Annotated in this window: 51 protein-coding genes; 7 read left to right on the forward strand and 44 right to left on the reverse strand. The window is 65.3% G+C overall.

Translation table 11 applies throughout. From position 1 onward, the window contains the following. From fliJ to DN824_RS18810, 7 genes are all read right to left on the reverse strand, one after another. On the reverse strand, positions 1-324 hold a 324-nt coding region (gene fliJ / locus DN824_RS18780; protein ID WP_138409881.1), incomplete at its 3' end, for a flagellar export protein FliJ. 2 nt (positions 325-326) lie between these two features. Beyond that, the gene (gene fliI, locus DN824_RS18785; RefSeq protein ID WP_138409882.1) at positions 327-1,685 is read right to left on the reverse strand and encodes a flagellar protein export ATPase FliI; all 1,359 of its coding nucleotides are present in this window, start codon (positions 1,683-1,685) and stop codon (positions 327-329) included. Then, positions 1,675-2,445 carry a flagellar assembly protein FliH gene (gene fliH / locus DN824_RS18790; protein WP_138409883.1) on the reverse strand — a complete coding sequence of 257 codons (771 nt, stop codon included), beginning with the start codon at positions 2,443-2,445 and terminating at the stop codon, positions 1,675-1,677. The genes fliI and fliH overlap by 11 nt, the downstream gene beginning before the upstream one ends. A 10-nt stretch (positions 2,446-2,455) precedes the next feature. Next, entirely contained in the window at positions 2,456-3,472 is a 1,017-nt protein-coding gene (gene fliG, locus DN824_RS18795; RefSeq protein ID WP_138409884.1) for a flagellar motor switch protein FliG, read from the reverse strand. Beyond that, positions 3,465-5,252, reverse strand: coding sequence for a flagellar basal-body MS-ring/collar protein FliF (fliF, locus tag DN824_RS18800; RefSeq protein ID WP_138409885.1), 1,788 nt, complete (start codon positions 5,250-5,252; stop codon positions 3,465-3,467). Before fliF ends, fliG begins: the two co-directional genes overlap by 8 nt. A 14-nt stretch (positions 5,253-5,266) precedes the next feature. Continuing rightward, complete coding sequence (fliE, locus tag DN824_RS18805) at positions 5,267-5,599, reverse strand: flagellar hook-basal body complex protein FliE (protein ID WP_138409886.1); 333 nt, start codon at positions 5,597-5,599, stop codon at positions 5,267-5,269. 119 nt (positions 5,600-5,718) lie between these two features. Further along, a complete protein-coding gene (locus tag DN824_RS18810; protein ID WP_158295402.1) occupies positions 5,719-6,369 on the reverse strand; it encodes a hypothetical protein in 651 nt (216 codons plus the stop codon). 105 nt (positions 6,370-6,474) lie between these two features. Between DN824_RS18810 and DN824_RS18815 the strand changes: the two genes are divergently transcribed. Continuing rightward, positions 6,475-7,668 carry a benzoate/H(+) symporter BenE family transporter gene (locus tag DN824_RS18815; protein ID WP_138409888.1) on the forward strand — a complete coding sequence of 398 codons (1,194 nt, stop codon included), beginning with the start codon at positions 6,475-6,477 and terminating at the stop codon, positions 7,666-7,668. A 1-nt stretch (position 7,669) separates the two neighbouring features. On the opposite strand, the gene DN824_RS18820 is transcribed toward DN824_RS18815, so the two are convergent. Next, a complete protein-coding gene (locus DN824_RS18820; protein ID WP_138409889.1) occupies positions 7,670-8,431 on the reverse strand; it encodes an SDR family oxidoreductase in 762 nt (253 codons plus the stop codon). 197 nt (positions 8,432-8,628) lie between these two features. Here DN824_RS18820 and DN824_RS18825 point away from each other — a divergent pair, with 197 nt between their 5' ends. Beyond that, positions 8,629-9,630, forward strand: a complete 1,002-nt coding sequence (locus DN824_RS18825; RefSeq protein WP_138409890.1) for an NADP-dependent oxidoreductase — start codon at positions 8,629-8,631, stop codon at positions 9,628-9,630. Between the two features lie 30 nt (positions 9,631-9,660). Here the strand turns inward: DN824_RS18825 and pyrF are convergent, their stop codons facing one another. After that, positions 9,661-10,356 (reverse strand): orotidine-5'-phosphate decarboxylase, encoded by a 696-nt coding sequence (pyrF, locus tag DN824_RS18830; protein ID WP_138409891.1) that lies wholly within the window; start codon positions 10,354-10,356, stop codon positions 9,661-9,663. A 155-nt stretch (positions 10,357-10,511) separates the two neighbouring features. Between pyrF and DN824_RS18835 the strand changes: the two genes are divergently transcribed. Continuing rightward, positions 10,512-10,679: a DUF2897 family protein gene (locus DN824_RS18835; RefSeq protein ID WP_138409892.1), complete on the forward strand. Its 168-nt coding sequence runs from the start codon at positions 10,512-10,514 to the stop codon at positions 10,677-10,679. A 6-nt stretch (positions 10,680-10,685) separates the two neighbouring features. On the opposite strand, the gene DN824_RS18840 is transcribed toward DN824_RS18835, so the two are convergent. The 7 genes from DN824_RS18840 to DN824_RS18870 form a co-directional block, all read right to left on the reverse strand. After that, complete coding sequence (locus DN824_RS18840; RefSeq protein WP_138409893.1) at positions 10,686-11,270, reverse strand: hypothetical protein; 585 nt, start codon at positions 11,268-11,270, stop codon at positions 10,686-10,688. A 47-nt stretch (positions 11,271-11,317) separates the two neighbouring features. Beyond that, the gene (locus DN824_RS18845) at positions 11,318-12,748 is read right to left on the reverse strand and encodes an aminotransferase-like domain-containing protein (RefSeq protein WP_138409894.1); all 1,431 of its coding nucleotides are present in this window, start codon (positions 12,746-12,748) and stop codon (positions 11,318-11,320) included. 112 nt (positions 12,749-12,860) lie between these two features. Continuing rightward, complete coding sequence (locus tag DN824_RS18850) at positions 12,861-13,664, reverse strand: OmpA family protein (RefSeq protein WP_138409895.1); 804 nt, start codon at positions 13,662-13,664, stop codon at positions 12,861-12,863. After that, on the reverse strand, positions 13,661-14,014 hold the full coding sequence (locus DN824_RS18855) for a DUF4398 domain-containing protein (RefSeq protein ID WP_241663884.1): 354 nt from the start codon (positions 14,012-14,014) through the stop codon (positions 13,661-13,663). The genes DN824_RS18850 and DN824_RS18855 overlap by 4 nt, the downstream gene beginning before the upstream one ends. 13 nt (positions 14,015-14,027) lie before the next feature. Next, positions 14,028-14,849, reverse strand: coding sequence for a substrate-binding periplasmic protein (locus DN824_RS18860; protein WP_138409896.1), 822 nt, complete (start codon positions 14,847-14,849; stop codon positions 14,028-14,030). A gap of 114 nt (positions 14,850-14,963) precedes the next feature. Then, entirely contained in the window at positions 14,964-15,893 is a 930-nt protein-coding gene (locus DN824_RS18865; RefSeq protein ID WP_138409897.1) for an electron transfer flavoprotein subunit alpha/FixB family protein, read from the reverse strand. Then, positions 15,894-16,643 carry an electron transfer flavoprotein subunit beta/FixA family protein gene (locus DN824_RS18870; RefSeq protein ID WP_138409898.1) on the reverse strand — a complete coding sequence of 250 codons (750 nt, stop codon included), beginning with the start codon at positions 16,641-16,643 and terminating at the stop codon, positions 15,894-15,896. It abuts the gene before it with no gap. Positions 16,644-16,961: 318 nt separating this feature from the next. On the opposite strand from DN824_RS18870, the gene DN824_RS18875 reads away from it, so the two are divergent. Continuing rightward, positions 16,962-18,614, forward strand: a complete 1,653-nt coding sequence (locus DN824_RS18875; protein WP_138409899.1) for an electron transfer flavoprotein-ubiquinone oxidoreductase — start codon at positions 16,962-16,964, stop codon at positions 18,612-18,614. 56 nt (positions 18,615-18,670) lie between these two features. Here the strand turns inward: DN824_RS18875 and DN824_RS18880 are convergent, their stop codons facing one another. From DN824_RS18880 to DN824_RS18890, 3 genes are all read right to left on the reverse strand, one after another. Further along, complete coding sequence (locus DN824_RS18880) at positions 18,671-19,237, reverse strand: DUF1285 domain-containing protein (RefSeq protein WP_138409900.1); 567 nt, start codon at positions 19,235-19,237, stop codon at positions 18,671-18,673. A gap of 10 nt (positions 19,238-19,247) precedes the next feature. Next, positions 19,248-19,853 (reverse strand): DUF4823 domain-containing protein, encoded by a 606-nt coding sequence (locus DN824_RS18885; RefSeq protein ID WP_414718305.1) that lies wholly within the window; start codon positions 19,851-19,853, stop codon positions 19,248-19,250. Positions 19,854-19,946: 93 nt separating this feature from the next. Beyond that, the gene (locus DN824_RS18890) at positions 19,947-20,567 is read right to left on the reverse strand and encodes a TetR/AcrR family transcriptional regulator (protein WP_138409902.1); all 621 of its coding nucleotides are present in this window, start codon (positions 20,565-20,567) and stop codon (positions 19,947-19,949) included. An 80-nt stretch (positions 20,568-20,647) separates the two neighbouring features. Here DN824_RS18890 and DN824_RS18895 point away from each other — a divergent pair, with 80 nt between their 5' ends. Beyond that, on the forward strand, positions 20,648-21,781 hold the full coding sequence (locus DN824_RS18895; RefSeq protein WP_138409903.1) for an aminotransferase class V-fold PLP-dependent enzyme: 1,134 nt from the start codon (positions 20,648-20,650) through the stop codon (positions 21,779-21,781). A gap of 202 nt (positions 21,782-21,983) precedes the next feature. On the opposite strand, the gene DN824_RS18900 is transcribed toward DN824_RS18895, so the two are convergent. From DN824_RS18900 to DN824_RS18965, 14 genes are all read right to left on the reverse strand, one after another. Then, a complete protein-coding gene (locus DN824_RS18900) occupies positions 21,984-23,384 on the reverse strand; it encodes an amino acid permease (protein ID WP_138409904.1) in 1,401 nt (466 codons plus the stop codon). 130 nt (positions 23,385-23,514) lie between these two features. After that, positions 23,515-24,306, reverse strand: coding sequence for a TatD family hydrolase (locus tag DN824_RS18905; RefSeq protein WP_138409905.1), 792 nt, complete (start codon positions 24,304-24,306; stop codon positions 23,515-23,517). A gap of 42 nt (positions 24,307-24,348) precedes the next feature. After that, on the reverse strand, positions 24,349-24,705 hold the full coding sequence (locus DN824_RS18910; protein ID WP_138409906.1) for a PilZ domain-containing protein: 357 nt from the start codon (positions 24,703-24,705) through the stop codon (positions 24,349-24,351). Between the two features lie 32 nt (positions 24,706-24,737). Further along, the gene (locus DN824_RS18915) at positions 24,738-25,724 is read right to left on the reverse strand and encodes a DNA polymerase III subunit delta' (protein WP_138409907.1); all 987 of its coding nucleotides are present in this window, start codon (positions 25,722-25,724) and stop codon (positions 24,738-24,740) included. Continuing rightward, the gene (gene tmk, locus DN824_RS18920) at positions 25,717-26,349 is read right to left on the reverse strand and encodes a dTMP kinase (protein WP_138409908.1); all 633 of its coding nucleotides are present in this window, start codon (positions 26,347-26,349) and stop codon (positions 25,717-25,719) included. The genes DN824_RS18915 and tmk overlap by 8 nt, the downstream gene beginning before the upstream one ends. Beyond that, the gene (gene mltG, locus DN824_RS18925) at positions 26,346-27,413 is read right to left on the reverse strand and encodes an endolytic transglycosylase MltG (protein ID WP_138409909.1); all 1,068 of its coding nucleotides are present in this window, start codon (positions 27,411-27,413) and stop codon (positions 26,346-26,348) included. Before mltG ends, tmk begins: the two co-directional genes overlap by 4 nt. Then, complete coding sequence (pabC, locus tag DN824_RS18930; protein WP_138409910.1) at positions 27,410-28,225, reverse strand: aminodeoxychorismate lyase; 816 nt, start codon at positions 28,223-28,225, stop codon at positions 27,410-27,412. The genes mltG and pabC overlap by 4 nt, the downstream gene beginning before the upstream one ends. Then, on the reverse strand, positions 28,225-29,469 hold the full coding sequence (gene fabF, locus DN824_RS18935) for a beta-ketoacyl-ACP synthase II (protein WP_138409911.1): 1,245 nt from the start codon (positions 29,467-29,469) through the stop codon (positions 28,225-28,227). Before fabF ends, pabC begins: the two co-directional genes overlap by 1 nt. Positions 29,470-29,653: 184 nt before the next feature. Beyond that, positions 29,654-29,890, reverse strand: coding sequence for an acyl carrier protein (gene acpP, locus DN824_RS18940; RefSeq protein ID WP_003283670.1), 237 nt, complete (start codon positions 29,888-29,890; stop codon positions 29,654-29,656). Positions 29,891-30,088: 198 nt separating this feature from the next. Further along, positions 30,089-30,832, reverse strand: a complete 744-nt coding sequence (gene fabG, locus DN824_RS18945; protein ID WP_138409912.1) for a 3-oxoacyl-ACP reductase FabG — start codon at positions 30,830-30,832, stop codon at positions 30,089-30,091. Between the two features lie 14 nt (positions 30,833-30,846). Further along, on the reverse strand, positions 30,847-31,785 hold the full coding sequence (fabD, locus tag DN824_RS18950) for an ACP S-malonyltransferase (RefSeq protein ID WP_138409913.1): 939 nt from the start codon (positions 31,783-31,785) through the stop codon (positions 30,847-30,849). 107 nt (positions 31,786-31,892) lie between these two features. After that, positions 31,893-32,903, reverse strand: a complete 1,011-nt coding sequence (gene plsX, locus DN824_RS18955; RefSeq protein ID WP_138409914.1) for a phosphate acyltransferase PlsX — start codon at positions 32,901-32,903, stop codon at positions 31,893-31,895. Positions 32,904-32,906: 3 nt separating this feature from the next. After that, positions 32,907-33,089, reverse strand: a complete 183-nt coding sequence (gene rpmF / locus DN824_RS18960) for a 50S ribosomal protein L32 (RefSeq protein WP_138409915.1) — start codon at positions 33,087-33,089, stop codon at positions 32,907-32,909. A 12-nt stretch (positions 33,090-33,101) separates the two neighbouring features. Beyond that, a complete protein-coding gene (locus DN824_RS18965) occupies positions 33,102-33,629 on the reverse strand; it encodes a YceD family protein (RefSeq protein ID WP_138409916.1) in 528 nt (175 codons plus the stop codon). A 104-nt stretch (positions 33,630-33,733) separates the two neighbouring features. On the opposite strand from DN824_RS18965, the gene DN824_RS18970 reads away from it, so the two are divergent. Then, entirely contained in the window at positions 33,734-34,312 is a 579-nt protein-coding gene (locus DN824_RS18970) for a Maf family protein (protein ID WP_138409917.1), read from the forward strand. Between the two features lie 5 nt (positions 34,313-34,317). Here the strand turns inward: DN824_RS18970 and DN824_RS18975 are convergent, their stop codons facing one another. From DN824_RS18975 to rluC, 3 genes are read right to left on the reverse strand one after another with little or no spacing between them, the layout of a single operon-like run. Next, complete coding sequence (locus DN824_RS18975; RefSeq protein ID WP_138409918.1) at positions 34,318-35,295, reverse strand: S49 family peptidase; 978 nt, start codon at positions 35,293-35,295, stop codon at positions 34,318-34,320. Next, positions 35,285-35,971: an HAD-IA family hydrolase gene (locus DN824_RS18980; RefSeq protein ID WP_138409919.1), complete on the reverse strand. Its 687-nt coding sequence runs from the start codon at positions 35,969-35,971 to the stop codon at positions 35,285-35,287. Before DN824_RS18980 ends, DN824_RS18975 begins: the two co-directional genes overlap by 11 nt. Beyond that, positions 35,964-36,917: a 23S rRNA pseudouridine(955/2504/2580) synthase RluC gene (gene rluC, locus DN824_RS18985; protein WP_138409920.1), complete on the reverse strand. Its 954-nt coding sequence runs from the start codon at positions 36,915-36,917 to the stop codon at positions 35,964-35,966. The genes DN824_RS18980 and rluC overlap by 8 nt, the downstream gene beginning before the upstream one ends. 546 nt (positions 36,918-37,463) lie before the next feature. Between rluC and rne the strand changes: the two genes are divergently transcribed. Beyond that, positions 37,464-40,550: a ribonuclease E gene (gene rne, locus DN824_RS18990; RefSeq protein WP_194150430.1), complete on the forward strand. Its 3,087-nt coding sequence runs from the start codon at positions 37,464-37,466 to the stop codon at positions 40,548-40,550. Between the two features lie 203 nt (positions 40,551-40,753). On the opposite strand, the gene murB is transcribed toward rne, so the two are convergent. The 8 genes from murB to DN824_RS19030 all read right to left on the reverse strand — a co-directional run bounded on the left by murB (position 40,754) and on the right by DN824_RS19030 (position 47,583). Further along, a complete protein-coding gene (murB, locus tag DN824_RS18995; RefSeq protein WP_138409922.1) occupies positions 40,754-41,773 on the reverse strand; it encodes a UDP-N-acetylmuramate dehydrogenase in 1,020 nt (339 codons plus the stop codon). Then, positions 41,770-42,234, reverse strand: coding sequence for a low molecular weight protein-tyrosine-phosphatase (locus DN824_RS19000; RefSeq protein ID WP_138409923.1), 465 nt, complete (start codon positions 42,232-42,234; stop codon positions 41,770-41,772). The genes murB and DN824_RS19000 overlap by 4 nt, the downstream gene beginning before the upstream one ends. Then, the gene (gene kdsB / locus DN824_RS19005; protein ID WP_138409924.1) at positions 42,234-42,998 is read right to left on the reverse strand and encodes a 3-deoxy-manno-octulosonate cytidylyltransferase; all 765 of its coding nucleotides are present in this window, start codon (positions 42,996-42,998) and stop codon (positions 42,234-42,236) included. The genes DN824_RS19000 and kdsB overlap by 1 nt, the downstream gene beginning before the upstream one ends. Next, complete coding sequence (locus DN824_RS19010; protein WP_138409925.1) at positions 42,995-43,180, reverse strand: Trm112 family protein; 186 nt, start codon at positions 43,178-43,180, stop codon at positions 42,995-42,997. Before DN824_RS19010 ends, kdsB begins: the two co-directional genes overlap by 4 nt. A 44-nt stretch (positions 43,181-43,224) precedes the next feature. Continuing rightward, positions 43,225-44,229 carry a tetraacyldisaccharide 4'-kinase gene (gene lpxK, locus DN824_RS19015; protein WP_138409926.1) on the reverse strand — a complete coding sequence of 335 codons (1,005 nt, stop codon included), beginning with the start codon at positions 44,227-44,229 and terminating at the stop codon, positions 43,225-43,227. Next, a complete protein-coding gene (locus tag DN824_RS19020) occupies positions 44,229-44,657 on the reverse strand; it encodes an ExbD/TolR family protein (protein ID WP_138409927.1) in 429 nt (142 codons plus the stop codon). The genes lpxK and DN824_RS19020 overlap by 1 nt, the downstream gene beginning before the upstream one ends. After that, positions 44,654-45,286 (reverse strand): MotA/TolQ/ExbB proton channel family protein, encoded by a 633-nt coding sequence (locus DN824_RS19025; protein ID WP_138409928.1) that lies wholly within the window; start codon positions 45,284-45,286, stop codon positions 44,654-44,656. Before DN824_RS19025 ends, DN824_RS19020 begins: the two co-directional genes overlap by 4 nt. Before the next feature lie 71 nt (positions 45,287-45,357). Then, positions 45,358-47,583: a DNA internalization-related competence protein ComEC/Rec2 gene (locus DN824_RS19030; RefSeq protein ID WP_174236540.1), complete on the reverse strand. Its 2,226-nt coding sequence runs from the start codon at positions 47,581-47,583 to the stop codon at positions 45,358-45,360. Positions 47,584-47,621: the final 38 nt, after the last annotated feature.

Below are 47,621 nucleotides of genomic sequence, written 5' to 3' on the forward strand. Positions count from 1 at the left end.
CGCGTGGCGCTGTTGCCACTGTGCCCGCAACTTGTCGAGGTTGTCGCGGTGCCAGTCCACACTGCGCCGCTGTTGCGCGATGGCCGATTCGAGCTGGGACAGAAAACGCTGATAGTTCATCAGCCACTGCCCGGAGACGCCGCGGCTGCCCTCGCTGATCCACTGCTGCTGGTAGTCGCCGAAGTACTGCTCCAGGTCGCCCAGCCTGCTCTGCGCCTGGCTCAGTTGCGCCTGGCCCTGGCCGAGCATTTTCGCAGCGTCGCGCTCGGCACGCTCGGCCATTTCGATGACCGGTCCCAGACGGGCGGCGCGGCTGGCCGTCACGCTCAGCTACCCTGGCGGCCGGCGAACACCGCGGCCAGGTTGGCGGCGCTCTGGCCCAGGCTTTCGCTTTCGTCGAGCCCCTGGCGCAGGTAGGCGACCATCTCGGCCTGGCGGGCGATCGCCAGGTCGGTCTCCGGGTCGCCACCGGCGACGTAGGCGCCGACGCTGACCAGATCGCGGCTCTGCTGGAAGCGCGACCAGAGCTGCTTGAAGCGCTGCGAATTGCGCAGGTGATCGGGGCTCACCACTTGCGGCATCACCCGGCTGATCGAGGCTTCGATGTCGATCGCCGGGTAATGTCCCTCTTCGGCCAGCCGGCGCGAGAGCACGATGTGGCCGTCGAGCACACCACGCGCGGCGTCGGCGATCGGGTCCTGCTGGTCGTCGCCCTCGCTGAGCACGGTATAGAAGGCGGTGATCGAACCGCCGCCCTGCTCGGCGTTGCCGGCCCGCTCGACCAGCGCCGGCAACTTGGCGAACACCGATGGCGGATACCCCTTGGTCGCCGGCGGCTCGCCGATGGCCAGGGCGATTTCCCGCTGGGCCTGGGCGTAGCGGGTCAGCGAGTCCATCAGCAGCAGGACGTTCTTGCCCTTGTCGCGGAAATATTCGGCGATGCGGGTGCAGTACTGCGCGGCGCGCAGGCGCATCAGCGGAGCATCGTCCGCCGGCGAGGCGACGACCACCGAGCGCTTGATGCTCTCTTCGCCGAGGATGTGTTCGATGAATTCCTTGACCTCGCGGCCCCGCTCACCGATCAGCCCGACGACGATGATGTCGGCCTCGGTGAAGCGGGTCATCATGCCCAGCAACACCGACTTGCCCACACCGGTGCCGGCGAACAGGCCCAGTCGCTGGCCGCGGCCGACGGTCAGCAGCCCGTTGATCGAGCGGATGCCCACGTCCAGCGGCTCGCTGATCGGATGGCGCTTGAGCGGGTTGATCACCGGGCCGTCCATCGGGACCCAGTCCTCGGCCTTCATCCCGCCCTTGCCGTCCAGCGCACGTCCGGCGCCGTCGAGCACACGCCCCAGCATCGAGGTGCCCATCGGCAGGCGGCCAGTGTTGGGCAGCGGCACGACCCGCGCACCGGGGGCGATCCCCGCGAGGCTGCCGACCGGCATCAAGAACAGCTTGCCGCTGGAGAAACCCATCACCTCGGCCTCGACCTGGGAGGGGTGGTAGCTGTCGTCGTTGATCACCAGGCAACGGCTGCCGATGGCCGCGCGCAGCCCCTCCGCCTCCAGCGTCAGGCCGACCATGCGCAGCAGCCGGCCTTCCAGCACCGGCTGCCCCGGGAGCTTGATCGCCTCCACGTAGGTGCCGAAGCGGCGCCCGAAGCTGACCCGGTCAAGCTTCATCGAGGTTGTCCGTGTCCAGGCTCAGGTCGGCCGCAGGCGGGTTGGTGGCGTTCTCGCGCTGCTGCTCGAACAGTTGTTTGATCGCCTGGGAAAGGCGCGTCTCGACGCTCGCATCGATGCGGCTGTGCTCGGTCTCCACGCGGCAACCGCCCGGCAGCAGGCTGTCGTCCTCGAGAATCCGCCAGCTTTCCTCGTGGCGCTCACGCAGCGCCTTGACCTGTTCGAAGTCCTGGGGATTGATGTGGATGCGCACGTTCTCGGCGCCCATCGGCAGGAGCTTCAGCGCTTCGCGGAGCACCTGACGGATCTGGCTCGAATCGATCATCAGGTCGCGCTGGATGACTTCCCGCGACAGATGGCTGACCAGGGTGACGATGGCGTGTTCGAGGTTGCGGTCCTGGTCGGCGATCGGCTCGAACAGCTGCTCCATGATCCGCTCGAGGCCGGCGACCTTGGCCGCGAGCACCGGCTCGGCCTCCTGCCGCGCCTTGAGCTGGCCGGTATGGAAGCCGTCCTTCTCGCCCGTGGCGAAGCCTTCGTTGTAGGCCTCCTGACGGATCGCCTCCAGCTCGTCGAGCGTCAGCGGTTTGACGTCCTCGACCGGAACGTCCTCGACCTGGGAAATCTCTTCGGCCGGCGCCGGCTCGGGCTCCAGCTCGACCAGGTCGCCCTGCTCCGGATCGAAGCTTGGCAAGGCCCAGCGATCGAAGGCGCTGGCGTCTTTCGCCCGGATCAGGTCGCTGGGGTTTTCCTTCGCCATGGGTACCTGCTCAGATCATTTCTTCGCCGCCCTTGCCACCGAGAACGATCTCTCCGGCTTCGGCCATGCGGCGGGCAATGGTAAGGATTTCCTTCTGGGCTGTCTCCACGTCGCTGACACGTACCGGTCCCTTGGCATCCAGATCGTCGCGCAGCAGCTCGGCGGCGCGCTTGGACATGTTCTTGAAGACCTTCTCCTTGATCGCATCGTCCGAGCCCTTGAGCGCCAGCACCAGCACCTCGGAAGACACCTCGCGCAGCAGCGCCTGGATGCCCCGGTCGTCGACGTCGGCGAGGTTGTCGAAGACGAACATCAGGTCTTCGATCTGGCTGGAGAGGTCCTCGTCCACTTCGCGGATGGCGTCCATCAGCGCACCTTCGACCGAGCTGTCGAGGTAGTTCATGATGTCCGCCGCCCGCTTCACGCCGCCCAGGCTGGCGCGGGTCGTGTTGGAGCTGCCGGAGAACTGCTTCTCCAGGATCAGGTTGAGCTCCTTGAGCGCGGCCGGCTGCACGGTGTTGAGCGAGGACACGCGCAGGACGATGTCCAGGCGCACCTTGTGGTCGAAGTGCGACAGCACCTCGCCGGCCTGGTCCGGGTCCAGATAGGCGACCACGATCGCCTGGATCTGCGGGTGTTCGTAGCGGATCACGTCGGCCACGGCGCGCGGCTCCATCCACTTGAGGCTGTCCAGGCCGCTGGTGTTGCCGCCCAGCAGGATGCGGTCGATCAGGCCACCGGCCTTGTCCTCGCCCAGCGCCTGGGTGAGCATCTTGCGGATATAGCCGTCGGAGCCGATGCCGAGGCTGGTCTGGTCGCCGACGATCTCGACGAACTCGCTCATCACCTTCTCGACCTGCTCGCGCTGGATGTTGCGCATCTGCGCCATGGCGGTACCGACGCGCTGGACCTCCTTGGGCCCCAGGTGACGCAGCACCTGGGCGGCGTCGGTTTCGCCGAGCGAAAGCAGCAGGATGGCGGCCTTGTCGACCTTGTTCAGCTTGGCAGGGACTCGATTGTCAGTCATCGCTGTTGATCCACTCTCTTACGACCTGGGCCACACGGCCCGGATCTTCCGCCACCAGACCCTTGATTGCATTCAGTTGGGCATCATACCCCTCGGTCGGACTCGGCAGCAGGATGCTTTGCGGTCCGCTGAGACTTACCCGATCACTGGCAAGCTCGCCGTCCAGGCCACCGGCCATGTCGCCGAGTTCCAGGTCGCCGCCGTCGCTGGCCAGCTCCTTGTTCTTGCCGACGTTGGTCAGGTTGTTGAGCACCGGACGCAGCACACCGAACACCAGCACCAGGATGAACAGTACGCCGAGCACCTGCTTGACCACGTCCCAGAACCACGGCTGCGAGTAGAACGGGATCTCCATGAACGGCTCGGTGTTGTCCGCCATGAACGGGGTGTTGATCACGCTGACACTGTCGCCACGGCTGGCGTCGTAGCCGACGGAGTCCTGCACCAGGCGGGTGAAGCGCGCCAGATCGTCGGCGCTCCAGGGGGTACGCACCACTTCTCCGTTCGGCCCCATGCGCACCTGATCGTCCACCACCACTGCCACCGACAGCCGGCGCAGACGGCCCTGCTGTTGCCTGGTGTAGCTGATGGAGCGGTCCAGCTCGTAGTTGCGGGTTGCCTGTTCGCGCTTGTCGGCCGGGAACGGCGCCAGCATCGGCTGGCCGGTGGCCGGGTCCATGATCTGCTGGCCGTTGGCGTCGATCAGCGGCTGCCCCGGGGCGATAGCGCCGGCAGCGGCCTGCCCTGCGCCGGCCTGCTCGGGGGCGGTCGCGGGACCGGGCGGCTGGTTGCTCAATGCACCGGGTACGCCCTGCGGCGGCAGGCTGCTCTGGCGCTGTTCGTTGACCTTCTGCTCGCTGCGCAGCGCCGGCTGATCCGGGTTGAAGGTCTCGGAGGTCGATTCCACCGCGCTGAAGTCCACGTCGGCCGAGACCTCGGCCTTGTAGCGACCGCTGCCGAGCACCGGCTGCAAAATGTTGTGCACGCGCTGGGTGAAGAGGGTTTCCATGCGGCGGCTGTAGTCGAACTGCTTGCCCGCCATGGTCAGCTCGGACAGTTCCTGCTGGTCGGAGAGCAGGTTGCCCTTCTGGTCGACCACGGTGATTTCCGACTTGCCGAGCTCCGGCACGCTGGTGGCGACCAGGTTGACGATCGCCATCACCTGGCTCGGCTCCAGGCCACGCCCCGGATAGAGGTCGACCAGTACCGAGGCGCTCGGCTTGCGCTCATCGCGCACGAATACCGAGCTCTTCGGAATGGCCAGGTGAACACGGGCAGCGCGGACGTTGTTCAGGCTGGAAATGGTCCGCGCCAGTTCGCCTTCCAGGCCGCGCCGATAATTGGTCGCCTCCATGAACTGGCTGGTACCCAGGCCCTGCTCCTTGTCGAGGATCTCGAAACCGATGTTGGTATCGGCCGGCGCGAGGCCCGCCCCGGCGAGCTTCAGCCGCGCGCGGCCCAGGTCGCTCGCCTTGACCAGCAGCGCGCCGGAATTGGGTTCGACGGTGTAGGAGATGTTCGCTTCGCCCAGGGCCTGCAGCACCTGGTTGGTGTCCATGCCCGCCAGGCTGCCGAGCAGTGGGCGATAGTCGGGCTGCTGGGACCAGAGCACCACGGCAAAGCCGATCGCCACGCTGGAGGCGAGGCCGACCAGCAGGCCGATCTGGCGCAGCATCGACATTTCGGAGAGGTTTTCCAGGATCGACAGGCCGAACAGCGGCTTTTTCGGCTCGCCCGGTGCGGCAGGGACAGGTACGGAGGTGGTCAACGCTTCAGCCATGATTCAACCCTGCCTCAAACCGGCATCTGCATGATGTCTTGATAAGCCTGGACCAGCTTGTTGCGCACCTGGGTCATGGCCTGGAACGAAACACTGGCTTTCTGGGAGGCGATCATCACCTCGGTCAGGTCGACACCGCCCTGCCCCATCTCGAACGCCGAGGAAATCTGGCTGGAGATCTGCTGCGTCTCGTGGACCTTGTTGACGGCCTGGCCCAGCATGTCGGAAAAGCTCGGCGCACCCGCGACTTCCTGCGGGGCGGCAGCCGGTTTGGCACGGGCCATCGCGTCCATTTGCATGGAGCGCATTTCCAGCATCAAGCGATTGAATTCGACACCCTGGCTCATCTTTCCTCCAACAGCCGCGAAAATTTTGACGCATACGCAGCGAGCAAGAGGGATATAGCAACAAGGGTGCCAGCTTTGACCGAACCGCTATCCGACTGATTCGACGTGGAAAACGGGACTCAAGGAACCGGCGGGCGCGACGCCAGGACTTCCGCACGTGCGCGCAGGAATACCCGCATCATCGCCAGCTGCGCGCCGATCAGCAGCGCCGCAGCCAGCGGCATCAGCAGCTGGGACGCGAAGACCGCGCCACCGCTCAGGTACAACCAGCCCATTATGCGAAAGCAGTGCCAGTCGCTGCGCACGAGCAGCACCCGCCCGCCCAGCCAGACCAGCAGAAGCCCGACAGCCAGCAGCAGGGCCAGGTAGAGGCGCACCGGCCCGAGCCCCTCGCCGCCGGTGGTCGACACCCAGTGCTCGACCGGCTCGAGCAGAAGATTGACGCCCACCAGCAACCATATCGGCCAGCCGAGCCCCCTGGCCGCGAAGCGCGCCCGGGCGAAGCGCTTGAAACTGATCAGCAGGTAACAGCCCAGCAGATCCAGCACCAGGCCGAACCAGGTGTCGTACCAGGACGGCAGCGCCACGCCGCTGAAGGATTCGGCCAGGACCAGGGCGATCAGCAGCAGCGTGCCGAGCACGAGCAGCAGGCAGAACATCGCCAGCAGCCGCAACTGCCCGGCCGTCCAGTGCGCGAGGCGTCCGGCCGACGCGCGGTCCAGCAAGTCGGCTTCGGGGACGCGGTAAGGGTCCTCGGGCTGCATCGACACGCGCCTCCACTGTTATTGCCATCGCATGGCCGGCTGTACGGCGACGTGGTCTGGCCGCTGCGGATAGTCTATGCGCACCTGCACGAGGACCGAGACCCCATAACAATGACCCAGGCGACCTCCCATCCGTTGCGCCTGCTGGCCGACAGCTCCCCTTCGAGCATCGTCGCCGGCTTCGTGGCGATGCTCACCGGCTATACCAGCTCCATCGTGTTGATGTTCCAGGCAGGCCAGGCGGCCGGCCTCAGCGAGGGACAGATCGCCTCCTGGATCTGGGCCCTGTCGATCGGCATGGCGGTCTGCAGCGTCGCGCTGTCGCTGCGCTACCGCACACCGGTGGTGGTCGCCTGGTCGACTCCCGGCGCGGCGCTGCTGGTCACCAGCCTGCCGGGAGTGCCCTATGGCGAAGCCATCGGCGCGTTCATCATGGCCTCGGCGCTGATCGCGCTGTGCGGGCTGACCGGCAGCTTCGAGCGCCTGATGCGCCATCTGCCCGGCTCGCTGGCGGCCGCGCTGCTGGCCGGCATCCTGTTTCGCATCGGCATCGAGATGTTCAGCGCCATCGCATTCCAGCCGCTGCTGGTGCTCTCGATGTTCTTCGCCTACCTGCTGGCCAAGCGGCTGGCGCCGCGCTACGCGGTGCTCTGCGCCCTGCTGGTGGGTTGCGTGCTGGCCGCGCTGCTCGGGCTGCTCGATTTCGAACGGCTGAGCCTGGAGCTCGCCGTTCCGGTCTGGACGACGCCGGCGTTTTCCTTCGCGGCGATGATCAGCATCGGCATTCCGTTGTTCGTCGTGGCGATGGCGTCGCAGAACACGCCGGGCCTCGCGGTGTTGCGCGCCGAGGGCTACCAGGTGCCGGCCTCGCCGCTGATTTCCACCACCGGCATCGCTTCGGTCCTGCTGGCGCCGTTCGGCTCCCATGGCATTCACCTGGCAGCCATCACCATGGCGATCTGTGCCGGCTCGCAGGCGCACCCCGATCCCGCCAGGCGCTACACCGCGGCGGTCTGGTGCGGTCTGTTCTATGGGGTGGCGGCGCTGTTCGGGGCAACCCTGGCGGCGCTCTTCGCGGCCTTTCCGGCAGCGCTGGTGCTGTCGATTGCCGCCCTGGCCCTGCTTGGCTCCATCGCCAGCGGCCTGACCCAGGCCATGCAACAGCCGAACGAACGCGAAGCCGCCCTGATCACCTTCATGGTGACGGCCTCGGGGCTGACGCTGCTGGGAGTGGGGTCGGCGCTATGGGGGCTGATCGCCGGGATTCTGACGCTGGTGATCCTCAACGCCCGCCCCCGCGCCTGATTCAGATGGCCGTGGCGCCGCCGTCGATTGCCAGCGCCTGGCCGGTGGTGAAAGCGGCGCCGTCGCTGCACAGGTAAAGCACGGCACCGGCGACTTCCTCGACCTTGCCGATACGCCCGACCGGGTGCATCGCGGCGGCGAACTCGGCCTTGCGCGGGTCGGCCTCGTAGGCGCGGCGGAACATGTCGGTGTCGATGACCGCCGGGCACACCGCGTTGACGCGAATCTGCTTCTTCGCGTATTCGATCGCCGCGGACTTGGTCAGCCCGATCACCGCGTGCTTGGAGGCGGCATAGATGCTCATCTTCGGCGCTGCGCCCAGCCCGGCCACCGAGGCCGTGTTGACGATCGCGCCACCGCCCTGCGCCAGCATCACCGGCAGCTGGTATTTCATGCACAGCCAGACACCCTTGACGTTGACGCCCATGATCGCGTCGAACTCCGTCTCGCTGCCTTCGGCCAGACGCCCCTTCTCGATTTCGATGCCGGCGTTGTTGAACGCGTAATCGAGCCGGCCGTAGCTCGCCAGGGTCTGCTCGATCATCGCCTTGACGTCCGCCTCGCGGGTGACGTCGCAGCGCACGAAGGTCGCCTGGCCGCCCGCGGCGCGGATGGCCTCGACGCAGGCCTGGCCGCCTGGCAGGTCGAGATCGGCCACCACCACCTGCACGCCCTGCTGGGCGAACGCCTGGGCAGTCGCCCGCCCGATACCCGCCGCACCACCGGTCACCAGGGCGACCTTTCCGGAAAACGTCATGCTCATCGAAACATCCTCGCCAGATGAATTCCGTAGCCGCTGTGACTACAGTTTTTATTCTGGTCACGTTTATACCGATTTCATCCCGCACCCTGAGGGACTATCACCCGCCTGGATGCCCATGCATTCCAGCCTGCCGAACGTCCTTGCTCGGCGGACGCAAGCGGGACTACACCTGACCCGTTCAACAGATCGAGGCTGCCATGACACAGACCAATCGCCAGTTCCTGCTCGCCCAGCGCCCGGTAGGCGCACCCACCCGCGAAACCTTCCGCTTCGCCGAGACGCCGCTCGCCGAACCGGGGCACAACCAGATTCTGGTGAAGGTCGAGTACCTGTCGCTGGACCCGGCGATGCGCGGCTGGATGAACGATGCCAAGTCCTACATCGCCCCGGTCGGCCTGGGCGAGGTGATGCGCGCGCTCGGCGTCGGCAAGGTCGTCGCCTCCAGGCACCCGGGCTTTGCCGAAGGGGATTACGTCAACGGGGCGCTGGGCATCCAGGACTATTACCTGGGCGAGCCCAAGGGCTTCTACAAGGTCGATCCGGCCCAGGCGCCGTTGCCGCGGTACCTGTCGGCACTGGGCATGACCGGCATGACCGCCTACTTCGCCCTGCTCGCGGTGGGCCAGCCCCAGCCCGGCGAGACCGTGGTGCTCTCCGGAGCGGCCGGCGCGGTGGGCAGCGTGGCCGGACAGATCGCCCGGATCAAGGGCTGCCGCGTCGTGGGCATCGCCGGCGGTGCGGACAAGTGCCGCTTCCTCACCGACGAACTCGGCTTCGATGGCGCCATCGACTACAAGAACGAGGACCTTCACGCCGCCCTCAAGCGCGAGTGCCCCAAAGGCGTCGACGTCTATTTCGACAACGTCGGCGGCGACATCCTCGACGCGGTGCTGACCCGCATCAACGTCAAGGCGCGGGTGGTGCTATGCGGCGCCATCAGCCAGTACAACAACAAGGAAGCGGTCAAGGGACCGTCCAACTACCTCTCGCTGCTGGTCAACCGCGCCAGGATGGAGGGCATGGTGGTGACGGACTACCTGTCACGCTACCCCGAGGCGATGCGCGACATGGCCGGCTGGCTCGCCAGTGGCGAGCTCAAGAGCAAGGAAGACATCGTCGAAGGGCTGGAGACCTTTCCCGAGACGCTGATGAAGCTCTTTACCGGCGGCAACTTCGGCAAGCTCGTCCTCAAGGTCTGAGCCGGCGAGGTCCGGCTCGGACCGGGACGGTCAGCCCAGTTCGGCCAGCACCTGCGCCAGCGCACCCGCCGGATCGGCGGCCTGGCTGATCGGGCGACCGATCACCAGGAAGTCGGAGCCTGCCGCCATGGCCTGGGCGGGAGTGAGGATGCGCCGCTGATCGTCGGCGGCGCTGCCGGACGGACGAATGCCCGGCGTCACCAATTGCAGACCGGGCGACTGGGCCTTCAGGGCCGTGGCTTCCTGGGCCGAGCACACCAGGCCGTCGAGTCCGGCGCGTTCGGCCAGCGCGGCCAGGCGCAGCACCTGCTGGCGGGGATCGATGTCGAGCCCCAGGTCGGCGAGGTCGGCCTGCTCCATGCTGGTCAGGACGGTCACGCCGATCAGCAGCGGCCGGGCGCCACCGGACTGCTCCAGCACCTCGCGGCAGGCCTGCATCATCCGCAGGCCACCGGAACAGTGCACGTTGACCATCCACACGCCCAGCTCCGCCGCCGCCTTGACCGCCATCGCCGTGGTGTTGGGAATGTCGTGGAATTTCAGATCCAGGAACACGTCGAAACCCTTGGCCTGGAGGTCTTCGACGATCGACGGACCGCACCGGGTGAAGAGTTCCTTGCCGACCTTGACGCGGCAGGCTGACGGGTCAAGCCGGCCAGCCAGTGCCAGTGCGGCATCACGGGTCGGAAAATCGAGCGCGACGATGATGGGGGTCTGGCAGGACATGGCGGCTCCTCGGCTAAAATTCGGCGCGCATTGTCGCAGAAAAACCATCGGCGCGACGAAAGCCGACAGCGCCTGTCGAACACAGTGACGGCGGCGTACACCGTTATCCTTTGCGGACCCGCCCCGCAACGGCTACCCAGTGAAAGGAGAACCCCATGCCCTGGTACCTGTGGCTGCTGATCGCGATCGTGCTTGGCTCGATCGTGGGCAGCCTGATGATGCTGCTCAAGACCGCGCGCAAGATTCCGCTGACCGAGGAACAGAAACAGCGCATCGCCCAGCGCAACGCGCAGGCCGACGCCGAAGACGCCCGATATCGCTGATCCAGCTCAGCGCCTGATTTCGAACTGGATCTCGGCGCCGTCGAATCTGTCACTGTCTTCGTAGGTGCTGCCGGACAGCAGTCGCGCACTCATCTGGACCTGCCGGCGAGGCTCGGCGAACAGCGAAGGCAGGACACGGCCGCTGTCGGTGATCTCCTCGACGAGGGCGAACTCTTCGACCCAGTCTTCGGGCAGGCTGAGGTCCAGCGGCGGCGTGGCGAGCTCGACCTCCTTCACCGCCTGCTTCACCGCCCGGGCCGGCTTGGCCGCGACCACCGGCGCATCGGCCTCGTTCGGCGGCGGCAAGTTGATCACCACGGCCGGCGGCTTGTCGGCCTGCAGATCGGGCAGCGACGGCGATTCGATCTCGATCGCCGGCGGCATCGAAGTGGGCGCCGTTTCGCCTGCCGGATCGGCGGGCGCCGACGGCGCGGGCTGGGCCTCCGACTCCGCCTCGACAGGTTCCGAGGCACGGCCCGCAGGCGGCTGCGATGCCGCGTCGGAAACCGCGTCCCGGGGCATCGGCTTATTGCCGTCGTCACAGCCGACGAGCGTTGATGCGAGCAGCAGAAAAACGATCCAGGGCTTCATGTTCAGCCTCTCCAGACACCCACCTCGGTTGGACCACGAAATTTCCGCTATTGCGCCTGCTCGCACAGCTGCCCGGCGAGCGCGCCGAGGGTTCGCACCGCCTGCTCCACGTTGCGCCCCCAGGGCAGCGCACAATTGAGCCTCACGCAGTGGTTGAACTGCTCGGTGTTGCTGAAGATCAGCCCCGGCGCGATGCTGATGCCCTGCTGCAACGCCTTGGCGTGAAGCTCCTTGGTGTTGACCTTCACCGGCAGACTCACCCACAGGATGAAACCGCCGATCGGCCGGGTCATCTGGGTCCCTTCCGGGAAATAACGCTGAACGGCCAGCTGGAAGGCGCTGAGGTTCTTGCGGTACTCCTGACGGATATAGCGCAGATGGCGGTCATAACCACCGTTTTCCAGATAGGCGGCGACTCCCATCTGGGTCACGCTGCAGGCCGAGTGGGTACTGAAGGTCTGCATCCGCTGGATTTCTTCCTGATGCTTGCCGGCGATCATCCAGCCGATGCGCACGCCCGGCGAAAGCGTCTTGGAGAAGCTCGAGCAATAGATGACCCGATCCTGACGATCGTTGGCCTTCAGCGCCTTCGACAGGCCCTGCTCGAACATCAGCTCGCCATAGATATCGTCTTCGATGATCTGGATGTTGAAGGTTTCGGCCAGCGTCAGCAGCTGCCGTTGGCGCATGTCGGGAATGCAGCCTCCCAGGGGGTTGCTCAGTCGCGCCGTCAACACCAGCGTCTTGATCGGCCATTGACTGGCCGCCAGCTGCAACGCTTCGAGGCTGATGCCGGTGGCCGGGTCGCTGGGGATTTCGATGACCTTCAGCCCCAGCAGGTCGGCCAGTTGCAGGAGCCCGTAATAGGTCGGCGACTCCGCGGCGATCAGGTCGCCCGGCTTGGTCAGGACCCGCAGCGCCATCTGCAGGGCGTCCACGCAGCCGTGGGTGATGACGATGTCCGACGGGCTGACCACGACGCCCGCGTCGCGCATGCGAATCGCGACCTGGCGCCGCAGCGGCTCATAGCCGGGGCTGAACATGTAGGCGAAGACTTCCGCGCTCTGGAAGCGGGTGACCTTGGCGAGCTGCTGGTGCAGCGCCCGTACGGGCAGGTAGTCGACATGGGGGACCGCCGCACCGAGCGGGATCACGCCTTCGCGTCGCGCCTCGCGCAACACCTGGTGGATGATGCTGCTGCGAGTCACCAGCGTCGGCTTCTCGACCCGCGCGATATCGGGGGTCGGTGCGGTCAGCGCGGGCGTCTGATGGACGTAGAAGCCCGATTGCGGACGGGCGCGGATCAGCCCCTGATCCTCCAGATTGGCATAGGCCTGGAGCACGGTGGCGTGGCTGACGTTGAGCTGGACGCTCATCTTGCGCACCGACGGCACGCGCTCGCCGGGACGGTAGACGCCGCGGCGGATGTCTTCGGCAAGCTGGTGCGCGATACGCTGATAAAGCAACAGATTGGTCATTTCGCCGGCGCCTCCGCTAACTGAACCATAACAGTAGCTCAGCGGAGCGGCCTTTCACCATAACAGTTACTCGCAGAGTGCGCGAAACAGTCGCGCCAAGGCGCTCGGCCCGTTACCGGGGAGGCGCTATCCGCCCCTGGTCGTCGGAGAACAGGATCTCGACGCGACGGTTCTGCGCACGCCCCTGCGCCGACGCATTCTCGGCGACGGGAAAGCGCTCGCCATAGGCCACGACCTCGATCCGCCGCGCCTCGATGCCCAGGTCGACCAGCAGGTCGCCGACGGCCTGCGCACGCGCTTTCGACAGCGCCAGGTTCTGCTCGGCCGGGCCGAGGCTGTCGCTGTAGCCCTCGATCCTCACGTTGCGCCGCTGGTTGATCTGAAGAAACTGCGCCAGCTTGAACAGCGTGCGGTTGGCCGATGGGCTCAGGGTCGCGCTGGCCGTCTCGAACAGCACGTCGCCAAGCGTCATCACCAGCCCGCGATCGGTCTCGCTGGCGGCCAGGCTCATCATCTGGTCTTCGATCCAGCGATTCTCCTGCTGCGAACTGAGCATTCTGCCCTCGCGCAAGGCAAGGCGCAGGCGGTCACGCTCACGCTCGAGCAGGACGATGCGCTGCTGCGCCTTGTCCAGCTCGCTGTGCTGGGTCGCGATATCGCTGTAGCGCTGGCTGAGATAGGCGTAATGGGCGACGTCCTCGCCGCTGCCCAGGTAGCTGGAAAACCGCTCGGCACGCGCCAGTGTCTCGCCGGCACGAACGACATCCTTGGGCGCGCTGCGCAGCACGTCCGGGTCGGCCTTGACCCGCGCGTAGGCGGCCGCCGCCTCATCCAGCGCAGGGCCGGACGACGAACTGGCGCAGCCGCCGAGCGCAACGCCGATGAACACCAGCCAAGCGCATCCGAAGCCCTTCATTGCAGTGCTCCCAGCTGCTGACGCAGCCGACCGATGCGCGCGGTCAGCTCAGCCAGCTGCTCCTCGCTGCGGCGATTGAGGGCACGCGCCTCGGCCAGGCGGGCATCCAGCTCGGCCTGCTCGGCCAGCAACCGCGCCGCACGGTTGTCGCCGCGCGCCATGGCCGCGCGGGCCTCGACGAGCTTGGCTTCGGCCAGCGGCAACTCGGCCAGCGCTTCGTCGGCTCCGACGGCACGCGCCTGCGCCACGGCCTGCTCGGAGAGACGAAGCTGCTCGCTGGGGACCGGATCGCTGGCGCAACCGGCGAGCAGCAGCGCCGATAGCAGGAGGCAGGGAAAGGAGGGATTCACGGCGATATTCTTCCTAGTCTTGTCCTGTACTGGCAGGCGCCAACTGCTGGCTCTTCCAGAGATCGATGTTTTTCATTAACAGCGCATGCGGCACACCGGCGGCGCGCAGCTGCGTCATTTTCAGGGCCAGCTGCCCGCGCAGCCAAGCATCGTTACAAGCCGAGTCATGGGACACCGCCAGATGCAGGCCCTGGCTCAGCACCGGTGGATCGAGGGGCTGCAGATCGTCGAGCAGCCCCAGGGTGTCGGCCTGAACGATGGCCGAGTAGCGCTCGTGCAGCACGTAGTCGCTCTCCCCCACCAGGACGCTCTGCAGCGCCTGCGTCAGATTGGACGCGGACTGCAAGCGCAGGCTGTCCCGGACGAAGGCATCGAACTCGCTGCCGAAGCGGGCGCTCGACACGTAGGCGCCGGCCCGGCCGACCAGGTCCTCGCGAGTGCCGTAGAACCAGACATGATCCCGGCGCACCCAGGGCAGCGTTTCCAGCTCGGCGACCGCCGGGTGGACGAAGTCCAGCTCCTGGAGCCGCTCGATGGTGAGCGGCGCGCCGGCGAGAATGTCGACCCTGCCGCTGCGAACCTCGTCGAGCGCCTTGTCCGCATCGCCGGTGTAGAGGATCTCCAGTTTCAGGTCGATCGCATCGGTGATCTGCCGGAGCAGGTCCGCATTGGCGCCGATCAACCGCTCCGGGTGCTGCGGGTCACGCCAGAGAAACGGCGGGTTGTCGGCAGCGCCGGTAGCAATCACCCGATCGCATTTGCCCGCCGCGCTCGCCAGCCCCGTCACGCTGAGCATGACGAGGAGCAGTGCCGGTTTGAGCCTGGGAAACCCCATGAATACCTCTTGGCCTGTAGGACGATGCGGCGAATCTTACCATTGGCAGGCACGATCGCTCGCCCATGAAAAAACCCGCTCCTGGGAGCGGGTTTTTCGTCACGCACCGGTCGATCAGACCAGGCGTTCGAGTTCCGGAACGATTTCGAACAGATCGCCCACCAGGCCGTAGTCGGCCACCTGGAAGATCGGCGCTTCCTCGTCCTTGTTGATCGCGACGATCACCTTGGAGTCCTTCATGCCCGCCAGGTGCTGGATCGCACCGGAGATGCCGACCGCGATGTACAGCTGCGGTGCGACGATCTTGCCGGTCTGGCCGACCTGCATGTCGTTCGGCACGAAGCCGGCGTCGACGGCAGCGCGCGAGGCACCGACGGCTGCGCCAAGCTTGTCGGCCAGCGAGTACAGGTACTTGAAGTTGTCACCGTTCTGCATGCCACGACCGCCGGAAACCACGATCTTGGCGCCAGCCAGTTCGGGACGGTCGGACTTGGCCAGTTCTTCACCGACGAAGGCCGACTTGCCGGCATCGCCCGGGCCTGTGATCTGCTCGATGGCAGCCGAGCCGCCTTCGGCGTTCACCGCATCGAAACCGGTCGTACGCACGGTGATGACCTTGACCGGAGCGCTGGACTGCACGGTGGCGATGGCATTGCCGGCATAGATCGGACGCTTGAAGGTGTCCGGGCTCTCGACCGCGATGATCTCGGAGATCTGGTCGACGTCCAGCTGGGCGGCGACGCGGGGCAGGAAGTTCTTGCCGTTGGTGGTGGCAGCCGCCAGGACATGGCTGTACTGCTTGGCCAGGTCGGCAACCAGCGGGGCGACGTTTTCCGGCAGCTGGTTGGCATAGGCCGCATCGTCGGCGACCAGCACCTTGGACACGCCTTCGATCTTGGCAGCCGCTTCGCCGATGGCCGCGCAACCGGCGCCGGCTACCAGCACGTGGATGTCACCGCCAATGGCCTTGGCTGCCGCGACGGTGTTCAGGGTCGCAGCCGCCAGGACCGCATTGTTGTGTTCAGCGATAACCAGGATAGTCATTTAGATTACCTTCGCCTCGTTCTTCAGTTTCTCGACCAGTTCGGCGACCGACTTGACCTTGATGCCTGCGCTGCGGGCCGCAGGCGCTTCGACCTTGAGAGTCTTGAGGGTGGAGCTGGTGGCCACGCCGAGCGCATCGGGCGTCACCACTTCCAGCGGCTTCTTCTTGGCCTTCATGATGTTGGGCAGCGAAGCGTAGCGCGGCTCGTTCAGACGCAGGTCGGTGGTCACGATCGCCGGCAGGTTCAGTGCGACGGTCTGCAGACCGCCATCGATCTCGCGGGTCACGTTGACCTTGTCGCCCGATACTTCGACCTTCGAGGCGAAGGTGCCCTGGGCGTAGCCGGTCAGGGCGCCGAGCATCTGGCCGGTCTGGTTGTTGTCGCTGTCGATGGCCTGCTTGCCGAGGATGACCAGCTGAGGCTGCTCCTTGTCGACGACGGCCTTGAGCAGCTTGGCCACGGCCAGGGAGTTCAGCTCGTCAGCGGACTCGACCAGCACGGCACGATCGGCGCCCAGCGCGAGGGCGGTACGCAGCTGCTCCTGGGCAGCGGTCGGGCCAATGGAGACAACGACGATTTCGCTGGCGACGCCCTTCTCTTTCAGACGCACGGCTTCTTCCACGGCGATTTCGCAGAAGGGGTTCATCGACATCTTGACGTTGGCGAGGTCGACGCCCGAGTTGTCCGCCTTGACGCGGACCTTGACGTTGTAATCGACCACTCGTTTGACAGCTACAAGAACCTTCATGGATTCCTCGTTACTCTCCGGTGAATTGAATTCCGCCGAGGCGAACCGGGCCCTGCATGGCACCCCAAACTGTGGCCAGCACCGTCTGCGCGCGCAAAACCGCTCGTATCTTGACGGCTGCCTATAGAGGGGTCAACAACGCAAATACCCCGTCATAAACCACAGATCCTAGATTCTATCAGGCTTCCAGCAAATTCAAACAAACGTTTGTATTGGACCTGCATTGGGGTGTAGATATAATCTGCCGCTCGGCCAGCACAGGGACCGGCCTGGGTCCTCCATCTTATAAAATTTCAAGCCTTGAGTAGGAGATAGCTAATGGAACGCGAATACATGGAATTCGACGTCGTCATCGTCGGTGCCGGCCCCGCGGGCCTATCGGCTGCCTGCCGGCTGAAGCAGAAAGCCGCCGACGCCGGCCAGGAGATCAGTGTCTGCGTCGTCGAAAAAGGTTCCGAGGTAGGCGCGCACATTCTATCCGGCGCCGTGTTCGAGCCCCGCGCGCTGAACGAGCTGTTTCCCGACTGGCAGGCCCTTGGCGCGCCGCTGAACACTCCGGTCAAGCGCGATGACATCTACCTGCTCAACAGCGCCGAAAAAGCCACGAAAGTGCCGAACTTCTTCGTACCGAAGCCGATGCACAACGAAGGCAACTACATCATTTCCCTCGGCAACCTGTGCCGCTGGCTGGCGCAGCAAGCCGAAAACCTGGGTGTCGAGATCTACCCGGGCTTCGCCGCCCAGGAAGCCCTGATCGACGAACAGGGCATCGTTCGCGGCATCATCACCGGCGACCTGGGCGTCGACCGCGAAGGCAATCCGAAGGAAGGCGTTTACACCCCCGGCATGGAGCTGCGTGGCAAATACACCCTGTTCGCCGAAGGCTGCCGCGGCCATATCGGCAAACAGCTGATCAAGCGCTTCCAGCTCAGCGCCAACGTCGATCCGCAGCACTACGGCATCGGCATCAAGGAGCTCTGGGAAATCGATCCGGCCAAGCACGAGCAGGGCCTGGTCGTGCACACCTCCGGCTGGCCGCTGAACAAGGAAAACCCGGGCGGTTCCTTCCTTTATCACCTGGAGAACAACCAGGTCGTGGTCGGCCTGATCGTCGACCTCGCCTACAGCAACCCGCACCTTTCGCCGTTCGACGAGTTCCAGCGCTACAAGCACCATCCGGTCATCAAGCAGTACCTCGAAGGCGGCAAGCGCATCTCCTACGGCGCACGCGCGCTGGTCAAGGGCGGCTTCAACTCCCTGCCGAAGATGGTCTTCCCGGGCGGCGCGCTCATCGGCTGCGACCTCGGCACGCTCAATGCCGCCAAGATCAAGGGCAGCCACACTGCCATGAAGTCCGGCATGCTGGCCGCCGAAGCCATCGCCGCCGCCCTGGCCGAAGGCCGCGAAGCCGACGAGCTGACCAACTACGTCGAAGGGTTCAAGGCGAGCTGGCTGCACGACGAGCTCTACCAGAGCCGCAACTTCGGGCCGGCGATGCACAAGTTCGGCCCGATCATGGGTCCGGCTTTCAGCTTCGTCGAATACAACCTGCTGGGCGGAAAGCTCCCCTTCACGCTGCGTGATACCCGCATGGATCACACCTGCCTGAAGAAGGCGGCGGATGCCGAGAAGATCAGCTACCCCAAGCCGGACGGCAAGATCAGCTTCGACAAGCTCAGCTCGGTGTTCCTCTCCAACACCAACCACGAGGAAGATCAGCCGGTACACCTGAAGCTGACCGACCCGAGCATCCCGATCGACAAGAACCTGCCGCTCTACGACGAACCCGCGCAGCGCTACTGCCCGGCCGGCGTCTACGAGGTGGTGGCCAACGACGATGGCAGCAAGCGCTTCCAGATCAACGCGCAGAACTGCGTGCACTGCAAGACCTGCGACATCAAGGATCCGGCGCAGAACATTACCTGGGTGGCACCCGAAGGTACCGGCGGGCCGAACTACCCCAACATGTAAGACAAAAAAGGCTCCCTCGGGAGCCTTTTTCACATCTGCGCAGCGTTCGCCAGGGGCTAGCCTTGCGGCCCGAGGGCAAAGAACTCGCCGTGGCTCCAGACCCCCAGCCACGTCTGGCCATCGATCTCCCGGGGCACCGCCAGCTCCACCAGCTGGTAGAACACGTTGCGACCGATCAACGCCTCGAGGTTCGCCCTGACATGGACGTAGGGCGCCGGCTCCTGCGTCTGGGGATCGAGCTCGACCCGCAGGGGATGCTCCGGACCCGCCTCGGCCTCGTCCTCGACATTGGTGACGAAGCGCAGCACCTGCCCCTCCCCCTCGCCCAGGACTTCGAGACGCACCGCCACGAAGGGTGCGTCCTCGACCTGGATGCCGACCTTCTCGACCGGCGTCACCAGGAAATAATCGTCGCCGTCGCGCCTGATCACGGTGGAGAACAGACGCACCATCGCCGGCCTGCCAATGGGAGTACCGAGGTAGTACCAGGTGCCGTCCCGGGCAATCCGCATATCCAGATCGCCGCAGAACGGCGGATTCCAGAGATGGACCGGAGGCAGTCCTTTCTTCTCGCTTTTCGGAATCTGGCCAAGCAGGTCGTTGGCCTTGCCGGAAACGGGCATAGCGTTCTCCTCAACGTCCGAGGCCAAGCAGGCGCCGGGCATAGTCGCGTAACGGCGGGCCCAGGAACTGATCCGGCTTGGCGTCATAAAGGGTCAGGATGCCGCCACGGGTGCGAATGCGCGCATTGTCCACCTGATAGCGGGTCCCGGTTTCGATCAGCATGAGCTGGATGACACTGGTATCCACGCCCAGCCGATCGACCACACGCTGATCGTCCCATTCCTCATAGGTGCCGATACGGTCGTCCGCCGCGGCAAATCGCGTGTACAACAGGTAATGGGCACCATTGGCCGCCGCCTGGTTCAATGCGTCTTCGAGACCCGCCGGCTCCGGCGCACGCCGAACCATGGGGAAATACTCGACGAAACCCTTGAAGGCCTCTTCAGCCACCACGTTCGGCCGCGGATGGAACTGGCCCGGCGGCACGAAGTGGCCCTGGGCAATATAGATGAGGGAATCCGGCTGGATGCGCCAGGTGGCGGAACGCTGCGTATCGCTGTGATCGAGAATGCCGGCATCGCGCAGGTGATAGCGCGTGCCCTCGGCCATGTCGCTCACTTTCATGCAGCCGCTCAACAGCGTCAGCACCAGCAGCAGGCTCAAATACTTCATCATCGTCTCCAGGCCGGCGACGGAAAACCGGCGATCCCCGAGACAATGCAGCATCCAGGCCATCGCACAGGAGCGGACCCGGCAGGGGACCGCGGATCAGTCGCGCTTGCGCTTGTTGCCCATGCGCACGCCGATGTCCATCAGGAACTGGAAGAACCCCTCCTGATCTTCGAGCACGCTGCTCCAGAAAGGCGAGTGATACAGCGCCACGGCACCGTGCACCAGCGCCCAGGCCGCGCAGTAATGGAAGTAAGGCGGGACGTCTTCGAGCTTGCCCTCGGCGATGCGACCCTTGATCAGCTGGGTCAGGTGTTCGAAGTTTGACGCGCGGATCTTGTGCAGCTCCTCGACCATGTCCGGCACCTGGTTGCCCTTGACCAGCTTTTCCTCAAGGCGGTCGAACAGGCGATAGCGCTGCGGATCGCGCATGCGGAACTCGAAATAGGCGCGCGAAAGCGCTTCCTTGTCGCGGTCGACGTCCGGCGAATGGAGCAGCTCGTTCAGGTCGCGCTCGTAGTCGAGCATCAGCCGCAGGTAGATTTCGGCCTTGGACTTGAAGTGCTTGTAGATCGTGCCTTTGCCGATGCCCACCGTGTCGGCGATCATCTCCACGGTGACGCTGTCTTCTCCTTGTTCGAGAAAAAGCTGCAACGCGGTATCGAGGATTTCCTGTTCGCGCCGCCGAAACTCGCGGACTTTTCGAGGTTCATTCTGCATAGGTTGAGAAGACTGCGGGGTGGAAAATCGAAGCGGGATATTATGCCTATCTAGCCCAGAAATGCACGGAACATCAGCCTATGAATGCGTACGACGAGCAATTCCCGCACCCCGCCGGCCTGCGCTACCTCAATCATGCGGCCGTCGCGCCCTGGCCCCGGCGGGCAAGCGATGCCGTGACGGCCTTCGCCCGGGAAAACCACACCATCGGCGCCCGTGACTACCCGAAATGGCTCGAGGTGGAACTGCGCCTGCGCGAACGCCTGGCCCGCCTCCTCAACGCGCCCAGCAGGGCCGATGTCGCGCTGGTGAAGAATACCTCCGAGGCGCTGTCGTTCGTGGCGTTCGGGCTGGACTGGCGCTCCGGCGACCAGATCGTCATCAGCGACGAGGAGTTTCCGTCCAATCGCGTCGTCTGGGAGGCGCTCGCGCCACAAGGCGTGGAGGTCGTTCAGGTCAGCCTCAAGGGGCAGGACCCGGAAGCCGATCTGCTCGCAGCCTGCGGCCCCAGGACACGGCTGATGGCGATCAGCGCCGTGCAGTACGCCAGCGGCCTGCGCCTGGACCTGGGGCGTCTGGGCCTCGCCTGCGAACGGAGCGGCGTGCTGCTGTGCATCGACGCCAATCAGCAGCTGGGCGCCCTGCCCCTCGACGTGCAGGCCGCACGCTGCGCGTTCGCCATGGCCGATGGACACAAATGGATGCTGGGCCCGGAAGGCCTGGGCGTCTTCTATTGCCGCAGCGACCTGCGCAGCCAGTTGAAACTCCACGAATACGGCTGGCACATGCTCGAGGATGCCGGCAACTACGACCGCAGCGACTGGCAGCCGGCACGCAGCGCCCGGCGCTTCGAGTGCGGCAGCCCCAACATGCTCGGCTGCATGGCCCTCGAGGCCAGCCTGTCGCTGCTCGAAGAGGTGGGAATGGATCAGGTGGCCAGGCTGCTGCTCGAGCGTATCGAGTGGTTGCACAGCGGACTGGCTGCGATCGGGGGGGTCGAGCTGCTGAGCCCTCAGGCGCAGGCCAGACGCTCCGGCATCCTGACCTTCCGCCTCGAGCAACTGGATCGTGGCGCGCTGTTCGAACGGCTCAAGGCCGAGCAGGTGGTTTGCGCGCAACGCGGCGGCGGCATCAGGCTGTCGCCGCACTTCTACACCCCGGCCTCGGTGATCGACGAAACCCTGGCGATCCTCCGCGAGCTGGCCAACGGCTAGCGATCAAGGTCGGGAAATCTATTCCAAATCTGTTTAAAAATTAGCCAGCGCGCGCCTGCAAAGCCGCCCATTCGCGCCAATACTTCAGCAACTGGCAACGCAATCCCCCGATGCGAAGCCAGCTGAAGCCGCGAGGAACGCGGCTTCGACTCCTAATGGTCTTGACCCGGATCCCTTGGCTTCCGGGTTTTTTTTGCCCGGTTCAGCCGGCAACCGTGCGCGACGCGAGCATCTTCTGGCGCAGGCAGAAGCAGAACCAGAGGAAGAGAATCCACAGCGGAATCGCGAACACCGACAGGCGAATGCCCGGAATCAGCAACATGATGCCGGCGATCAGCGCCACGAACGCCAGGCACAGGTAGTTGGCGAAGGGAAACCAGAACGCCTTGAAACCCGGCTCCACGCCCTGCTGCCGCATGCTGCGGCGAAAACGCAGATGCGTCAGGCTGATCATCGCCCAGTTGATCACCAGCGAGGCCACCACCAGCGACATCAGCAGCTCCAGCGCGCCCTGCGGCAGCAGGTAGTTGACCAGCACGCAGAGGAAGGTGACCAGCGCCGAAACCCCCAGCGCCAGGACCGGCACGCCCCGGCGATTGATCTTCATCAGCGCCTTGGGCGCATCGCCCTGCTCGGCCAGCCCGTAAAGCATCCGGCTGTTGCAATACACACCGCTGTTGTAGACCGACAACGCGGCCGTCAGCACGACGAAGTTGAGCACGTGGGCCGCGGTGTCGCTCCCGATCAGCGAGAAGATCTGCACGAAGGGGCTGCTGCTGTAGGGATCGCCGGCCGCGCCCAGGGTTTGCAGCAGGCTGTCCCAGGGATACAGCGCGAGCAGCACGCTCAGCGCGCCGATGTAGAAGATCAGGATCCGGTAGACCACCTGGTTGATGGCCTTGGGAATGACGGTCCTCGGGTTCTCCGCCTCGGCGGCGGTGATGCCGACGAGCTCCAGTCCGCCGAAGGAAAACATGATGAACGCCAACGCCATCACCATGCCGCTGATGCCGTTGGGGAAGAACCCGCCGTGGCTCCACAGGTTGCTGACGCTGGCCTGCTCACCCCCCGCCCCGCCGAACAGCAGGAACAGGCCGAGCAGGATCATCCCGACGATCGCCGCGACCTTGATGATCGCGAACCAGAATTCGGCCTCGCCGAAGGCCTTGACCGTGCTCAGGTTGATCAGGTTGATGAGCACGAAGAAGGCCGCCGCGGTCGCCCAGGTCGGGATCTCGGGCCACCAATACTGAACGTACTTGCCGACGGCGGTCAGCTCGGCCATACCCACCAGCACGTACAGCACCCAATAGTTCCAGCCCGACAGGAAGCCCGCATAACGACCCCAGTACTGATGGGCGAAATGGCTGAACGATCCGGCCACTGGCTCCTCGACGATCATCTCGCCGAGCTGGCGCATGATCAGGAAGGCGATGAACCCACCGATGGCGTACCCCAGGATCATCGACGGGCCGGCACTCTTGAGCACCCCCGCCGACCCGAGGAAAAGGCCGGTCCCGATGGCGCCGCCCAGGGCGATCAACTGGATGTGGCGGTTTTTCAATCCGCGCTTGAGCGGGCCGGTGTGCAAACTGTCGTTCATCGATCAACCTTCGATACGGAACATGACGCAAGCCCGCCGCGTTGCCGCGAAGGGTCTGGGACTCATGGGGGAAACGGGGGCTACGGGTCGGAGGCGCGCATTGTACATCCTGCGCGCGACGCCCGAGACGTCATGGTGTCGCGCGAACCCGCGCCAGGGGGAACAGCCGACGGAAATTGGCGGTGGTCTGCGCCGCCAGCTCATCGAAGCCGACACCGCGCAAGCGGGCGAGGAACTCCGCCACGTCGCGCACGTATTCCGGCAGGTTCGGCTTGCCGCGATGCGGTATCGGTGCAAGGTAAGGCGAATCGGTCTCCACCAGCAGCCGATCGGCCGGTACCTGGCGCGCAACCTCGCGCAACGCCTCGGCATTGCGGAACGTGACGATGCCCGACAGGGAGATGTAGTAACCCATGTCCAGCGCCGCCCGGGCCATCTCCCAGTCTTCGGTGAAGCAGTGCAGCACGCCGGCTTGTGGCAGATCGGCCTCCCGCAGCAGCGCCAGGGTGTCCAGACGAGCCGCACGGGTATGGATGATCACCGGCTTGCCGGTGATCCGCGCAGCCTCCAGGTGCAGACGAAAGGACTGCTGCTGCAGCTGCGCGGCTTCCGGCTCGTAGTGGTAATCCAGGCCGGTTTCCCCGATGGCGACCACCTGCGGATGGGCCAACTCGCCCACCAGCCAGTCCAGTGCCGGTTCGGCACCGGGCTCCAGATCCAGCGGATGGACCCCGACCGAGCAGTCCACATCGTCATAGCGCTCGGCAAGCGCCTTGACTGCCGCGGCGTTGTCGGCGCTCACGCCGATGCAGAGAAAATGCCCCACCCCACGCTGGCGTGCCGCCTGCAGCGCGGCATCGAGGGAGCCGTCATGGGCGGTGAGGTCGAGTCGGTCGAGGTGACAGTGCGAATCTACGAGCATCGAAGGTGCGGGGTCTCGGGCGGGATGCAACGGCGCCAGCGGTTACATCGTATGGGTCGGGCGATCGGACTTCAGCGCGCCGGCCAGGTAGGTCTCGATCTTGTTGCGAGCGGTGGTGTCGCCCTCGTTGAACTGCACGCCCACGCCGGCGGCGCGATTCCCTTGCGCACCCTTGGGGGTGATCCAGACGACCTTGCCGGCGACCGGAATCTTCTCCGGTTCGTCCATCAGGTTGAGCAACATGAACACTTCGTCGCCGAGCTTGTAACTCTTGTTGGTGGGGATGAACAGCCCGCCATGCTTGATGAAGGGCATATAGGCCGCGTACAGCACGGATTTGTCCTTGATGGTCAAGGACATGATCCCGTTACGCGGCCCTAGATTCGGTGGCAGATTCATGCGGTGTACCCAGCGTACGATTTGCGAGGATTCTAGCCCGCTGATGGCAGGCTTGCCCACTGCACCAGCAGCGCTTCGAGAAGCAAGGCACGATTGAGGTTCGCCTTGGCCAGCACTTTCTGGCGATGCGCCAGCAGCCAGTCCTGCAACGCCAGCACCTTGCCCCGGGGGGCCTTCTGCGCCAGGTACTGCACGACCTTGCGCATGTCGGCGGCGCCGAGCGCCTCGTCATCGCCGGTCATCTGATGGCGCAGGATGAGATAGGCCCACTCGTTGAACCAGTCGAACACCAGCAGCAGCGGCAGCGCGTTCCAGGCGTCGGCCAGCTGGCTCGGCGACTGTTGCTGCTTGAGCAGCTTCTTGACGCCGTCCACCACCAGCGCGCGCAACTCCAGCACACCCTGCCCGTGCAGCTTGGCGGCCGCCAGCGGCGACCCGGCTGCCAGGGCCAGCAACTCTTCCCGCGCTTCCGGCGCCAGCGCCGGAAGCGCCGTCTCGAGCCAGGCGAGGCTCGCTTCGCGGCCGGGCAACGGGCAGGCCTGCTGGACGCAGCGGCTCTTGATGGTGGGCAGCAGCCGGCTGGGCTGGTGGCTGATCAACAACAGCACGGTATCGCCCGACGGCTCCTCCAGGCTCTTGAGCAAGGCGTTGGCCGCGTTCAGGTTCATCGCTTCGGCAGGCTCGAGCAGGACCACCTTGCGCCCGGCGAGCTGGGCGGTCTGGGTGACGAAACCCACCAGATCGCGCACCTGATCGACCCGGATCGCCTTGTCGACCTCCTCGGGCTCCAGCACGTAGTGATCGGGATGCGTGCCGGCGGCGAGCAGCAGACAGCTCTTGCAGGCACCACAAGCCCCCTCGGCGGCCGGACGCTGGCACAGCAGCAATGCCGCCAGGCGCTCGGCCAGCGCGCGCTTGCCGATGCCTACCGGGCCGTGCAGCAGATAGGCGTGCGCATGCTGGGTCCTGCCGGCCAGCTGCTGCCAGAGCCCGGCCTGCCAGGGATAGGCGTCAGCCACGGGTGCGCTCCAGAATCTCGGGCAACAGCGCATCCAGCGCAGCCTGCACCCCAGCCAGGGGCTGCGCCGCGTCGAGTACCCGATAGCGCGCCGGGGTCGCTTCGGCCCGCGCCAGATAGGTCCGCCGGACAGCTTCGAAGAACTCGCGCTTCTCCTGCTCGAAGCGATCGAGGCGGCCACGCGCTGCCGCCCGGCTCAGGCCGATGTCCACCGGCAGGTCGAACAGCAGGGTCAGATCCGGACGCAGCTCGCCCTGCACGAAGGTCTCCAGCAGAGCGATCCGCTCGACGTCCATGGCCCGCCCACCACCCTGGTAGGCATAGGTGGCGTCGGTGAAGCGGTCGCACAGCACGATCGCCCCTTGCTCCAGGGCCGGCCGGATGACGCCGGCCAGGTGCTGTGCCCGCGCAGCGAAGACCAGCAGCAATTCGGCATCGACCGCCATCGCTTCCTCGGCCGGCGCCAGCAGCAGCTCGCGGATCCGCTCGGCAAGGGGCGTGCCGCCAGGCTCGCGGGTCAGCACGACGCGGCGGCCGGCGTCGCGCAGACGCCCGGCCAGGTAGTCGCGATTGGTGCTCTTGCCTGCGCCTTCCGGGCCTTCCAGGGTGATGAACAGTCCCGTCACTGGGCGGCCTCGCTTTCTACCGGCTTGGGTTGCGGCGCCGGACTGGAGCGGTAGTCCGCGCGACGGTTGAGCTGATACTCGCGCACCGCACGGTTATGGTCGGCCAGGTTGTCGGAGAACACGTGACTGCCATCGCCCCGGGCGACGAAATAGAGGCTGGTGCCTTCTTTCGGATGCAGCGCCGCGTGAATGGCTTCGCGACCGACCATGGCGATCGGCGTGGGCGGCAGGCCCGCGGTGGTATAGGTGTTGTAGGGCGTCGGCTGACGCAGGTGCGCGCGAGTGATGCGCCCCTGGTACTGCTCACCGAGGCCGTAGATCACGGTGGGGTCGGTCTGCAGCAGCATGCCCAGCTTGAGCCGGCGCACGAACACGCCGGAGATCTCGCCGCGCTCGTGGGGCACACCGGTCTCCTTCTCGATGATCGAGGCCATGATCAGGGCCTGGTAGGGGTCTGCATAGGGCAGGCCCTCTGCGCGGTTTTCCCACTCTTCGGCGAGCACCTTTTCCAGGCGTGCGTAGGCGCGCTTGAGCAGATCGAGATCGCTCACGCTGCGGGTATAGCTGTAGGTGTCCGGGAAGAAGCGTCCTTCCGGATGCAGATCGGGCTGTCCCAGCTGCGCCATGATCTCCTGGTCACTCAGCCCCTGCAGGGTCTGCTTCAGGCGTGGCTGGGCGGCCAGTGCGGCGCGCAACTGGCGGAAGTTCCAGCCTTCGACCAGCGTCAGGGTGTATTGCACCACCTCGGCCCGCTGCCAGAGGCCGATCATCTCGCGCACCGTCATACCGGGGCGCAGCTGGTATTCGCCGCTGTGCAGGGTCTGCCCGGAAAGGTTCAGGCGCCAGTAAAGGCGCAGCGAGAAGGCGTCATCGAGCAGCCCTTCGGCTTCCAGCCGCTTGAAGATGCCACCGGGTGTATCGCCGGGCATCACTTCGAGCAGGCGATCCTCTTCCAGGGCGAGGGGCTGCTCGAGCGAAGCGTATTGTTTCCAGGCCAGCACGCCGAGGGCGGCCACACCCAGACCCACCACGACGATCATCAACAGAAGCAATTTACGAATCACGGGATATCAGGCTCGGCAATGAGGGATTGAAGTTTACGGGTGATCGGCCCTACGGGCCAGGCATGCGTCTGCAGCGATCGCACCGGCCAGATACCGTACTGGCTGTTGCAGCAGAAGACCTCGCTGGCACGCCACAACCGCTCCGGTTCGATATCCCGCTCGTCCACCTGCCAGCCCTGCCGTACGGCGATCTCCAGGATCCGCTCGCGCATGATGCCCGCCACCCCGCAGCGATCGAGCCCGGCCGTGGTCAGCTGGCCGTCGACGACCATGAACAGGTTGCTGAACACCCCTTCGATGACCCGGCCGGAGGTGTCGCGCATCAGCCCTTCGGCATAGCGCGTGTCCCGCCACTCGGCGCGGGCAAACACCTGTTCGAGGCGATTGAGGTGCTTGAGCCCCGCCAGCAGCGGCTGCTCCGCCAGGCGAGTCGTGCAGGGATATAGCGCCACCCCGTCTACGGCATGTTCATCGGGGTAGGCAGGCGCCGGAGCGGCAAGCAGCAGGCGGGTGGGATGGCACGGGGCCGGTGAACCATAGCCGCGCTGACCGGCGCCGCGCGTCAGGATCAGCTTGGCGACACCGTCGCCGAGCTGCCGTGCGAAGGCCTGCAGCTCGGACCCGAGGAGCTCGGGTTCGCAGGGAATCGACAGGCGCTGGCAGCCCCGGGCAAGGCGCCGCAGGTGACGCTCAGCGTATCGAGGCGAGCCGTCGATGACACGAATCGTCTCGAACAGACCATCGCCATAGGCCAGGCCCCGATCGTGAACGGCCACCCCATCGGCGGGATGGCCGTTCACCCAACTGCGCATCACTCGGCGAACCGGCGGAACACCAGCGAGCCGTTGGTGCCGCCAAAGCCGAACGAGTTGGACAGCGAGACCTCGATACGGCGCGATTTGGCTTCGTGCGGCACGAAGTCCAGGTCGCAACCGTCATCGGGGTCGTCCAGGTTGATGGTCGGCGGCGCCACCTGGTCGCGGATCGCCAGCACGCTGAAGATCGCCTCGACAGCGCCGGCGGCGCCCAGCAGGTGCCCGATCATCGACTTGGTTGAACTGACGGACAGGCGATAGGCCTGCTCGCCGAACACCGACTTGATCGCAGCGGCTTCGGCCTTGTCGCCGGCCGGCGTGGAGGTGCCGTGGGCGTTGATGTAGTCCACGCTGCCGGCATCGATCCCGGCATCCTTGAGCGCGCTGCGCATGCAGCGGCTGGCACCGGCGCCGTCATCCGGAGGCGAGGTCATGTGGAACGCATCGGCGCTCATGCCGAAGCCGATCAGCTCGGCATAGATGGTCGCGCCGCGTGCCTTGGCATGCTCGAGCTCCTCGAGCACCAGCGCACCGGCACCGTCGGACAGGACGAAACCGTCGCGGCCACGGTCCCACGGCCGGCTCGCCGCGGCCGGGTCGTCATTGCGCGTGGACAACGCCCGCGCGGCGCCAAAGCCGCCGATACCCAAACCGCACGCCGCCATTTCCGAGCCGCCGGCGACCATCACGTCCGCCTCGCCGTAGGCGATGTTGCGCGCGGCCATGCCGATGCAGTGGGTCGCCGTGGTACAGGCTGTCGCGATCGCGTAATTGGGACCTTGCAGTCCCAGATGGATCGACAGGAAACCCGACACCATGTTGATGATCGAGCCAGGCACGAAGAAGGGGGAAATCCGGCGCGGGCCCTGCTCGAACAACGATTTGCAGTTGTTCTCGATATTGGTGAGCCCACCGATGCCCGAGCCCATGGCCACGCCGATGCGCTCGCGATTGGCATCGGTGACTTCCAGGCCCGAGTCCCTGAATGCCTGGAAGCTCGCGGCCAGACCGTACTGAATGAACAGGTCGATCTTGCGTGCTTCCTTGGCCGGCAGGTACTGCTCGATCTCGAAGCCCTTCACCGAGCCGCCGATGCGGGTCGAGTAGGCTGAAAGGTCCATGTGCTCGATCAGGCCGATCCCACTGCGGCCGGCCAGAATTCCCTGCCAGCTGCTCGGCACATCGTTACCCAGAGGCGATACCATCCCCATCCCGGTGACTACGACGCGTCTACGCGACACAGCAATCTCCTTACCATTAGCGTTGGTGCGAGCCCGTGTACCTCACCCTCGAAGGGGCCACCGCGGGACAGCGCCCATCACAGTCGCCACGGTGGCGGCGCCTGCGTACAAATCAATACCAAAGAAAAGCCGCACTACCTCGTTCAAGGCAGTGCGGCTCTTCAGGTTCGAAGCGGATTACAGCTTATTGCGCGTGCGCATTGATGTAATCGATGGCTTCCTGAACGGTGGTGATCTTCTCGGCCTGCTCGTCCGGGATTTCGGTCTCGAATTCCTCTTCCAGAGCCATCACCAGCTCAACGGTGTCAAGAGAGTCGGCACCCAGGTCTTCGACGAAGGAAGCGCTATTGGTGACTTCCTCTTCTTTGACGCCAAGTTGCTCGGCAACGATTTTCTTGACGCGTTCTTCGATGGTGCTCATACCTTGTTTTCACTCCTATGGAAAAATCCAGGCAGCTGGTCTGCGCGGTAGTGTATAGAAAGCTTTTTCCGCATTTCAAGCTGAAAGCGGATCAGCATCATCCCGCGTTCAACCATCTGTCTATAAACCAGCTACGTCTTAATAACGCTTTTCAGACGGCTTTTTATGACTGAGCTCGACTGATTGGCGTCACAACATTCAGCTCATGTACATCCCGCCATTGACCGGAATGGTAGCTCCGGTGACGTAGCCTGCACCTTCCGAAGCCAGAAAAGCGACCACTTTCGCGATTTCTTCGGGCTGTCCCAGGCGGGCCAGCGGGATCTGGCCAGTCAGCGCATCACGCTGCGCCTGCGGCAGTTCACGCGTCATGTCGGTGTCGATGAAGCCGGGCGCGACCGAGTTCACGGTGATCCCGCGCGAACCGACTTCCCTGGCCAGGGCGCGGCCGAAGCCTTCCAGGCCAGCCTTCGCCGCCGCATAGTTGACCTGACCGGCATTGCCCATGGCACCGACCACCGAGCCGATGTTGATGATCCGCCCCCAGCGCGCCTTGGTCATCCCGCGCAGGACGGCCTTGGTCAGGCGATACAGGCTGGTGAGGTTGGTGTTGATGACATCGTCCCACTCATCGTCCTTCATCCGCAGCATCAGGTTGTCGCGCGTGATACCGGCATTGTTCACCAGAATGGCCGGCTGACCGAACTGCTGCTGGATCTGCTCGAGCGCGGCGGACACCGACTCGTCGTTACCGACATCGAGCACCACGCCGAGCCCTTCGACGCCCTGATCCTTGAAGGTTGCCGTGATGCGCTCGGCCCCGGCTTGCGAGGTCGCGGTCCCGATCACGGTAGCGCCCTGACGGCCCAATTCCAGTGCGATCGCCTGGCCAATGCCTCGGCTCGCACCGGTGACCAGCGCAACTTTGCCTTGCAGACTCATAGTTATCTCCTTGTTCAGGCCAGCGCCGCGCGAGCCGCCGCGAAAGCCTCTGGGGTGTCCAGATTATGGGTATTGATGCCTTTGACGCAGCGCTTGTTCAGCCCCGAGAGCACCTTGCCAGGCCCGCACTCGACCAGGTCGGTCACGCCCTGGGCATGCAGGCCCACCATCGACTCGACCCAGCGAACCGGGCTGTAAAGCTGCGCCAGAAGGTCCCGCTTGAGCGTCTCCAGATCCGTTACGACCGCCGCGCTGACGTTCTGGACCAGGGCGATTTCCGGCGCCTGCCAGGCGACGGCCTGGACGGCGGCGGCGAACTGCTCGGCCGCCGGACGCATCAGCTCGCAATGGGAAGGCACGCTCACCGGCAGGGCCATGGCCCGCTTAGCGCCCCTGGCCTTGCAAGCCTCGATGGCGCGCTCCACGGCTTGCGCCGAACCGGCAATGACCACCTGCCCGGGTGCGTTGAAATTCACCGCGCTCACGACCTCGCCCTGGGCCGCTTCGGCACAGGCAGCCAGCACATCGGCGTCTTCCAGCCCGAGGATGGCGGCCATGCCGCCCTGCCCGGCCGGAACGGCCTGCTGCATCAGCTGCCCGCGGCGCTCGACCAGCTTCACGGCATTGGCGAACGGCAGGCTGCCCGCTGCAACCAGCGCCGAATACTCACCCAGGCTGTGCCCTGCGACATACGCAGGCCGAGCACCGCCTTCGGCCAGCCAGAGACGCCAGATGGCAATCGAAGCGGCGAGGATGGCCGGCTGGGTTTTGTCGGTCTGATTCAGCTGCTCTTCTGGGCCCTGCTGGACCAGCGACCAGAGATCGTAGCCCAGCGCCTGCGAGGCCTCAGCGAAGGTGTCGAGCACGATGGCATGTTGCGCGCCCAGCTCGGCAAGCATTCCGACTGCCTGCGAGCCCTGACCGGGAAAGACGAAAGCGAATGATGCGGACATAACGGGTCTCTTGTGGTTCTGCCGTCTTGGAGAGCGCCCAGGCAACTGGACGCACCGATTAGTCAGTTGGATGGCGAGCCGCCCAACAGGGTCACATTGCGGGACAGCTAGTGCAAACGCTCGAGCCGTCGAAGGAGCTGGCCGGGGAGATTCTGCTCGACCTCCTGCACCGCATGGCGCACCGCGGTACGAAAGCCGTCACGCCCGGCGCCACCGTGGCTTTTCACCACGATCCCTTGCAACCCCAGAAAGCTGGCCCCGTTGTGCGCGGCGGGCGTCAGCTCGCCCCGCAGCTGGCGCAGCAGCGGCAGCGCCAACACACCCGCAAGACGTGCGCCCAGCGATCGCCTGAACAGCGCCTCGACACGCTCACCGAGCATCTCGGCAAGACCCTCGCTGGATTTAAGCAAAAGATTGCCGACGAAACCGTCGCAGACCGCCACATCGGCATCGCCACGAAACAACCCGTCGCCCTCGATGAAACCCCGGTAATTGAGCGCTTCCGCCTGCTGAAGCAACTTCGCGGCCAGCTTGACCTGCTGGTTCCCCTTGATTTCCTCGGTCCCGACATTGAGCAAGGCGACCCGGGGTCGATCCACGCCCATGGCACTGGCTGCGACCGACCCCATCAGGGCGAACTGGTAGAGGTGCTGGGCATCGCAGTCGACATTGGCGCCCAGGTCGAGCAACAGGCAGGAACCACCGTGACGGGTCGGAATGGAGGTCACCATGGCCGGGCGGTCGATCCCGGGGAGCGTCTTCAACAGGTGACGGGCGAGCGCCATCAGCGCGCCGGTGTTGCCCGCACTGACGCAGGCGTGAGCCTCTCCGTCGCGCACCAGCTCGAGCGCCAGCCGCATCGACGATCGAGGCTTGCCGCGCAACGCCAATGCCGGGCGCTCGTCCATGGCGATGACCTGATCGGCATCGACAACACGCAGGCGCGACCGATCGACACCGGTAGCGGTGGCGATTAGGGGATCAATCAGGGAGCGTTGACCGACGAGGGTCAGGTGCAGCGAGGGGAATTCAGCCAGGCAGTCGAGACTGGCCGGAACAATGCAGTGGGGACCGAAGTCCCCACCCATTGCATCAATCGCGATGATCGTGGCGGACAAGGATTACTCGTCGGAGCCCTTGTCGATCACTTTGCGACCACGGTAGAAACCTTCCGGAGAAACGTGGTGGCGCAGGTGAACTTCACCGGTGCTCTTTTCTACGGACAGGGCGTTCGGCTCGAGCGCGTCGTGGGAACGACGCATGTCACGGGCGGAACGGGATTTTTTGTTCTGCTGAACAGCCATTTGGATCAACTCCTAAACGTTTGGGTCACGCTTTAACTGCGCCAGCACGCTGAACGGGTTGGACCGCTTAGCCTCGTCCTCGGTCGGCTCGGGCTCTTCCAGCCCAGCCGGCGGCTGGCAAATTTCAGGGTCATGGAGTGGAACAATCGGTAGCGCGAGCAACAGCTCGTCTTCGACCAGCGCCAGCAGATCCAGAGGATCCTCTCCCACTTCCAGCACGTCATAGCCCTTGGGCAGGTGCTGGGTATTCGCGCCTTCATTCACGACCGCGTAATCGCACTCACTGTGAATCGGCAGAACAACCTGCTCCAGACAACGCTGGCAAATCATGGTGACGTCAACCTCGAGCTCGCTGTGAATCACCACAGACTTCTGCTCGTCACGCCCGAAGACCAAACGAGCGCGCACCGCACCACGATCATCCTCGAGAGGATCGGTGAGCCGCTTCAGACTCGCCAGCGGTACCTCACCTTCAAAGGTGGTTGCCCGGTCGGCGTGCTTTCGCGGATCGACGTGCGAAGGTATCGGTCCTTTAAACATAAGCGCGGCATTCTAGGGATGCGCCCCGCCCCTGTCAAAGGAATTCCATCCCGTCTTTTACGGACGTGCCCTACAATCGCAGCCTATATATTAAGGAAGAAAACATGCGCCACCTGCTGCTCGCCTCCAGCTCGACCTATCGCCGGGAACTGCTTTCCCGCCTGCGCCGGCCATTCGACCATGCGAGTCCGGACATAGACGAAACACCCCATCCGCAAGAGAGCGCCGAAGGGCTCGCGCGACGGCTGGCGGAGGAGAAGGCACGGGCACTCGCCGATCGTTACCCGCAGCACCTGATCATCGGTTCCGACCAGGTCGCCGTCATCGACCAACGGATCGTCGGCAAGCCACTGACCTTCGAGCGCGCCCGCGAACAACTGCAAGCCGCCAGCGGCAAGGAGGTCCGGTTTCTGACCGCCGTCGCCCTCCTGAACGCGCAAAGCGGTCGACTGCAAGTGGACTGCGTTCCATTCAGCGTTCGGTTTCGCGACCTCAGCGACACACAGATCGACCGCTACCTCGAAGCCGAAAAGCCCTTCGACTGCGCCGGAAGCTTCAAGGTGGAAGGATTGGGCATCAGCCTGTTCCGCTCGACCGAAGGCTGCGACCTCACCAGCCTGATCGGCTTGCCGCTGATCAGACTGGTCGACATGCTAGCCCGCGAGGGCGTCGAGATTCCCTGAGCAGGTCAGCGCAGCACGGGCCCCTGCAAACCGACCCAAAGGGCAAGGCGCTCGGCGACGCTGGCACCGAGACGCTTGGTGAAGCGATCGAAAGGCGAGTCCTTGACCGTGTAATCCACGATCTCCGGCTCGCCCACCACCTCGCGAGCGACATAGCCGGTACTGCCCAGCCCGTCGATCAGCCCCAGCTCCAGCGCCTGCTCTCCGGACCAGATCAACCCGGAGAACAGCTCCGGATGCTCGGCATCCTGCAGCCGATCGCCCCGCCCCTGCTTGACGCTCTCGATGAACTGGCGGTGAGTCGTGCCGAGCACGCCCTTCCAGAATTCGGTTTCTTCCGGCTTCTGCGGCTGGAAGGGGTCGAGAAACGCCTTGTGCTCGCCGGAGGTATACACGCGGCGCTCCACGCCCAGCTTCTGCATGGCATCGACGAAGCCGAAGGTCGCCGCCGTCACGCCGATGGAGCCCACCAGGCTGGATTTATCGGCGTAGATTTCGTCGGCCGCGCTGGCGATGTAGTAGGCGCCGGAGGCACCAAGATCGGTGATCACGGCATAAAGCTTTATCGCCGGATATTCGCCGCGCAGGCGGCGGATCTCGTCGTAGATATAACCCGACTGCACAGGGCTGCCACCAGGGCTATTGATGCGCAGCACCACGGCCTTGGTGCCCTCCGCCTCGAACGCCGCGCGCAGCGCACCGACGATGTTGTCGGCGCTGGCCGCCTCGTCGTCGGCGATCATGCCGCGCACGTCGATCACCGCCGTATGGCTGGCACTGCTCTTTTCCTTGCCCAGCTGCAGGAGCGGGGAAAACATCAGCAGCGCCCCGAACAGGTAGGCGAAGGTCAGCAGCTTGAAGAAAATGCCCCAGCGCCTGGCGCGACGCTGCTCCTGGACGCCTGCCAGCAGGGTCTTTTCCAGCAGACGCCAGCTCCTGCGGTCTTCCTTGTCTTCGTCCGGCGCCTTCCACTCATCCGACATAACGTTCCACCTCACAGGCATTCCGAGCAGCGAGCCATTCGCCCAGCTCCTCGAAACGATTGATTATTCGTTGCGGTGAATGCTGCGCCAACACGTCCGGCGCCTGGGCACCATAACTGACCGCAACCGCCTCCATTCCCGCACGCTGCGCCATCTGCAGATCGAATACCGAATCCCCCACCATCACCGCCTGATCGGCACGCTTGCCGCAATGGACGAGAATCTCGTCCAGCATCAGCGGGTCGGGCTTGCCGGCCGTCTCGTCGGCGCAGCGGGTGATATCGAAGTAACGCTCCCAGCGACAGGATGCGAGCATCCTATCCAGACCGCGACGACTCTTGCCGGTTGCAACCGCCAGCAACATCCCCTGCTCGCGAAAACGCTCGAGCCACTCGACGACACCGGGAAACAGAGGCGACGGCTGATGCTCCAGCGCAAGGTAATGTTCGCTATAGCGCTGGCGAAACACCTCGATCGAGGCCGCACTGGTCAGTTGCGGGTAGAGACAGGCAATCGCGTCGGGCAAGGCGAGCCCGATGATACCCTTGACCGATGCATCGTCGAGCCGAGGCAGGTCGCATTCCGCAGCAGCCAGATGCATCGCTTGGACGATCCGGCCGATGGAGTCAGCCAAGGTGCCATCCCAGTCGAAGATCAGCAGTTCGCACTTACTCACCCAGGCGCTCCAGTGTCTGTGCCCACATCTCGTCGACCGGGGCCTCCAGCTCCAGCTCGCCCCCGTCGGGCAGCGGGACCCTCAGCGCATAGGCGTGCAGGAACAACCGTTTGCCGCCCAGCTCCCGGATTTCCTGGGTGAAGGCTTCGTCGCCGTACTTGCTGTCGCCTGCAATGCTGTGACCCGCATGGCGGGCATGCACCCGGATCTGATGGGTACGGCCGGTAACCGGCTTGGCCTCGACCAGCGTGGCGAAGTCACCGAAACGGCGCAGCACGCGAAAGAGGGTCAACGCCTCCTTGCCCTGATCACTGACCTCGACCATGCGCTCTCCCGAACGCAGGGTGTTCTTTTCAAGCGGCGCGTTGACCTGCTTCTTGCTGGTCTCCCATCGCCCCCGCACCAGCGCCATGTAGCGCTTGTCGACACCGTCGCCCCGCAAGGCCTGGTGCAGGTGCCGCAACATGCTGCGTTTCTTGGCGACCATCAGCAGACCGGACGTGTCGCGATCGAGCCGGTGAACGAGCTCGAGCTCCTTGGCATCGGGCCGCAACTGGCGCAAGGCCTCAATCACGCCGAAGCTCAAGCCGCTGCCGCCATGCACGGCGATACCGGCAGGCTTGTTCATCACGATCAGCGCCTTGTCTTCATGGACGATGGCCGCCTCGAGACGCTCGAGCAGGCCGATCGCCAGGGGAGCGGGCTCGTCGCGCTCGGGCAGCCGCAGCGGAGGCACCCGCACGACATCGCCCGCCTGCAATTTGTATTCGGGCTTTATCCGCCCCTTGTTCACCCGCACCTCGCCCTTGCGCAGGATGCGATAGATCAAGGTCTTGGGGACACCCTTGAGCTGGGTACGGAGGAAGTTGTCGATGCGCTGGCCGGCAAGTTCCGGCGAGACCTCGAGCAGCTGAACGCCAGAGGCCTGGGATGGGGTATTGGTCATCGCGGCATCATAGCAATTTCGCCAATTTGAAGCACTCAAACATTGCTGTTATAGTCCCGAGCGCCGCCAAAAGCGGACCGTCTGCGGATGCCTGCCATATCGCCATCCCTGACGAAGCAAAATCGTTCGAGGACGTAAGGCTGTCCGACGGGGTTTCTCCAGTTCAGAGACCCGAAACAAGCCTAAAGACATGATGCGTGCCCCCCGCTGGGGAATCGTGACAATCGCCAACCCGCTCTGGATTCTGCGGGCGGCACCCGATTTTCAAAGGATAAGTGTTGGGTGGAGATGCACAGCCATCGGATTGCGTAGCAAAGGCTTCCACAGACGCGTCATTCCGTCCGCTACCATGGCTGATTCCTCCTCCCTGACCGCAGCTGCTGTTCCGACAGTTAGCAGGAGACGTCGTCGCGACGCCGGCCCAACTGGCCTCACATCGCTAGACACTGGAATGCCTTACAACCATTCCTGACGCACCTGACACCGACCGTGAGAGTCGTGTGTGCCGAACGCCGTTTCCGGAAGCCCGGAAACCGACGGTACTACATGAAAAGAATGCTAATTAACGCAACTCAGCCCGAAGAGTTGCGTGTCGCACTGGTCGATGGACAACGTCTGTTCGACCTCGATATCGAATCGGGCGCCCGTGAGCAGAAAAAAGCCAACATCTACAAGGGCAAGATCACCCGCGTAGAACCCAGCCTCGAAGCGGCCTTCGTCGACTTCGGCGCCGAGCGCCACGGCTTCCTTCCGCTGAAGGAAATCTCCCGCGAATACTTCAAGAAGTCGCCCGAAGGCCGGGTGAACATCAAGGATGTTCTGTCCGAAGGCCAGGAAGTCATCGTCCAGGTCGAAAAGGAAGAGCGTGGCAACAAGGGCGCCGCCCTGACCACCTTCATCAGCCTCGCTGGCCGCTACTTGGTCCTGATGCCGAACAACCCGCGCGCGGGCGGCATTTCCCGCCGCATCGAGGGCGAGGAGCGCAACGAACTGCGCGAAGCCCTCAACGGGCTCGATATCCCGGCCGACATGGGCCTGATCGTGCGCACCGCCGGCCTCGGCCGCAGCAGCGAAGAGCTGCAGTGGGACCTCGATTACCTGCTTCAGCTGTGGGGCGCGGTGAAAGAGGCGTCGCAGGATCGCGCGCCCTTCCTGATCTACCAGGAATCCAACGTCATCATTCGCGCCATTCGCGACTACCTGCGCCAGGACATCGGCGAGGTGCTGATCGACAGCGTCGAAGCCCAGGAAGAAGCCCTGACCTTCATCCGCCAGGTGATGCCGCAGTACGCGAGCAAGATCAAGCTGTACGAAGACAGCGTTCCGCTGTTCAACCGCTTCCAGATCGAGAGCCAGATCGAGACCGCATTTCAGCGTGAAGTGAAACTTCCGTCGGGTGGTTCGATCGTGATCGATCCGACCGAGGCCCTGGTGTCCATCGACATCAACTCGGCACGTGCCACCAAGGGTGGCGACATCGAAGAAACCGCCCTGCAGACCAACCTCGAAGCGGCCGAGGAGATCGCACGCCAGCTGCGCCTGCGCGATATCGGCGGCCTGATCGTGATCGACTTCATCGACATGACCCCGGCCAAGAACCAGCGCGCGGTGGAAGAAAAGGTTCGCGAAGCGCTCGAGGCCGATCGTGCCCGCGTGCAGGTCGGCCGCATCTCCCGTTTCGGCCTGCTGGAGATGTCCCGCCAGCGCCTGCGCCCGTCCCTCGGCGAAACCAGCGGCATCGTCTGCCCTCGCTGCAACGGGCAAGGCATCATCCGCGACGTCGAATCCCTCTCGCTGGCCATCCTGCGCCTGATCGAAGAGGAAGCCCTGAAGGATCGCACCGCCGAAGTCCGCGCCCGCGTCCCCTTCCAGGTTGCCGCCTTCCTGCTCAACGAAAAGCGCAATGCGATCACCAAGATCGAACTGCGCACTCGCGCGCGCATCTTCATCCTGCCGGACGACCACCTGGAGACCCCGCATTTCGAAGTGGTGCGCCTGCGTGACGACAGCCCGGAAATCATTGCCGGCCAAGCCAGCTATGAAATGAGCCCGCCTGAAGTCGAGGAAGCCCAGCCGATCAGCTCCACCCGCACCCTGGTTCGCCAGGAGGCGGCCGTGAAGACGGCACCTCAGCGCAGCGCGCCGATTCCCGCCGAGCCCGCGCCGACCGTAGCAGTCGAGTCCAAGCCCGAGCCGAGCCTGTTCAAGGGCCTGGTCAAGTCGCTGGTCAGCCTGTTCGCCGGCAAGGAAGAAGCCAAGCCGGTCGAAATCGAGAAGAAGCCGTCGTCGCCGCGCCAGCCGCGCAACGACGAACGCCGCAACGGCCGCCAGCAGAACCGTCGCCGTGACGGCCGCGATGGCCGCGCGTCCCGCGACGAAGAGCGCAAGCCGCGCGAAGAGCGCCAAAGCCGCGAGGAGCGCCAGCCGCGTCCGCCGCGCGAAGAGCGCAAGCCACGCGAACTCCGTGAACCTCGCGAGCAGAACGAAACAGTCGAGGCGCAGGAGCAGCAGCCGCGCCGCGAACGCGCCCCGCGTGAAGATCGCCAGCCTCGCGAAGAACGCAAGCGTGAGCTGCGCGCGCCACTGGACGAAGCCGGCGAATCGCCAGCCGTGGCCAGCGAAGAACGCGCCGAGCGCAAGCCGCGCGTACCGCGCGAAGAGCGCAAGCCACGCACCGAGCAGGTAGTCGCCGAGGAAGAACTGCAGCAGGACGAAGGCCGTGACGACGAGCAGGCGTCGGCCGATGGCGAACGCCCTCGCCGCCGCTCCCGTGGCCAGCGTCGCCGCAGCAATCGCCGTGAGCGCCAGCATGACGCCAATGGCAACGAGATCGAATCGGCAGACGGCAACGACGGCGAAAATTCCGCTGCGGACGCCGAGCGTGACGCGCCGGTGAAATCGGCCGATGTCGCCGTTGCCGCCACCGCTGCCGCGATCGCCGCCAATACCGCCGACACCGACGTACAGCCCGTCTTCGAAGCCGCGCCTGCCGAGCAGACGCCGATCGAAGCCGAAGCGGTACCCGCCACGGCGATCAGCGAACCGCTTTCGCCGCGCGTGGAAATCGAGGCGCCCGCTGTCCAGGAAGCGCTCATCGAGCCGACCCCTGAGCCGCTTCAGGAGCCCAGCGCCCCGGTAGTCCCGGCGGAAACGGTAACCGAGGCACCTGCCGCGGTCGCCGAACCGGAACCCGCTCCGATGCCGGAGCCGGTTGTCGAACCGGTCGCACCTCAGCCTGCCGAAGCCCCGCAGAGCGAATTCGCGACCCCGTCGAGCACTGGTCGTGCACCGAACGATCCACGCGAAGTGCGCCGTCGCAAGCGTGAAGCCGAGCGCCTGGCACGCGAAGCAGCCGAAGCCCAGGCGGCGTCGGCGTCCGAGCCGGCGGCAGCAGAGCAACCGCTCGCCGCGCCGGAGATCGTCGCCAGCGCGCCCGTGGAACTCGAACAGCCTGCTGCCGAACCACTGGCCGCGATCGAGCCCGAGCAGGTCGTCGCGCAGTCTGACGACACCACGCACGGCGAAACCGAGCAGGCGATCGAGCACACGCCCGCGCAGGCGCCGCATCAGACGCTGACGGACGAGCCGATTGCCGGCGAGACCGAAGAAAACAAGGACAAGCCCAGGGGCTGATCCTTGAACGAAAAAAGGGATGCCTAGGCATCCCTTTTTTTCGTTTCGAAATCCGAATCAGGCTGAAAACATGCTTCAGTTCGTGCCTCAGCCAGCCGGCCTATCTGACACCTGCCGACGGCCGCGCCCCTTCGTCGAGAGCGGCAAGGTGGATGCCTGGACAGCCAAGGAGCCCTTTCTCGGCAACGCCTAGCAGCAATGCCTTAGAGCAGGTTCGGCTCTATCTCCAGCTCCACGCCGAAACGCTCGAGGATGTCAGCCTGGATACGCCTGGCAAGGCCTAGCAGCTGGCTGCCGGTGGCATTGCCATAGTTGACCAGCACCAGCGCCTGCAGCCTGTGCACGCCCGCATCGCCATCCCTGAAACCCTTCCAACCGGCCCGCTCGATGAGCCAGCCCGCGGCAAGCTTCACCCGCCCGCCCGCCTGCGGATAGGCGACCAGATCCGGATAACGCTCGCGCAACACCGCCGCCTGCGAAGACTCCACCAGAGGGTTCTTGAAGAAGCTGCCCGCATTCCCCAGCACCTGCGGATCGGGCAATTTTTCGCTGCGAATGGCGCAAACCGCGCGACTCACATCCATCGCCGATGGGCGGGTGACGCCCTGCTCGACCAGCTTCTGACGAATCGGACCGTACTCCAGGTGCAGCGGCGCTTCCCGGGCAAGGGCGAACCGCACACGGAGGATCACCCAACGACCCGGCTCGCGCTTGAACAGGCTGTCGCGGTAATCGAAAGCGCACTGCTCTACGGAAAACTCACGCACCATGCCCGAGCGCAGGTCCACGGCCGTGAGGCTGTCCATGACGTCCTTGAGCTCGACGCCATAAGCGCCGATGTTCTGTACCGGCGCTGCCCCTACGGTACCCGGGATCAGGCTGAGGTTTTCAAGACCAACCAGGCCCCGCTCGAGACTGCGTAACACGAACGGATGCCAGGGCTCGCCCGCCTGAGCCTCCACGACGACCCGACCGCCATGATCGGCGATGACGTCGATGCCTCGGTTGACCATCCGCACCACCACGGCCTGCACGTCGGCCGTGAGCAGCACGTTGCTGCCGCCGCCCAGCACCCACAGAGGCATCCGCAGCTCGCGCGCCGCGGCGCTTATCTGCAGCAGGTCCTCATGCGAGCCGGCCTCGGCATACCAGCGCGCCCGCGCATCCAGACCAAAGGTGTTGTAGGGGCGCAGGCTCACCCATTCCTGCAACAGCGGACTCACAGCAGCCTCCTGATGTCTTCGAGCAGCACCTCGCTACCCTGCTCGACCAGGTCGAGAACCTGGGCGAAACCGTCATCCTCACCGTAATAGGGATCCGGCACGTCCTCCGGCTGCAGATTGGCGCGGCGCAGGAACAGATCCAGTTTCGCCGCGCTTCCGGCCGGCTTGATCGCCTGCAGGTCCGCCAGGTTCTGCGCGTCCATCGCCAGGATCAGGTCGAACCGGTGGAAATCGTCCGGCGAAACCTGGCGCGCTCTCAACGGACTCAGGTCATAGCCGCGAAGCCGGGCGGCAGCGGTCGCTCGGCTATCGGGCGCCTTGCCGACGTGCCAGCCCCCCGTGCCTGCCGAGTCGATGACGACGGTACTGTCGAGCCCCGCCTGGCGCAATCTGTGCTGGAACACCGCCTCGACGGTGGGCGAGCGGCAGATATTGCCGAGGCAGACGAAGAGAATTCGCATCAGCCCCCCAGCAACTGGCGCACGCGCTCCAGGTCCTCCGGGGTATCGACGCCGGCGGGAGGCGACTCCACCGCGTCGGCAACGTGGATACGACGCCCATTCCACAACGCACGCAACTGCTCCAGCGCCTCGGTGTTCTCCAGCCAGCAGGGACCCCAGGCGACGAAATCGGCAAGGAAGCCGGCACGATAGGCATAGATACCGATATGACGACGATAGGGAACGCCGGCGGGAAGCTGGTCGCGGCTCCTGGCGAAATCGTCTCGCGCCCAGGGCAACGGCGCGCGGCTGAACGTCAGCGCCAGCCCGTCGAGGTCGCTCAAGACCTTCACCACGTTGGGATTGAACAGGCTCGCCGCATCCTGCAGCGGCTCGGCCAGGGTCGCGATCGAGGCCTCGGGATGGGCGGCGAGATTCATCGCCACCTGCTCGATGACCGACGGCGGGATCAGAGGCTCGTCGCCCTGCACGTTCACCACGATCGCGTCCGCAGCGAGGCCGAGCTGTGCGGCGACCTCGGCCAGGCGGTCGGTACCGGAATTGTGGTCGGCACGCGTCATCAGCGCCTCGGCACCGAAGCCCTGGCATGCCTCGAGGATGCGCGCATCGTCGGTCGCCACCACCACCCGTGCCGCCGAACTGCGGCAGGCGCGCTCCCACACATGGCGGATCATCGGCTTGCCGGCGATGTCCTGCAGGGGCTTGCCCGGCAGGCGGCTCGAGGCATAGCGCGCCGGGATGACCACGGTATAGACGTCGCTCATTTGTCCAGGCGCTCGTCCACGTCCAAGGTACGCGCTTCGCTTTCCAGCATCACCGGAATCCCGTCGCGTACCGGAAAGGCCAGGCCGTCGGCGCGGCAAACGAGTTCGGTCTTGTCGGCTGCGAGGCGCAGCGACCCCTTGCACAACGGGCAGGCCAGGATATCGAGCAGTTTGGTGTCCATGGGCAGTCCTTGGTACGCAACCGACTGCACAGGCAGGTCGGCCGCTATGAATGAGTGGGCAGCATGCGGGCCAGTTGCTCGTCGAACCAGGCGACGAAGGCCTCCGACGGAGACGCCTGCACCTTGAGATAGAACCAGCCCGCAGGTGCGAAGGCCCGGCATTTCACCGCATCCTTCTCGGTCATCACCACAGGCAGGTCGGGGCTGAAAGCGAGCTGCTCCGGCGTGAAGGCGGCGTGGTCGGCGAAGGGATGCGCGATCGCGCGCCAGTGTAGCGCCTCGAGCGTGGTGAAGAAACGTTGCGGGTTGCCGATCCCGGCCACGGCGTGTACCGCCTGACCCGCCGGAAAATGATCGAGAGGCAGGCTTCGATCGCTGCACAGTTCCACCAGCGCCTGCGGCTGCAGCCTGAACGAAAAACCATCGTCCGAATCCACCGCAGCGCCGTTGTACAGCACGGCATCGACCTCGCCGAGCCGTTCGGCCGGCTCGCGCAGCGGGCCCGCGGGCAGGCACCGGCGGTTGCCCAATCCGCGCGCGGCATCGACCAGCACCAGTTCCAGATCCCGGGCGAGCCGGTAGTGCTGCAACCCGTCGTCACTGAGCACCAGATCCAGGGCTTCGCTTTCCAGCAGCGCCTGTACCGCCCTGGCGCGCTGCGGGTCGATCATCAGCGGCACGCCCGTGCGCTCCACGATCAGCAACGGCTCGTCACCGGCCACGGAGGCCGACTGCCCCGCCTCGACTTTCCAGGGATGGCTGGGAGGATTCGCGCCATAACCGCGACTGACGACACCCACCCGCAGACCGCGGGCGCGGCAATGCTCGATGAGCCAGAGAATGAGCGGCGTCTTGCCCGTCCCACCGACCGTGACGTTACCGACCACGATCAGCGGAACCGGCGGCCGGTAGATGTCGCCCTCGCCGTCGAGAAAGCGCTGGCGGCGGCGCGTGACCACGCGGCGATAGAGCGCTTCCAGCGGCCCGAGCAGGGCCAGCGCCGGATGCCCCCGATACCAGGCCTGCTGCAGGCGATCGGCAAGGGACATCAGGGCGTCGCCTGGGCCTCGACGGTGGTGATGCGCAGGTGCGCGATCCCCAGCTTGCCGGCGGCGTCCATGGCGGTGATGACCGCCTGGTGAGGCGTCCTGCCATCGGCGCTGATGACCATCGGCAGACTGCTGTCGCCTCCAGACTCCTTGTTCAGCGCGGCCATCAGGGTCGCCAGGTCGCTCTTGACCAGGGCGCGCCCGTTGAGCGAGTAGTTGCCTTCGGTGTCGATCACCACCTCGAGCTGCTTGACGTCGGTTTCCTGCGGCGGGGTACCGCTGGCGGCTTCGGGAAGGTCTACCTTCAGCTGCGTCTCACGGGTGAAGGTAGTCGTGACGACGAAGAACAGGAGCAGGATGAACACCACATCGATCAACGGCGCCAGGCCGATCTCGACGTTCTCCCGGGGTTTGCGCCGAAATTTCACGCCTTGTCCTCGCCCAGGTCGACGTCGCGATTGCCCTGCACCACTTCCACCAGCTTGATCGCTTCCTGCTCCATGCCGATGACCAGCTCCTCCACGCGGCGCTGCAGATAGCGATGGAAGAACAGCGCAGGAATGCCGACCATCAGACCAGCCGCCGTGGTGATCAGCGCCTTGGCGATACCACCGGCCAGCAGCGGTGCGTTGGCCATGCCGGAGCCCATGAAGGAGCTGAAGATCTCGATCATGCCCAGCACCGTACCCAGCAGCCCCAGCAGCGGCGCGATACCGGCGATGGTCCCGAGGGCATTGAGGTAGCGATCGAGGTCATGGACGACGCGAGCGGCGGCCTCCTCGATGCATTCCTTCATGATCTCGCGGCCATGCTTGGAGTTCGCTAGCCCGGCAGCCAGGATCTCGCCCAGCGGCGAATCGGCGCGCAGCTCCTTCAGCTTCTGGTTGCTGAGTTTCTTTTCCTTGATCCACTTCCAGACCTGCCCCAGCAGATGCGGAGGCGTGACACGGCTGGGCCGCAGCGTCCAGAGGCGCTCGGCGATGATGCCGGCGGCGGCGATGGAACACAGAATGATCGGCAGCATGATCCAGCCGCCCGCTTTCACCAACTCCCACACGAGATGAATCCCCCTCCGAAAAGTGGCGCCACTCTAGCATAGGGGCGGGCCGCCGCCGTTGGCCCCCGTTCTCATTTTTCCCTCCAGAACCTGCGCTCGCCACGCAGCCCCTCGGCATCCGACCAGTCGCCGAGCACAAAGCGCACCGCACCCATTTTCGCCGTATCCAGCAGCGTCGCGCCGGCGAGTTCGAGGCGCTCGACGACACTCGGATGAGGGTGGCCGAAGTTGTTGTGCAGCCCTCGTGACAGCAACGCGCCCTGCGGCGCCACAGCCGCTACGAAGGCCGCCGAGGACGAGCTGCGACTGCCATGGTGCGGCACCAGCAACCAGCGGGCCTGCGCGTCGAAACCGCTCTGCAACAAGGCCCGCTCGGCTGCCGCATCGATGTCGCCGGTCAGCAGCAGCCGCTCGCCATTGGCCTCGACCAGCAGCACGCAGGACGCCTGGTTACCGGTCCGCGCCCCACCCCACAGCCAGGTGGTGAACCGGACACCGTCCCACTCCCAATGCTCATCTGTATCGCAGCGCTGCGACTGCAAGGTACGCGGCAGGCGCTGCGGCTCGCCGCTCAGCACTCGATCGACGGGCACCATGCGCCTTACCGCGAGCGCACCGCCGGCATGATCGCTGTCGGCGTGGCTGAGCAGCATGGTATCCAGCCGCGCGACGCCGAGCTTGCGCAACGAGGCGCCCACGACGCGCTCCCCCAGGTCGAAATCGCCGAAACGCGGACCGGCGTCGTAGAGCAAGGCGTGCCCATGGGTCCTGATCAGCAGCGCACTGCCCTGCCCCACGTCGAACATCCAGACCTGCGCCCTCCCCACAGCCGGGCTCTGCGCCGGGGGATAGAACAGCGGCAACAGCAGCACCAGGCCCAACGGGCGCAGCGGCATTCCCGAAGGCAACAACAGCGCGAGGGTACCGAGCGCAACCAGTCCCCAGGCCCAGAACGGCATCGCCGACAGCAGCCACGCCGGCTGCCAGGCCGAAACCCAGCCGAGAAAACCGAACAGCAGTGACAGCAGGCCACCGGCAAGCCACAGCAGACCCTCGCCGACCCAGGGCAACGGCAGCAGCAGAGCACCGAGCAGCGCCGTCGGTACCACCAGCAGCGATACGACGGGCACCGCGACCAGGTTGGCCAGCGGCGCGCTCAGGCTCACCGGCAAGCCCAGCGCGATCATCAATGGGACCAGCCCCAACGCCATGCTCCATTGCGCCCTGAGCAGGGTTTGCCAGCCGCCCCAGGCGCCGAGCCGACCTCTAAATACCCAGGCCAGCAGCGCGACCGCGCCGAACGACAACCACAGCCCCGGCTGCAGGACGGCGAGTGGATCGAGCAGCAGCACGACGACGAACGCAGTCAGCAACGGCGTCCAGACACCCAACTGGCGGTATCGCAACCTCCAGAGCAGCACCGCCGCGACCATTAGGCAGGCCCGACGCACCGGAACATCGAATCCCGCCAGCCAGGCGTAGCCCAGTGCGCCGCCGAGGGCGAGCCCGCACGCCCAGGGTAGCCAGGGCAACCTTCGCGGCCAGAGGCCGAACCGCGCCAGCATCGCAACCGCGCCGTACAGCAACCCGGCCAGCATGCCCACATGCTGGCCGGATATGACCATCAAATGGACCGTGCCGGTATCCTGCAGGACACGCCAGTCGCCAGCGCTGAGCCCCGATGAATCGCCGACCACCAGCGCCGCCAGCGCCCCTTCCCGCCCGAGCGCATCGACACGCATCAGCCGGCTGCGCAGCGCGTCGCGAACCGAACCTGCGCCCTGCGCGGCCTGCAGGCGATTGCCGGCCTTGATGGTCCCGGTGGCACCGATGCGCCGAGCGAGCAGCCAGGCTTCGTAGTCGAACGATTGCGGGTTGATCAGTCCGTGCGGACGCTTGAGCGTTGCCGCCACCCGCCAGCGCTCGCCGGCCTGGATGGGCGGCCCGCCATACCAGGCGAGCCGGATGCGCGAAGGCAGCCCGGCGTGACGGGAGCTGATCTGCTCGAGCTCGAACCGCACCACGCGCGACTCGACCGCCGGCAACCCGACCACCGTACCCTCGAGCCAGAAGGTACGCCCGTCCAGCGATGTCGGCAGACGATCGCTCATGGCCCAGTGCGCGTTGAGGCAGGCCCAACCGAGCCCGACGCAGAACAGCCCGAGCAGCCGCAGCCTCGGCAGGGCGAACAGGAGCCCGGCAGACAGCAGCGCAATCACGCCCCAGAGTGGTGGTAGCGTGGGCAGAAAGCGAAGCAGGACCAGTCCGGCCGCCAGCGCCAACATCCCTGTGCGCATATCGAGATTCCCTCCTCAAGAACGGTGACCGCGCGCCG

Origin of the sequence: Stutzerimonas nosocomialis, from assembly GCF_005876855.1 — a bacterium.
Classification (GTDB): domain Bacteria; phylum Pseudomonadota; class Gammaproteobacteria; order Pseudomonadales; family Pseudomonadaceae; genus Stutzerimonas; species Stutzerimonas nosocomialis.

Bases quoted from the DNA above. Each gene is read 5' to 3' on its own strand.
- fliI (WP_138409882.1), bottom strand. From the start codon at position 1,685: ATGAAGCTTGACCGGGTCAGCTTCGGGCGCCGCTTCGGCACCTACGTG.
- fliH (WP_138409883.1), bottom strand. From the start codon at position 2,445: ATGGCGAAGGAAAACCCCAGCGACCTGATCCGGGCGAAAGACGCCAGC.
- fliG (WP_138409884.1), bottom strand. From the start codon at position 3,472: ATGACTGACAATCGAGTCCCTGCCAAGCTGAACAAGGTCGACAAGGCC.
- fliF (WP_138409885.1), bottom strand. From the start codon at position 5,252: ATGGCTGAAGCGTTGACCACCTCCGTACCTGTCCCTGCCGCACCGGGC.
- fliE (WP_138409886.1), bottom strand. From the start codon at position 5,599: ATGAGCCAGGGTGTCGAATTCAATCGCTTGATGCTGGAAATGCGCTCC.
- DN824_RS18815 (WP_138409888.1), top strand. From the start codon at position 6,475: ATGACCCAGGCGACCTCCCATCCGTTGCGCCTGCTGGCCGACAGCTCC.
- DN824_RS18820 (WP_138409889.1), bottom strand. From the start codon at position 8,431: ATGAGCATGACGTTTTCCGGAAAGGTCGCCCTGGTGACCGGTGGTGCG.
- DN824_RS18825 (WP_138409890.1), top strand. From the start codon at position 8,629: ATGACACAGACCAATCGCCAGTTCCTGCTCGCCCAGCGCCCGGTAGGC.
- pyrF (WP_138409891.1), bottom strand. From the start codon at position 10,356: ATGTCCTGCCAGACCCCCATCATCGTCGCGCTCGATTTTCCGACCCGT.
- DN824_RS18835 (WP_138409892.1), top strand. From the start codon at position 10,512: ATGCCCTGGTACCTGTGGCTGCTGATCGCGATCGTGCTTGGCTCGATC.
- DN824_RS18840 (WP_138409893.1), bottom strand. From the start codon at position 11,270: ATGAAGCCCTGGATCGTTTTTCTGCTGCTCGCATCAACGCTCGTCGGC.
- DN824_RS18845 (WP_138409894.1), bottom strand. From the start codon at position 12,748: ATGACCAATCTGTTGCTTTATCAGCGTATCGCGCACCAGCTTGCCGAA.
- DN824_RS18850 (WP_138409895.1), bottom strand. From the start codon at position 13,664: ATGAAGGGCTTCGGATGCGCTTGGCTGGTGTTCATCGGCGTTGCGCTC.
- DN824_RS18860 (WP_138409896.1), bottom strand. From the start codon at position 14,849: ATGGGGTTTCCCAGGCTCAAACCGGCACTGCTCCTCGTCATGCTCAGC.
- DN824_RS18865 (WP_138409897.1), bottom strand. From the start codon at position 15,893: ATGACTATCCTGGTTATCGCTGAACACAACAATGCGGTCCTGGCGGCT.
- DN824_RS18870 (WP_138409898.1), bottom strand. From the start codon at position 16,643: ATGAAGGTTCTTGTAGCTGTCAAACGAGTGGTCGATTACAACGTCAAG.
- DN824_RS18875 (WP_138409899.1), top strand. From the start codon at position 16,962: ATGGAACGCGAATACATGGAATTCGACGTCGTCATCGTCGGTGCCGGC.
- DN824_RS18880 (WP_138409900.1), bottom strand. From the start codon at position 19,237: ATGCCCGTTTCCGGCAAGGCCAACGACCTGCTTGGCCAGATTCCGAAA.
- DN824_RS18885 (WP_414718305.1), bottom strand. From the start codon at position 19,853: ATGATGAAGTATTTGAGCCTGCTGCTGGTGCTGACGCTGTTGAGCGGC.
- DN824_RS18890 (WP_138409902.1), bottom strand. From the start codon at position 20,567: ATGCAGAATGAACCTCGAAAAGTCCGCGAGTTTCGGCGGCGCGAACAG.
- DN824_RS18895 (WP_138409903.1), top strand. From the start codon at position 20,648: ATGAATGCGTACGACGAGCAATTCCCGCACCCCGCCGGCCTGCGCTAC.
- DN824_RS18900 (WP_138409904.1), bottom strand. From the start codon at position 23,384: ATGAACGACAGTTTGCACACCGGCCCGCTCAAGCGCGGATTGAAAAAC.
- DN824_RS18905 (WP_138409905.1), bottom strand. From the start codon at position 24,306: ATGCTCGTAGATTCGCACTGTCACCTCGACCGACTCGACCTCACCGCC.
- DN824_RS18910 (WP_138409906.1), bottom strand. From the start codon at position 24,705: ATGAATCTGCCACCGAATCTAGGGCCGCGTAACGGGATCATGTCCTTG.
- pabC (WP_138409910.1), bottom strand. From the start codon at position 28,225: ATGCGCAGTTGGGTGAACGGCCATCCCGCCGATGGGGTGGCCGTTCAC.
- acpP (WP_003283670.1), bottom strand. From the start codon at position 29,890: ATGAGCACCATCGAAGAACGCGTCAAGAAAATCGTTGCCGAGCAACTT.
- fabG (WP_138409912.1), bottom strand. From the start codon at position 30,832: ATGAGTCTGCAAGGCAAAGTTGCGCTGGTCACCGGTGCGAGCCGAGGC.
- fabD (WP_138409913.1), bottom strand. From the start codon at position 31,785: ATGTCCGCATCATTCGCTTTCGTCTTTCCCGGTCAGGGCTCGCAGGCA.
- rpmF (WP_138409915.1), bottom strand. From the start codon at position 33,089: ATGGCTGTTCAGCAGAACAAAAAATCCCGTTCCGCCCGTGACATGCGT.
- DN824_RS18965 (WP_138409916.1), bottom strand. From the start codon at position 33,629: ATGTTTAAAGGACCGATACCTTCGCACGTCGATCCGCGAAAGCACGCC.
- DN824_RS18970 (WP_138409917.1), top strand. From the start codon at position 33,734: ATGCGCCACCTGCTGCTCGCCTCCAGCTCGACCTATCGCCGGGAACTG.
- DN824_RS18975 (WP_138409918.1), bottom strand. From the start codon at position 35,295: ATGTCGGATGAGTGGAAGGCGCCGGACGAAGACAAGGAAGACCGCAGG.
- rluC (WP_138409920.1), bottom strand. From the start codon at position 36,917: ATGACCAATACCCCATCCCAGGCCTCTGGCGTTCAGCTGCTCGAGGTC.
- rne (WP_194150430.1), top strand. From the start codon at position 37,464: ATGAAAAGAATGCTAATTAACGCAACTCAGCCCGAAGAGTTGCGTGTC.
- DN824_RS19000 (WP_138409923.1), bottom strand. From the start codon at position 42,234: ATGCGAATTCTCTTCGTCTGCCTCGGCAATATCTGCCGCTCGCCCACC.
- kdsB (WP_138409924.1), bottom strand. From the start codon at position 42,998: ATGAGCGACGTCTATACCGTGGTCATCCCGGCGCGCTATGCCTCGAGC.
- DN824_RS19010 (WP_138409925.1), bottom strand. From the start codon at position 43,180: ATGGACACCAAACTGCTCGATATCCTGGCCTGCCCGTTGTGCAAGGGG.
- lpxK (WP_138409926.1), bottom strand. From the start codon at position 44,229: ATGTCCCTTGCCGATCGCCTGCAGCAGGCCTGGTATCGGGGGCATCCG.
- DN824_RS19030 (WP_174236540.1), bottom strand. From the start codon at position 47,583: ATGCGCACAGGGATGTTGGCGCTGGCGGCCGGACTGGTCCTGCTTCGC.